The sequence below is a fragment of the Gluconobacter sp. Dm-73 genome, assembly GCF_018256215.1.
Lineage (GTDB): Bacteria > Pseudomonadota > Alphaproteobacteria > Acetobacterales > Acetobacteraceae > Gluconobacter > Gluconobacter cadivus.
The window spans coordinates 57672-112990 of the sequence record NZ_JAERLW010000012.1; the positions used below are offsets into that span (position 1 = coordinate 57672).

61 protein-coding genes (2 of these 61 cut by a window edge) are annotated in these 55319 nt (G+C 60.4%); 32 read left to right on the forward strand and 29 right to left on the reverse strand.

What is annotated here, in order from left to right:
- Both JK176_RS12645 and JK176_RS12650 read right to left on the reverse strand, forming a co-directional pair.
- A protein-coding gene (locus tag JK176_RS12645) for a DNA polymerase Y family protein (RefSeq protein WP_249194497.1) crosses the window boundary here: on the reverse strand, positions 1–1173 show its 5' portion. 357 nt of this gene lie to the left of the window's left edge; only the first 1173 of its 1530 coding nucleotides appear in the window; it begins with the start codon at positions 1171–1173; the stop codon falls past the left edge of the window.
- The gene (locus tag JK176_RS12650; protein WP_211588151.1) at positions 1058–1849 is read right to left on the reverse strand and encodes an ImuA family protein; all 792 of its coding nucleotides are present in this window, start codon (positions 1847–1849) and stop codon (positions 1058–1060) included. The genes JK176_RS12645 and JK176_RS12650 overlap by 116 nt, the downstream gene beginning before the upstream one ends.
- A 268-nt stretch (positions 1850–2117) precedes the next feature.
- Here JK176_RS12650 and JK176_RS12655 point away from each other — a divergent pair, with 268 nt between their 5' ends.
- From JK176_RS12655 to JK176_RS12680, 7 genes are all read left to right on the forward strand, one after another.
- Entirely contained in the window at positions 2118–2780 is a 663-nt protein-coding gene (locus JK176_RS12655) for a ParA family protein (RefSeq protein ID WP_077804141.1), read from the forward strand.
- Positions 2777–3130 (forward strand): hypothetical protein, encoded by a 354-nt coding sequence (locus JK176_RS12660; RefSeq protein WP_064275342.1) that lies wholly within the window; start codon positions 2777–2779, stop codon positions 3128–3130. The genes JK176_RS12655 and JK176_RS12660 overlap by 4 nt, the downstream gene beginning before the upstream one ends.
- A 669-nt stretch (positions 3131–3799) precedes the next feature.
- Positions 3800–4177: a hypothetical protein gene (locus JK176_RS12665; RefSeq protein ID WP_211588217.1), complete on the forward strand. Its 378-nt coding sequence runs from the start codon at positions 3800–3802 to the stop codon at positions 4175–4177.
- Entirely contained in the window at positions 4129–4626 is a 498-nt protein-coding gene (locus JK176_RS15185; protein ID WP_349291934.1) for a hypothetical protein, read from the forward strand. Before JK176_RS12665 ends, JK176_RS15185 begins: the two co-directional genes overlap by 49 nt.
- Entirely contained in the window at positions 4508–5071 is a 564-nt protein-coding gene (locus JK176_RS15190; RefSeq protein WP_349291937.1) for a phosphoadenosine phosphosulfate reductase family protein, read from the forward strand. The genes JK176_RS15185 and JK176_RS15190 overlap by 119 nt, the downstream gene beginning before the upstream one ends.
- 201 nt (positions 5072–5272) lie before the next feature.
- Positions 5273–5533 (forward strand): hypothetical protein, encoded by a 261-nt coding sequence (locus tag JK176_RS12675; RefSeq protein ID WP_077804144.1) that lies wholly within the window; start codon positions 5273–5275, stop codon positions 5531–5533.
- A 114-nt stretch (positions 5534–5647) separates the two neighbouring features.
- A complete protein-coding gene (locus JK176_RS12680) occupies positions 5648–10756 on the forward strand; it encodes a DEAD/DEAH box helicase family protein (RefSeq protein WP_211588152.1) in 5109 nt (1702 codons plus the stop codon).
- Between the two features lie 89 nt (positions 10757–10845).
- Here JK176_RS12680 and JK176_RS12685 read toward each other — a convergent pair whose 3' ends face one another.
- Positions 10846–11769, reverse strand: a complete 924-nt coding sequence (locus tag JK176_RS12685; RefSeq protein ID WP_211588153.1) for a LysR substrate-binding domain-containing protein — start codon at positions 11767–11769, stop codon at positions 10846–10848.
- A gap of 98 nt (positions 11770–11867) precedes the next feature.
- Here JK176_RS12685 and JK176_RS12690 point away from each other — a divergent pair, with 98 nt between their 5' ends.
- Positions 11868–12836, forward strand: coding sequence for a carbon-nitrogen hydrolase family protein (locus JK176_RS12690; protein ID WP_211588154.1), 969 nt, complete (start codon positions 11868–11870; stop codon positions 12834–12836).
- Between the two features lie 177 nt (positions 12837–13013).
- Here the strand turns inward: JK176_RS12690 and JK176_RS12695 are convergent, their stop codons facing one another.
- From JK176_RS12695 to JK176_RS12710, 4 genes are all read right to left on the reverse strand, one after another.
- Entirely contained in the window at positions 13014–13550 is a 537-nt protein-coding gene (locus JK176_RS12695) for an SRPBCC domain-containing protein (RefSeq protein ID WP_211588155.1), read from the reverse strand.
- A 112-nt stretch (positions 13551–13662) separates the two neighbouring features.
- Entirely contained in the window at positions 13663–14772 is a 1110-nt protein-coding gene (locus JK176_RS12700; protein WP_211588156.1) for an NADH:flavin oxidoreductase/NADH oxidase, read from the reverse strand.
- A 1-nt stretch (position 14773) separates the two neighbouring features.
- Positions 14774–15787 (reverse strand): zinc-binding dehydrogenase, encoded by a 1014-nt coding sequence (locus JK176_RS12705; RefSeq protein ID WP_211588157.1) that lies wholly within the window; start codon positions 15785–15787, stop codon positions 14774–14776.
- Positions 15784–16497: a type 1 glutamine amidotransferase domain-containing protein gene (locus JK176_RS12710; RefSeq protein WP_211588158.1), complete on the reverse strand. Its 714-nt coding sequence runs from the start codon at positions 16495–16497 to the stop codon at positions 15784–15786. The genes JK176_RS12705 and JK176_RS12710 overlap by 4 nt, the downstream gene beginning before the upstream one ends.
- 91 nt (positions 16498–16588) lie before the next feature.
- On the opposite strand from JK176_RS12710, the gene JK176_RS12715 reads away from it, so the two are divergent.
- Positions 16589–17506 carry a LysR family transcriptional regulator gene (locus tag JK176_RS12715; protein ID WP_211588159.1) on the forward strand — a complete coding sequence of 306 codons (918 nt, stop codon included), beginning with the start codon at positions 16589–16591 and terminating at the stop codon, positions 17504–17506.
- Positions 17507–17579: 73 nt separating this feature from the next.
- Here JK176_RS12715 and JK176_RS12720 read toward each other — a convergent pair whose 3' ends face one another.
- Together JK176_RS12720 and JK176_RS12725 are read right to left on the reverse strand one after the other, a co-directional pair.
- The gene (locus JK176_RS12720) at positions 17580–17993 is read right to left on the reverse strand and encodes a hypothetical protein (RefSeq protein WP_249194499.1); all 414 of its coding nucleotides are present in this window, start codon (positions 17991–17993) and stop codon (positions 17580–17582) included.
- Positions 17990–18244, reverse strand: coding sequence for a type II toxin-antitoxin system Phd/YefM family antitoxin (locus tag JK176_RS12725; protein WP_081108371.1), 255 nt, complete (start codon positions 18242–18244; stop codon positions 17990–17992). The genes JK176_RS12720 and JK176_RS12725 overlap by 4 nt, the downstream gene beginning before the upstream one ends.
- A 221-nt stretch (positions 18245–18465) precedes the next feature.
- Between JK176_RS12725 and JK176_RS12730 the strand changes: the two genes are divergently transcribed.
- The 14 genes from JK176_RS12730 (at position 18466) to JK176_RS12795 (ending at position 29652) form a co-directional block, all read left to right on the forward strand.
- Positions 18466–20334, forward strand: coding sequence for a ParB/RepB/Spo0J family partition protein (locus JK176_RS12730; RefSeq protein WP_211588160.1), 1869 nt, complete (start codon positions 18466–18468; stop codon positions 20332–20334).
- A 188-nt stretch (positions 20335–20522) separates the two neighbouring features.
- Entirely contained in the window at positions 20523–21203 is a 681-nt protein-coding gene (locus JK176_RS12735) for an LPD29 domain-containing protein (protein ID WP_211588161.1), read from the forward strand.
- 71 nt (positions 21204–21274) lie between these two features.
- A complete protein-coding gene (locus JK176_RS12740; RefSeq protein WP_211588162.1) occupies positions 21275–21682 on the forward strand; it encodes a hypothetical protein in 408 nt (135 codons plus the stop codon).
- Between the two features lie 195 nt (positions 21683–21877).
- Positions 21878–22006, forward strand: coding sequence for a hypothetical protein (locus JK176_RS15145; RefSeq protein WP_272929801.1), 129 nt, complete (start codon positions 21878–21880; stop codon positions 22004–22006).
- A gap of 32 nt (positions 22007–22038) precedes the next feature.
- Entirely contained in the window at positions 22039–22389 is a 351-nt protein-coding gene (locus JK176_RS12750; protein WP_211588163.1) for a hypothetical protein, read from the forward strand.
- Positions 22386–22907, forward strand: a complete 522-nt coding sequence (locus JK176_RS12755) for a hypothetical protein (protein WP_211588164.1) — start codon at positions 22386–22388, stop codon at positions 22905–22907. Before JK176_RS12750 ends, JK176_RS12755 begins: the two co-directional genes overlap by 4 nt.
- A gap of 26 nt (positions 22908–22933) precedes the next feature.
- The gene (locus tag JK176_RS12760; protein ID WP_211588165.1) at positions 22934–23284 is read left to right on the forward strand and encodes a single-stranded DNA-binding protein; all 351 of its coding nucleotides are present in this window, start codon (positions 22934–22936) and stop codon (positions 23282–23284) included.
- Between the two features lie 93 nt (positions 23285–23377).
- Positions 23378–23599 (forward strand): hypothetical protein, encoded by a 222-nt coding sequence (locus tag JK176_RS12765; RefSeq protein ID WP_077804160.1) that lies wholly within the window; start codon positions 23378–23380, stop codon positions 23597–23599.
- A gap of 743 nt (positions 23600–24342) precedes the next feature.
- Positions 24343–25323: a DUF3991 and TOPRIM domain-containing protein gene (locus tag JK176_RS12770; protein ID WP_211588166.1), complete on the forward strand. Its 981-nt coding sequence runs from the start codon at positions 24343–24345 to the stop codon at positions 25321–25323.
- Complete coding sequence (locus JK176_RS12775; protein WP_211588167.1) at positions 25320–25991, forward strand: hypothetical protein; 672 nt, start codon at positions 25320–25322, stop codon at positions 25989–25991. The genes JK176_RS12770 and JK176_RS12775 overlap by 4 nt, the downstream gene beginning before the upstream one ends.
- Positions 25988–28036, forward strand: coding sequence for an ATP-dependent helicase (locus tag JK176_RS12780; protein ID WP_211588168.1), 2049 nt, complete (start codon positions 25988–25990; stop codon positions 28034–28036). Before JK176_RS12775 ends, JK176_RS12780 begins: the two co-directional genes overlap by 4 nt.
- A gap of 281 nt (positions 28037–28317) precedes the next feature.
- The gene (locus tag JK176_RS12785; RefSeq protein ID WP_349291935.1) at positions 28318–28809 is read left to right on the forward strand and encodes a MucR family transcriptional regulator; all 492 of its coding nucleotides are present in this window, start codon (positions 28318–28320) and stop codon (positions 28807–28809) included.
- Positions 28810–28894: 85 nt separating this feature from the next.
- Positions 28895–29266 (forward strand): ABC transporter substrate-binding protein, encoded by a 372-nt coding sequence (locus JK176_RS12790; RefSeq protein WP_211588169.1) that lies wholly within the window; start codon positions 28895–28897, stop codon positions 29264–29266.
- The gene (locus JK176_RS12795) at positions 29266–29652 is read left to right on the forward strand and encodes a hypothetical protein (RefSeq protein ID WP_211588170.1); all 387 of its coding nucleotides are present in this window, start codon (positions 29266–29268) and stop codon (positions 29650–29652) included. Before JK176_RS12790 ends, JK176_RS12795 begins: the two co-directional genes overlap by 1 nt.
- Before the next feature lie 8 nt (positions 29653–29660).
- Here JK176_RS12795 and JK176_RS12800 read toward each other — a convergent pair whose 3' ends face one another.
- Positions 29661–30257 carry a nuclease-related domain-containing protein gene (locus JK176_RS12800; RefSeq protein WP_211588171.1) on the reverse strand — a complete coding sequence of 199 codons (597 nt, stop codon included), beginning with the start codon at positions 30255–30257 and terminating at the stop codon, positions 29661–29663.
- Between the two features lie 443 nt (positions 30258–30700).
- Positions 30701–30829 (reverse strand): hypothetical protein, encoded by a 129-nt coding sequence (locus JK176_RS15150; protein ID WP_283091985.1) that lies wholly within the window; start codon positions 30827–30829, stop codon positions 30701–30703.
- Here JK176_RS15150 and JK176_RS12805 point away from each other — a divergent pair.
- Both JK176_RS12805 and JK176_RS12810 read left to right on the forward strand, forming a co-directional pair.
- Positions 30828–31643: a hypothetical protein gene (locus JK176_RS12805; protein ID WP_249194500.1), complete on the forward strand. Its 816-nt coding sequence runs from the start codon at positions 30828–30830 to the stop codon at positions 31641–31643. The genes JK176_RS15150 and JK176_RS12805 overlap by 2 nt on opposite strands.
- 769 nt (positions 31644–32412) lie before the next feature.
- Positions 32413–33081 (forward strand): hypothetical protein, encoded by a 669-nt coding sequence (locus tag JK176_RS12810; protein ID WP_211588173.1) that lies wholly within the window; start codon positions 32413–32415, stop codon positions 33079–33081.
- Positions 33082–33294: 213 nt separating this feature from the next.
- Here the strand turns inward: JK176_RS12810 and JK176_RS12815 are convergent, their stop codons facing one another.
- The 3 genes from JK176_RS12815 to JK176_RS15000 all read right to left on the reverse strand — a co-directional run bounded on the left by JK176_RS12815 (position 33295) and on the right by JK176_RS15000 (position 35992).
- Complete coding sequence (locus JK176_RS12815) at positions 33295–33642, reverse strand: hypothetical protein (RefSeq protein ID WP_211588174.1); 348 nt, start codon at positions 33640–33642, stop codon at positions 33295–33297.
- A 651-nt stretch (positions 33643–34293) separates the two neighbouring features.
- Positions 34294–35769, reverse strand: a complete 1476-nt coding sequence (locus JK176_RS12820; RefSeq protein ID WP_211588175.1) for a Fic family protein — start codon at positions 35767–35769, stop codon at positions 34294–34296.
- A 7-nt stretch (positions 35770–35776) separates the two neighbouring features.
- Positions 35777–35992, reverse strand: coding sequence for an antitoxin VbhA family protein (locus JK176_RS15000; protein WP_063905511.1), 216 nt, complete (start codon positions 35990–35992; stop codon positions 35777–35779).
- 126 nt (positions 35993–36118) lie between these two features.
- Between JK176_RS15000 and JK176_RS15005 the strand changes: the two genes are divergently transcribed.
- A complete protein-coding gene (locus JK176_RS15005) occupies positions 36119–36397 on the forward strand; it encodes a hypothetical protein (protein WP_249194501.1) in 279 nt (92 codons plus the stop codon).
- Positions 36398–36481: 84 nt separating this feature from the next.
- On the opposite strand, the gene JK176_RS12830 is transcribed toward JK176_RS15005, so the two are convergent.
- The 5 genes from JK176_RS12830 to JK176_RS12850 all read right to left on the reverse strand — a co-directional run bounded on the left by JK176_RS12830 (position 36482) and on the right by JK176_RS12850 (position 39907).
- A complete protein-coding gene (locus JK176_RS12830) occupies positions 36482–36877 on the reverse strand; it encodes a hypothetical protein (RefSeq protein WP_211588176.1) in 396 nt (131 codons plus the stop codon).
- Between the two features lie 35 nt (positions 36878–36912).
- Complete coding sequence (locus tag JK176_RS12835) at positions 36913–37716, reverse strand: hypothetical protein (RefSeq protein WP_211588177.1); 804 nt, start codon at positions 37714–37716, stop codon at positions 36913–36915.
- 109 nt (positions 37717–37825) lie between these two features.
- Complete coding sequence (locus JK176_RS12840) at positions 37826–38392, reverse strand: hypothetical protein (protein WP_211588178.1); 567 nt, start codon at positions 38390–38392, stop codon at positions 37826–37828.
- Complete coding sequence (locus tag JK176_RS12845; RefSeq protein ID WP_077804183.1) at positions 38392–39237, reverse strand: hypothetical protein; 846 nt, start codon at positions 39235–39237, stop codon at positions 38392–38394. Before JK176_RS12845 ends, JK176_RS12840 begins: the two co-directional genes overlap by 1 nt.
- 115 nt (positions 39238–39352) lie before the next feature.
- Positions 39353–39907, reverse strand: coding sequence for a hypothetical protein (locus JK176_RS12850; RefSeq protein WP_211588179.1), 555 nt, complete (start codon positions 39905–39907; stop codon positions 39353–39355).
- Between the two features lie 436 nt (positions 39908–40343).
- Here JK176_RS12850 and JK176_RS12855 point away from each other — a divergent pair, with 436 nt between their 5' ends.
- From JK176_RS12855 to JK176_RS12870, 4 genes are all read left to right on the forward strand, one after another.
- Positions 40344–41105 carry a BRO family protein gene (locus tag JK176_RS12855; RefSeq protein WP_211588180.1) on the forward strand — a complete coding sequence of 254 codons (762 nt, stop codon included), beginning with the start codon at positions 40344–40346 and terminating at the stop codon, positions 41103–41105.
- Between the two features lie 34 nt (positions 41106–41139).
- A complete protein-coding gene (locus JK176_RS12860; protein WP_249194502.1) occupies positions 41140–41466 on the forward strand; it encodes a hypothetical protein in 327 nt (108 codons plus the stop codon).
- Positions 41463–44636 (forward strand): MobF family relaxase, encoded by a 3174-nt coding sequence (mobF, locus tag JK176_RS12865; RefSeq protein ID WP_211588182.1) that lies wholly within the window; start codon positions 41463–41465, stop codon positions 44634–44636. Before JK176_RS12860 ends, mobF begins: the two co-directional genes overlap by 4 nt.
- An 86-nt stretch (positions 44637–44722) precedes the next feature.
- Positions 44723–45247, forward strand: a complete 525-nt coding sequence (locus JK176_RS12870) for a hypothetical protein (protein ID WP_211588183.1) — start codon at positions 44723–44725, stop codon at positions 45245–45247.
- A 97-nt stretch (positions 45248–45344) separates the two neighbouring features.
- Here JK176_RS12870 and JK176_RS12875 read toward each other — a convergent pair whose 3' ends face one another.
- From JK176_RS12875 to JK176_RS12915, 9 genes are read right to left on the reverse strand one after another with little or no spacing between them, the layout of a single operon-like run.
- A complete protein-coding gene (locus tag JK176_RS12875; protein WP_211588184.1) occupies positions 45345–47660 on the reverse strand; it encodes a type IV secretory system conjugative DNA transfer family protein in 2316 nt (771 codons plus the stop codon).
- A 4-nt stretch (positions 47661–47664) separates the two neighbouring features.
- Positions 47665–48105 (reverse strand): hypothetical protein, encoded by a 441-nt coding sequence (locus JK176_RS12880; RefSeq protein WP_211588185.1) that lies wholly within the window; start codon positions 48103–48105, stop codon positions 47665–47667.
- An 11-nt stretch (positions 48106–48116) separates the two neighbouring features.
- Positions 48117–49265 (reverse strand): hypothetical protein, encoded by a 1149-nt coding sequence (locus JK176_RS12885; protein ID WP_211588186.1) that lies wholly within the window; start codon positions 49263–49265, stop codon positions 48117–48119.
- Entirely contained in the window at positions 49262–49759 is a 498-nt protein-coding gene (locus JK176_RS12890; protein ID WP_228119314.1) for a lytic transglycosylase domain-containing protein, read from the reverse strand. The genes JK176_RS12885 and JK176_RS12890 overlap by 4 nt, the downstream gene beginning before the upstream one ends.
- On the reverse strand, positions 49756–50175 hold the full coding sequence (locus JK176_RS12895) for a hypothetical protein (RefSeq protein ID WP_211588187.1): 420 nt from the start codon (positions 50173–50175) through the stop codon (positions 49756–49758). Before JK176_RS12895 ends, JK176_RS12890 begins: the two co-directional genes overlap by 4 nt.
- Positions 50172–50420, reverse strand: coding sequence for an IcmT/TraK family protein (gene icmT / locus JK176_RS12900; RefSeq protein ID WP_211588188.1), 249 nt, complete (start codon positions 50418–50420; stop codon positions 50172–50174). Before icmT ends, JK176_RS12895 begins: the two co-directional genes overlap by 4 nt.
- Positions 50420–51586, reverse strand: a complete 1167-nt coding sequence (locus JK176_RS12905) for a type IV pilus twitching motility protein PilT (RefSeq protein ID WP_211588189.1) — start codon at positions 51584–51586, stop codon at positions 50420–50422. Before JK176_RS12905 ends, icmT begins: the two co-directional genes overlap by 1 nt.
- Positions 51583–52581 carry a type IV secretory system conjugative DNA transfer family protein gene (locus JK176_RS12910; protein WP_211588190.1) on the reverse strand — a complete coding sequence of 333 codons (999 nt, stop codon included), beginning with the start codon at positions 52579–52581 and terminating at the stop codon, positions 51583–51585. The genes JK176_RS12905 and JK176_RS12910 overlap by 4 nt, the downstream gene beginning before the upstream one ends.
- Positions 52574–53026 (reverse strand): DotD/TraH family lipoprotein, encoded by a 453-nt coding sequence (locus JK176_RS12915; RefSeq protein WP_211588191.1) that lies wholly within the window; start codon positions 53024–53026, stop codon positions 52574–52576. Before JK176_RS12915 ends, JK176_RS12910 begins: the two co-directional genes overlap by 8 nt.
- A 228-nt stretch (positions 53027–53254) precedes the next feature.
- On the opposite strand from JK176_RS12915, the gene JK176_RS12920 reads away from it, so the two are divergent.
- Together JK176_RS12920 and JK176_RS12925 are read left to right on the forward strand one after the other, a co-directional pair.
- The gene (locus tag JK176_RS12920; protein ID WP_211588192.1) at positions 53255–53551 is read left to right on the forward strand and encodes a type II toxin-antitoxin system RelB/DinJ family antitoxin; all 297 of its coding nucleotides are present in this window, start codon (positions 53255–53257) and stop codon (positions 53549–53551) included.
- Positions 53508–53795: a type II toxin-antitoxin system RelE/ParE family toxin gene (locus JK176_RS12925; RefSeq protein WP_253570901.1), complete on the forward strand. Its 288-nt coding sequence runs from the start codon at positions 53508–53510 to the stop codon at positions 53793–53795. Before JK176_RS12920 ends, JK176_RS12925 begins: the two co-directional genes overlap by 44 nt.
- A 44-nt stretch (positions 53796–53839) precedes the next feature.
- Here the strand turns inward: JK176_RS12925 and JK176_RS12930 are convergent, their stop codons facing one another.
- On the reverse strand, positions 53840–55319 hold the final stretch of the coding sequence (locus tag JK176_RS12930; protein WP_211588193.1) for an ATP-binding protein. The gene runs 1625 nt beyond the window's last position; only the last 1480 of its 3105 coding nucleotides appear in the window; its start codon lies beyond the right edge, outside the window; its stop codon occupies positions 53840–53842.

Below are 55319 nucleotides of genomic sequence, written 5' to 3' on the forward strand. Positions count from 1 at the left end.
GTCCTCTGGCCAGGCGGAAAACCGGGGCGCGAGCTGGTGAACCGAAACAACGCCCGGACGGTTCAGCAGCCGGTCGATCAGAGAGGCCGGGTGGCCCGTTTCAGAGGATCCTGCTTCGTCCGGCAGGACAGAGCGCTCAGGTCCCGCTTCCAGCGGTTCGTTCGCGCTGACAGTCAGGATGACGGCTTCAATTCCAAACTCGGGCGCGATCTGCGGGATCTGGTCTCCCAGCAGGCGTGTCAGACGCGTGATGTCAGCCGTCGGATCGGATGTTCCCACGCGGACGGCCTGGATTGTGCCGTCCACGCGTACGCAGAGAAAGTCGAGCTGCCGCGCCCCCTCCCCCCGGGCCACCAGCTTTTCGCAGACAACCGGCACAAGGGCTGCAATCACCGTGGCAATGGCCTCCGGCGTGCTGATCGGCTCGACCAGAGACCGGGTCAGGGAGATCCGGTCCGCAGGCTGAAAGACGCTGAGCGGGCGGACCTGCCGGCCTAGAGCCTCATCGAGACAGATCAGGAGGTCTGCGCCAAAGCGTTTGGCCAGAGGCGCGCGCGGGAGGTCCGCCAGCGCGCCGATCGTGTTCAGGCCGAGCCGTGTCAGGCTGGAGAGCGTCTTTTCTGGCAAAGGAAGCGTTGAACAGGGCAACGGGTGCAGCGCCTGTTTCTGCTGACCGGGAGGCACGAGACAGATCCGGTTGATCCCAGAGCGCGCCAGAGCGCGTGAGGCAGCGGCCGTATCGCTCAGCGCCACAGAGCAGGAATGTCCCCTCGCCTTCAGGCGGTCCCTGACGAGATCCAGCATCGCCGCCTCGCCGCCGTGAAGATGAGCGCATCCGGTGGTATCGCTGTAGAGACCGTCCGGAGCGTCGAACGCAGGCAGCGGCGACAGCCAGATCAGCCAGGAGCACAGATCGGTCAGCGCGGCCCTCTGTGCTTCGGCGTCCTCTTCTGCGGTCAGAAGATCCGGCACCAGGGAGCGGGCCTGTGCCAGCCGCATTCCGGGTGTCAGTCCGGCCGCGAGTGCAGCCGGACTGACACCAGTGACGGTGTGGCGGTTATGTGCCAGCGCGTGCACAACGAGCGGCCTGTCGGCCGGGAAGTCTTCCGGGCGGGAGAGCTGAAGGCGCTCGGTGCGCCAGAAGGGCATCCAGAGAGCGAGAAAGCGGCGCATGATCGGTGCAGTCGAGGATCCAGTGAGCAGGGCGGCCTCCCCTCACCCGCAGCAGCGCGGCAGAAAGGCGTCGGGAACCGGGAAGCGGCATAGCCAGACCCGGAAAAAATCGTGGTGATGAGGGATGAGAGAGGATCCGCCAGCGCGTAGCGCACGCGCAGGGATCTTTCCCGGGAGCGCGTGTGAGGGGGGCCGAACGCAGAAAGAAGCCTGTGTTGCCACTCGCCTCCACAGCCAGATTGAGACGCCGGATTTCCTTGAGGCTTGGGACGTGGCTGCCACTGATGACGGCCAGTGCGCGCTCTGGTCCGCGCAACACGTCTTCGGCGACAGCGAGTAGACTGGCGGTGTCTGTTTCAATGCAGACCAGAGTATCTGGTGACAGACCGGACTGGTGCAGCCCCCAGGCATTCAGTTCGGCCGGTGTATCGCTGATCCAGAAGATTGGCCCCCTGCCCTCTTTCAGGATGGGCAGCAGCATGGCGAGACTGGCCCCCGTCTCCAGAGGATCAGAAATCAGAAAGTCATGCAGGCTGCCGGTCCTGAGGCCGCCGCCGAGATGGGCATCGACGGCAGAATGTCCGGTGGCGAGTGTGTCAGTATGGGAATGAGGCAGGTCTCGACGCTCCAGGCGTCGGACCTGCTCGCGCAGTCGCGCCAGGGCGTCCGTTGTCATTTATGTTCTCCTTAACGAGAACATAAAGAGAACAAACTTCCAGGCTAAGCAACATAAATCTTGGTGTCTGGAACCAAACCAGTGGACACTTTTCGGCAAATATCTGAAAAAAAGCAGAAAAATTCCCAACCTCGCAACGGTGTGAATTATGTATATATGTACACAAACACATGTAAGAAAAGACATGTAACCATTGACATGTAACTAGCAACATGTCAGTCACTACATGTAAACCTGTAAGTGCCGGCTCTATCGTGAGGTATTTTCTGTGGCTGTTTTATCTATAGCTTCGGCCAAAGGCGGGTGTGGGAAGACCACCTTGTCGATCATTCTTTCAACTGCCCTTGCTCAAAAGGGGTACAAGGTCCGCCTTCTAGACTGTGACTTAAATCAGCACGCTAGCGAGTTCGGGGCCAAAAGCGAGATGCAGGATCTCACGGTTAGGCCGTCAATAGACGAGCATAATATTTTGGCTGAGGTGCGAACTGCGGAAAGCGAGAGTGACCTGACGATCATTGATCTTCCTGGTGGATCCTCCACCCTAGCCTTAAAGGCGTTGCAGCGTTCCAACTTCGTGCTTGTGCCATGCCAAGCGAGCCTTCCGGACGTGCGGGACGCATTCAAAACTATCGCTCAGATAGACGATGCAGAAGACCTAGCGCGAAGCTCTATTCCCCGTGCTCTCATCTGGAGCCGTGTGTTACCTGGCTTTGAGTCCAGAGCAGCGAAGCATGTTAGGGAGAGTGTGGAGCAGCAGAATGTACCAGTCTTTAGGGCGGCGATGCTGGAAAGAGCTGCCTTCAGAGAGATGCACATCACCGGCACAAGTCCGGTTGAAAATGCCGGTGCGTCTCCCGCGGCCCAGAATGTAGAAGCTATTGCCGAGGAGCTTCTTGAGAAGCTATCGGCTCTGGCGGAGAGTGCCAGATGACAAAATCGCCTCTACCGCCCATCACCGATGCGCTGACGCCTCGTCCTGCTAAACGACCTAATCTTCGTGATCTCAAGGCCCCACAGATTGTCGAAGACAGTAGCGTTTCAGAAAACAGCCGTGCGCTAGGCACAAAATGGGGCGCACAGACATCATTAGATGAGCCCGATCCTGCTATGACATCTTTGCGGATGGTTATCCCAGAGTATGTGGATCGACAGCTATCGCTAAAGGCTGCGGAAGCTAAAGTCACAAAGCAATATCTTGTTCTTAAGGCCCTCTCTGAAGCCGGGTATGAAGTGAGGGAGGCTGATCTGATTGAGGACAAGCGTAAAAGGCGCCGGCGCTAAGTCTTTGAGCTAAAGGTACATGTTGAGAACTACATGTACCTTTAGCTGCTTTTGAGGTTATGAGTGTTCTCCATCCCCTGATTTAAACCCGCCTTGGAGCGATAGAGCAAAAGCAACCAATAGGCAGAATTACTTGTAATTCACAACATGTACATAAACACATGTAAACAATGACGCATAAATAGGAAGTGAAAAGGAAAAAAAAGGATTGGCTAGGAGCCGTGCAGTCCCTAGCCGAGCGCGATGATGCTCAAACCAAAAATGGATCGAGCACCATGCGCCGTTGCAATTTCCTCTGTGTTCCAGTGCCTCTCGGTCGGCCTCTTCTGCGGTGGACCGATACTTAGGAACTCATGTCCTGCCGTCGGTGCAACACCTACAGAGCAAAAGCAAGAAATGACCAAGATTACTTGTAATTTGCAACATGTAAACAATAACATGTACACAACAACATGTAATTATGAAATATAAATAGAGGGGAAATAAGGAAAGGGCTGTCTGGAAGCTGCCCAGCCCGCAACAGGTGGGTCAACGCGTGTCCTCGCCATGCTCGCCGTCTGCGCGTGGCTGCGGGCCGCGTTGATCCTGCCGCGGCGCGGCACTGTTGCAGTCTGAGCAGCCCCCAGCCGGACGCGACGATGTTCAAAAACCAGAAATGGGTCGAGCATCATGCGCTATCATTACCTTCCTTACGTCCCAACACCACGCGGTCGGCCGCCCATGCGGTGGACCGATACGCAAGAGCCTGTGTCCTGCCGCAAGTGCAATGAGCACTGGGCTGGCGGTGATCCGGCCCTGACCATTTCCTGCACGGGCTGCAACGCTCCAGCACATGAGCCCTGCCGTCGCAGCGCGGGGGGCAATGAACGGGTGTGTGCGTGCCGGGATGAGGCGGCAACCCAGCTTGGACTCCTCTCACGCTGCGACGGCCTGAGCTGGGACAACCGGCACGTCAAGCCGCTTCTCCTGCGGGACGCTCCGATCGCCAGTGCCCTGATGTGCCGCTCTGTCCGAACAGGAGCCCCGGTCAGCAGGTTCGTGTCATGACGCCGGATCTGACGTCGTATGACAGCATCATCGTGGCCATCTCGGGCGGCAAAGACGGCCTCGCCTGCCTTTTTGCCCTTCTTGAAGTGGGTGCCCCGACGGACCGCCTGGAACTGTGGCACCACGAGGTGGACGGGCAGGGGCCATCCTTCATGGACTGGCCCTCCACCTCGCCCTATGTGAGCGCGCTGGCGCAGGACTTTCGCCTGCCGCTCTATCGGTCTCGGCGAGAGGGCGGCTTCGAGCGGGAGATGCTCCGCAAGGACGCACCTGCGGTTTCCCCAGGTCTCTGCCAGCCTGACGACACGCTGGTGCCCCGGTGTCACCAAGATCGACGTCGCCGACCGCGCCCTACGTGGCCAGGACCGCTTCCTGAACCGCCGCACCCTGTTCGTAACGGGCGAGCGTGCCGAAGAAAGCTCAAACCGTGCCCGCTATGCCGCTTTTGAGCCGCACCGCACGGATACGCGACATGGCACGCGACGTCGCCGTCACGTCGATCACTGGCGGCCCGTCCATCAGTGGAGCGAGGCGCAGGTCTGGGACAGCCTGAAACGCTGGAAGGTGATGGCTGCGCTACCATACCGCATCGGCTTCTCCAGACTGTCCTGTGCCACCTGTATTTTTGGCGATGCGCGGCAGTTTGCAACGATCCGCTGGCTCGATCCGGCCCGCTTTGAACGCCTCGTGCAGTACGAGCAGCAGTTTGGCTGCACGATCAAGCGCACCGTGTCGCTGGAGCAGCTCGCCGAGCAGGGCAGGCCGTATGCAGCCGCCCTGGCAGCGCCCGAGCTGGCCCGCGCGTGCCTCTCGGCGCGTCCGATCCCGACTGTCTTCACACCAGCCTGGGAAATCCCGGCCGGAGCGTTCGGGCAGGGCGGGGGGCCAACCTGAAAAAAAAGAAGAAAAAACAGAAGGTTGGAAAAAAGGAAAAGAGGGGAGGGGGGGCAGCACAGGCCAGCCCGCCCTGCAAGAGGTGGGTCCGTCCGTGTCCTCGCTCCGCTGCGGGCCGGGCGGTCCCGACGCTGCGCGTCGCTCTGGCAGGCCGCACTGTCCTGCGCTCGCCGGAGAGGGTCAGGAAAGGAAATAAAGACAATGTCAGACACCCTCGAACGTCCCGCACAGGCGCACGCCTTCGACCTCAAACAGGCCCACGAAGAGGGCTGGACGATCCTCGAAGGCTGCGGACCCGACAATGACGAGACGCGTCTGGTGGGTCTGCATTGCAGCGATCCGCAGGCCTGGTGGCGCGTGGCGAGGAAGGCAGGCGAGGGTTCAGCCTACCACCGTGAGGCGCTGTCCCGCCTGTCCGAGAACGAGCGCGAGCAGATCCGCCTGCGCTTTGGTCCCCTCTGACCCCGCGCTGATCCGGGAGGTCTGACGCCTCTCTCCCCGCACTGATTCTGTTTTCCGGCCCCCCGGTCTGCCTCCGCGCAGCACCGGGCGCTGCCGCTTGTCCGGAGTTTTCCCATGTCCATGTCCCAACTGAGCTTTTTCGATACCTCAGCACTCGGCGGCAGCCAGTCCAATCTCTACTGGGGTGATCTTCCCGGAGACCGCGCCCTTGAGGAAGCCGCCGCTGCGGTCCGACAGGCGACACAGGCCCCGGCTCCGATCCCCGCTGTCCTGCCGAAGGTGGATTTCGTCCTGAGCGGAACGCGTGGCCTCGCCCCGGGCTGGAAAGAGCGCGCCCGCGACAATCTGGCAGCGATCCGCCTTCTGGCTACACTGGAAGCGGAAGACCGCAACGCCAGCGCGGAAGAGCAGGCCGTGCTCGCCCGTTTCACAGGGTTCGGGGCCGGAGAGCTGGCCAACAGCCTGTTCCCGCGTGCCGGAGAGACCTTCCGGTCCGGGTGGGAAGAGATCGGCAGCCAGCTTGAGGCCCTGACCAGCCAGCAGGAGCGGGCCGGTCTGGCACGGGCCACGCAGTACGCCCACTACACGCCCGAGCTGATCGTTCATGCGATGTGGGATCTGGCGGCGCAGATGGGGTTCCGGGGCGGCCGTGCGCTCGAACCGGGCTGTGGCACCGGACTTTTTATGGCAAGCGTGCCCCCGAAGCTGGCGCCGAAAACCGCCTGGACCGCGATCGAGAACGACCCGCTGACGGCCCGCATCACGCGCAAGCTGTTTCCGAACCAGTGGGTCCGGTCGGAAGATTTCACAACAGCCAAGCTGGCGGAACGCTACGATCTGGTGATCGGCAACCCGCCGTTCAGCAACCGCACGGTCCGGGGCACGGATGAGCTGGGACGCCTTGGCCTGTCCCTGCATGATTATTTCATCGCCCGGTCCATCTCCCGTCTGCGTCCCGGAGCCGTGGCGATGTTCGTGACGTCGCGGTGGACGATGGACAAGTCCGATGCCGGCGCACGGCGCACGATCTTCGAGAGCGCTGATTTCGTGGGTGGCGCACGTCTGCCAGCCGGGGCCATGCGCGACGATGCCGGAACCGATGTTGTGGTGGACGTGCTCGTGTTTCGCCGTCGCGCACCGGGAGAGGATGCGGGCGATGCGACATGGCTGGACGTGGCGGCGCTGGAGGACACCGATCAGGGCGAAGGCCCGTTGCGGATCAACCGCTATTTCGCGGAAAACGGCCAGCAGGTTCTCGGTCGGCACGACTGGACGAGCGGGCAGTTCGGCCCGGAATACACCTGCAAGGCCAACCCGCTCCAGATGCTGGACGAGGCTCTGCCGCTCGCCCTGAGCCGTCTCTCTTCGCTCGCCCGCTTCCCGACCCCGCAGACGCTCGATGTCGCGATAGTGCAGGACAATCATGCCGCCGAGGTCGGAACGGCCGCAGACGGTGCCCTGCTGAAAGAGGGCAGTTATCTGCTGCACAAAGGCGCGCTGCACCAGATCATCGACGGCGAAACCGTGCTGGTGAAGGTGAAGAAAGGCGAGCAGAAGGAAGGGATCTTCCAAAAGCACGCGGCCATCATCAAAGGTCTGATTCCTGTGAGGGACGCGGCCCGTCTGGTGCTGCGCGCTCAGGTGGAGAACCTGCCCTACAGCGCGCATCAGGCGGATCTCAAGCGCGCCTATCAGGCGTTCAGCCGTCAGTTCGGGCCGATCAACCTGACGAACACCACGACGCGGGTGGATGAAGAGACGGGAGAGGAGAAATCCACACAGCGCCGTCCGAACCTTCAGCCGTTCTACGACGATCCGGATGTGTGGCTGGTCAGCTCGATCGAGGAGTATGACGAGAAGAGCCAGACCGGCCGTCCGGGACCGATCTTCAGCGAGCGCGTCATTCAGGCCCTGTCCGAGCCCGAGGTTCACGGCGCTCATGACGCGCTGGCGGTCTCCCTGCATGAGACGGGTGGCGTGGATGTCGAGCGCATGGCGGAGCTTCTGGGCCGTCCCGGTGAAGAAGTGCTCGCCGAACTCGGATCCTCGGTCTATCTCGATCCGATCCGCAGCACGGGCGGCCGTGAGGTCTGGGTGACGGCCGACGAAGCCCTGTCAGGCGCGGTCCGCACCAAGCTGGCGCAGGCCCGGGAGGCTGCCGAGCGCGACCGACGCTATCTGCGCAATGTCGCCGCCCTTGAAGAGGTTCAGCCCGAAGACCTGCGCCCGTCCGACATTACCGCCCGTCTGGGAGCCCCATGGATCCCGGTGCCGGATGTTGAGGCCTTTGTTGCAGAGGTCATGGGGGTTCGCACGACCATTCACCACACGCTGGAGGTGGCGACCTGGAGCGTGGACAAAAGCGGCTTTTCCGGCAAGGCCGAGGCCACCTCGGTCTGGGGGACGCAGCGTCGTCATGCCGGGGATCTGCTGGACGATGCGCTCAATCAGGCCAGCCCGAAAATCTGGGACACCTGGCGCGATGTGAACGGCGAACACCGTGAGCTGAACACGAAGGAGACAGAGGCGGCCAAGGAGAAACTGGCCGCGATCAAGACCGCGTTCGAGACATGGGTCTGGCAGGACACCGACCGCGCCGAGCGTCTGGTGCGGCTGTATAACGATGCGTTCAACAACCTTGTCCCGCGCACGTTCGACGGCTCTCACCTGAAACTGCCGGGAGCCAGCACGGCGATCAGTCTGCGCGACCATCAGAAGCGGGTGATCTGGCGGATCATCGCCAAGGGCAGCACCTACATGGCTCATGCGGTGGGGGCCGGGAAGACGTTCTCGATGTGCGCGGCCGTGATGGAGCAAAAGCGCCTCGGCCTGATTTCCAAGGGCATGATCGTGGTGCCGGGCCACTGCCTTGCGCAGATGGCGCGTGAGTTCATGATGCTCTACCCGAACGCTCAGATCCTCGTGGCGGATGAGACCAACTTCGTGAAGGACAAGCGCCAGCGGTTCCTGGCCCGGGCGGCCACGGGAAACTGGGACGCCATTGTCATCACGCATGACGCCTTCAAGTTCGTGCCGGTCGAGAGCGCGTTCGAGCAGGAGATGGTCGAGGACCAGATTGCCTCTTACGAAAGCCTTCTGGAGAATGTGAGCCGCGATGATCGACTGTCGCGCAAGCGCATCGAGCGCCTTAAGGAAGGGATGGAAGCCAAGCTGAAAGCCCTGTCCAGCCGCAAGGACGATCTCGTGCATCTCGGTGAAATCGGGGTGGACCAGATCCTCGTGGATGAGGCGCAGCAGTTCCGCAAACTGTCTTTCGGCACGAACCAGTCCGATCTGAAGGGGATCGACCCGAACGGCAGCCAGCGCGCCTGGGATCTGTTCGTCAAAACGCGCTACCTCGCCAAGCGCAATCCCGAGCGGGTGCTGGTCATGGCGTCAGGCTCGCCGATTACCAACACCCTGGGCGAGATGTTCTCGATCCAGCGCTTCATGGATCTGCCAGCCCTTGTCGAGCGTGGCCTGCACGAGTTCGACGCCTGGGCCGCAAGTTTTGGCGAGACCCGCACGGAACTGGAGCTTCAGCCGAGCGGTCTTTACAAGCCGGTCACGCGCTTCTCGGAGTTCGTGAATGTCGCGGATCTGATGGCGATGTATCGCGACTTTGCCGACGTCGTGCAGCAGGACGACCTGCGACGCTACGTCAAACTGCCCGAGATTGCGGGCGGCAGGCGTGAGATCGTCGTGGCCGATAGCGGGGACGCCTTCCGCGAGTATCAGAAGACGCTCGCCGAGCGGATCAAGAGGATTGAAGAGCGCACGGGCAAGCCCCAGAAGGGTGATGACATCCTGCTGTCCGTCATCACCGATGCCCGGCACGCCGCAATCGACCTGCGTTTCGTGCGGAACTGGGCGGCGAATGACAACAGCAACAAGCTGAACGTCATGATCCGCAGGGTCTTTGAGATCTGGCAGAACACGTCCGCCAATCGCTACACCGACCCTGAGACGGGACGGCAGTACGAGCTGCCCGGTGCCACGCAGATGATCTTCTCGGATCTGGGCACGGAATCCGCGCTGGAGACACGCGGGTTCTCGGCCTATCGCTGGATCCGCGACGAACTGATCCGCATGGGCGTCCCGCGCGACGAGATCGCCTTCATGCAGCACTACAAGAAGAGCACGGCCAAGCAGGCGCTCTTTCGGGATATGAACTCCGGACGCAAGCGCATCCTGATTGGATCGTCCGCAACCATGGGAACGGGCGTGAATGCGCAGCAGCGCCTGATCGCCCTGCATCATCTCGATGTGCCCTGGCTGGTCTCGGATATCATCCAGCGCGAGGGCCGGATCGAGCGGCAGGGCAATCAGAACCCGGTGATCCAGCTCTATGCCTACGCCCTGAAAAGGTCGGTGGATGCGACGAACTGGCAGATGCTGGAGCGCAAGCAGAAGTTCATCTGCCTTGCCATGTCCGGAGATCGGACCATCCGCCGTCTGGAGGATGTGGGAGCAGAAGCCAACCAGTTCGCCATGGCCAAGGCCCTTGCGTCGGGTGATGAACGCCTGATGCAGAAGGCCGGACTGGAGGCCGAGCTGGAGCGTCTGGAGCGCTTGCAGGCCGCCCATCACGACGATCAGTATAATGTCCGTCGTGCCATCGACCGTGCCGAGCGTGACCGTGAGACGGCGCAGGCCGTGATCCCGCGTTTTCAGAACGACATCGCACGGCGTCAGCCGACACGCGGTGAAGCGTTCCGTCTGGTGCGCAAGGATCGGGAGATGACCGAGCGTGAGAAGGCGGGTCAGTGGCTTCTCTCGCAGGCCCGTCTTGCGGCGAAGTCCGGAGAGAAAGGCAAGTGGACCCTTGGCACCATCGGCGGCTTCGAGATCCTGTGCGAGACCTGGCGCACCCGCTTTGACGGCGAGGAGACGTGGGACGCGACCCTCGGTCTTGTGCTGGACGGTCGGATCCTCGGCATGGATTTCGACCGCGAGACAAGCCCGGTCGGGCTGGTCAGCCGCATCGAGAACGCGCTGTTGCGGTTCGAAGCGGAACTGGCGGACGCGCGCCGTCAGGTGGAGGAAGCCGAGCGCAAGCTCCCCGGATACCGGGCCCGCGTGGGTCTGGCATTTCCGGAGGCGGCGCTGTTGCAGGAGAAGCGCGAGGCCATGGCGGCCCTTGAAGCAGATCTCGCAGCCGATACGGAGCGCCGCGAGGAGGCGGAAAAGGCTGAAGCAAAGGCCGCGCTCGAAGCTGCGTGAAAATCGGGAAGATAGTCAGAAATGGGGGGGAAGCCGAATGTCGGTTATCAGTTTATTGTTGTCCGATATCGGACATTCACGATGCGAGATTAATCCGAATAGATTGCCTCCAAATCCGGTGATATTGCTCGGAAGGCATCGCTTACAACCTGGCGCATCCAGAGATTATCGGCCGTTCTCTGCCAGAGCAGCGACACAGAATACTGCCCCAGATCAATGGGTGCCGCGCAGACCGTAAGACCCGAAACGGCAGCGAGGCTCTGCGCGGCATGGAGGGGCAGTGTGGCAATGGCACGCGTTCCGATCAGGAAAGGGGGGAGCGCAGAGAAATGCGTCAGTGCCGATTGTACCCGGCGCGCGTGGCCCAGAGTTTTTAACACATGGTCTACGATGCCCTCACGTCCGGAAAAGGACACCAGAAGATGTGGCAGCGTGAGATAATCTTCCAGTGTCAGGGGAAGTGTGAGGCCGCAGGCGGCTGGATCAAGCAGGCAGGCATAACCAGACCGCCCGATCTCCTGCTGCTGTAATCCGGAGCGTACATTCGGCTGTGCGACAACAGCAAAGTCGATTTCTCCCGCTTCAAAAAGGGCCTCCACGCGGTGTGTGTTAGCCTGCCTGAATGTCACTGAAACACGGGGCGCTTCTTCTGCCAGCCGCTTTGTGATTAGCGGCCCAATTGCAATCTGGAAATCGTCAGACATCCCTATGGAAAAATGTTGTCGGCTGGTTGCGGGATCAAAGGCAGTAACAGTCGAGAATGCGTTCTGGATCAGAGCGACCCCGCCCTGAAGCGGTTCCGCCATAGCGATTGCCCGAAGTGTTGGCTGCATACCCCCACGGGTGCGGACGAACAAAGGGTCATCCGCCGCTTCCCTCAGGCGGCCCAAAGACGCACTGACGGCTGACTGGCTCAGTGATAATCGTTTTGCTGCTCGGGAGACGCTGCGTTCTTCCCAGAGTGCCAGAAAGGTAGTGATCAGATTGAAATCAAGACGTGAAATATCGACCATAGTGATTTTGATTATCAAAACAATCAATTTGCCCGATAATGTGAGAAAGTCCACTCTTTCTGTCACTGTAATCCACTACATGCATGAGAGAGCCGGACATGAGCCAGCGTCGCGTTGCCGTTATTCAGGCGGGAAGCAGTCTTTTTGACACTCCCCGGACACTGGATCGGATGGAGGCCCATTGCGAAGCCGCTGCAGCGCAGGGGGTTGAACTCGCAGTCTTTCCCGAGGCGTATATTGGTGGATATCCAAAAGGGCTGAGTTTCGGCGCTGTTCTTGGAAGCCGCTTCCCTGAAGGGCGTGAGGATTACCTTCGATACTGGAAGTCAGCCATTGACGTTCCGGGAGTAGAAACAGCGCGGATTGGCTCTTTCGCAGCGAAGATGAAGGCCCATCTCGTTGTTGGGGTTATCGAACGAGATAGGGCGACGTTGTATTGTACGGCGCTCTTCTTTGGGCCGGATGGGACACTTCTTGGCAAACATCGCAAGCTGATGCCGACCGGCACCGAACGACTGGTCTGGGGAAAGGGAGACGGTTCGACCATTCCGGTATTCGAAACAGAGATCGGGCGTATCGGGGCTGCGATCTGCTGGGAAAATTACATGCCGGACCTACGCCAGAGCATGTATGCTCGGGGTATCAGTCTCTGGTGTGCGCCTACGGTGGATGAGCGCGATATCTGGCAGGCGTCCATGCGGCATATTGCGTATGAAGGACGGACGTTTGTGCTCAGTGCCTGTCAGTACATGACACGCTCGGATGCGCCGGAAAATTATACCTGTCATCAGGGTAACAACCCGGAAACCGTGCTCATTCGTGGCGGAAGCGTGATCGTCAATCCGCTCGGAGAAATCATCGCAGGCCCAATCTATGATCGTGAAGCCATCATTACGGCGGACATTGATCTGGATGATCTCATCCGGGGGAAATATGACCTCGACGTGGCGGGGCATTATGCCCGTCCTGATATCTTCAGCTTGCAGGTTAACAACGCCTGTCAAAATCCAGTATCGTTCTCTGGGCAAGAGATCGATGCTCCACTTCCCACGATGAAGATCGAATAAAATAACTGCTGCCTCTATCGCCTTGCCGTAGCTACTGAATCCCTCCCTTTAGATGTCACGGCAAAGTCCGTGTCTGGGGATGAACTGCTCTGGGGGGGAAAGCCGAATGTCCGCTGCTGAACATGAGTCGCAGATTACGGACATTCTCTTCAGAGACGGTTCCGAAAAAAGCAATGTTCATAGTTTGGATGATTTTGTTACCGTTGAACTTCGAGCTGCTGACACCAACCCGTCCAGCCACTCCTGATGCCCGTTGATCATCGGATTGGGACGCGTGGTTGCCAGTGTCTTGGCCGGTTCCCCGTTCTGGGTTTCCTGCGTAAGAATTCTGACGCGTCCTTCAGGCAGATCTTCAATCAGCCAGGCATGGTGAACGTCAAGCCTCTCAGCTGAGCCTTCCTCGCCAGACCATCCATGCCATGCCACCCGGCCTGGCTGTCCCGAGGCCGGGGGGAGATATTCCGTCACTTTGGCCTGAACCGGAAAGCCAAATGTCTCAAAGTAAAACTGTATTCCCTCCGCCAGTTCTGGACCTTTATCATCATAAAAGCGAGGGTTGGCGGAATTGGCATAATAGGTGGGCCACTTCGCCGGATGACTAAGCAACGGCCAGATTTCAGCAACCGTCAGTCCGGCTACGATCACCTCGTTGGAAGCAAAATTATCCGCGAAGCCCGGTACATAGTCTTGAGGCCAGAATATTTCGTTTGCCATTGGAATTTTTTCCTTTCCTGAAAGCGGAGCTATTTGATAATTCGCGCCAGATATAAATTCCAATCATGAGTTATGATGATGGTCATAACTCACAAAAATACAAGAACTGCGCCTATGCCGACGCTGCTGGTCGATAGCGTTCAAGCCAGTGCGCGTAAGACGGCGGAAGAACCCAGGACGGTCGATCAAGACCTAGATTCAGTGCCGCTGCGTAGGGCCAGTGCGGATCGGCGAGGTGGGCACGCCCCACCATCACCAGATCCATCTGCTTCTTCTCCACGACCCCATTCGCCAAAAGCGGCGTGTCGATCCCCCAGGACGACGCGACAGGCAGACCCGTCTCACGATGGACCCGCTCGGCAATCGGGGCCAGGAATGCTGGGCCCCATGGGATCTGCGCATCCGGCGTTGAGAAACCGACGCTGACGTTGAGCATGTCCAGCCCTTCGGCCTTGAATTGGTGTGTCAGGGTGATCGCTTCTTCAAGCGTCTCCTCGTCCCGTCCGTCGAACTCAATGACTCCGAAGCGGGCCGTCAGGGGAAAGGTCTCAGGCCAGACCTTGCGAACCGCACGGAGCGTTTCCAGAAGGAAACGGCTTCGTCCCGCCAGATCGCCGCCATACTCATCCGTACGATGATTGGCATGAACCGAGAAAAAGCTTTGCGCGAGATAACCGTGAGCGAAATGCAGTTCCAGCCATTCGAACCCGGCCTCTACGGCACGTCGTGTCGCGGCGACAAAATCCGCCTGAACCCGCATGATGTCCTCATGCGTCATTTCCCGCGGCACCTGAGGCAGGTTCGCACCATAGGCGATGGCTGACGGTGAAATCGTCTCCCATCCGCGCGGGTCACCGTCAGCGATGTGATCATCCCCCTCCCACGGTCGGTTGGCGCTTGCCTTCCGGCCTGCATGAGCAAGCTGAATTCCTGCGACGGCGCCAGCCGCCTTGATCTCACGCGCAACTGTCGCCATGCCCGCGATCTGACGATCATTCCATAGGCCCGCGCATCCGGGAGTGATCCGTCCCTCGGGAGAAACGGCCGTCGCTTCCACAATAACAAGACTGGAACCGCCGCGGGCAAGGCTCGCGTAATGGACTGCGTGCCAATCGGTTGTGAACCCGTCGACCGCGACGTACTGGCACATCGGCGGGACCGCGATACGATTGCGCAGATGTGCGTCCTTGAGGGCGAAGGGGGTAAAAAGAGCGGGTGTCATGTCATGCTTCCTCAACGGGTGTGACGCGGACCAGCGCCTTGCCGGAAAACTGTCGATGCTGGAGGTCATTCAGAAATGTCGGGAGATCCCTAAAATCGCGAATGACGCTCTCTTCAGGGCGAAGCGTCTGCTCAGCCAGACAGGTCAGAATACGCTGTCCGGCCGTTGTGAGATCGCGCCAGTCGGCATCGTCGCCATACTGATGCAGCGCACCAAGAGCGACTTCATGGATTGAAATACACCGGGTGAACGGGGGATCGGGCCATTCCGTTAGTCGGTTCTGGATGCATACGATATGCCCGTTCGCCTTCAGTGCCGGAGCCAGGGCCGCCGCATGCTCTGCGCCCACGCAGTCGATCACAGCCTGGAAACGGTTTTCCAGTGCGTCGGGTAGCGCCTCGCTGGTTTTCAGAGGCCCTGCAACGCAATCTTGCACCCCCATGGCCCGTAACCGTGCCCAGTGCCGCTGGTTGCACATCGCCGTCACGGCAAAACCCCGGTCCACTGCAAGCTGGGAGAGATAATTGCCGACACCACCGCCCGCACCTGCGATCAGCAGCGTCGTTCCTGCCTGGCTCGGTATTTTGGCCAGTGCCAGCCACGCCGTCAGCGCAGGACAGGGTACACCGGCCGCCGTCTCGAAATCCAGCGTTGAAGGCAGGTCGATCAGTGCGCGAAGGTGGACGGACGTATACTCGGCGAAGCTGCCGGGCTTCATCAGATCCTGATGATAGGCTACGCGACGCCCCAGCCACTCGGCTCCGACATCCCGCCCGACCGCCACCACGATGCCCGCGCCATCGACACCGGGCACCCATCCCGGCCCCCAAGGGGCCAGACGCGCACCGAGGGCTTTCCAATCAACTGGGTTCAGCCCGGCAACATGATTGCGCACCAGCACTTCATCGGGCTGAAGCACAGGGCGAGCAACACTCTTCAGCACGAGATCCAGGGCCGATGTTCCCTGCTCCCAGCACCAGGCCCGATAATGATCGGGGAGCATATCGTCAGTCATTTCGCACCCTTGCCTTCTGCCAGAACCGACAGCACTTCCTGGGCAACCAGCGCGGAGGATTGCGGGTTTTGTCCCGTCACGAGCCGTCCGTCGCGGATCATGAACGGCTTGAAGTTCTCGCCCTTCTCATAAATCGCGCCCTCGTCGCGGAGCCGGGTTTCCAGCAGGAACGGAACGGTTTTTGTCAGGCCGGCGGCTTCTTCCTCACTATCCGTAAAGGCGCTGATCTTCTTGCCTTTTACGAACGCGGTTCCATCAGGGTTGCGGATGCCCGTCAGGCTTGCCGGCCCGTGACAGACGGACGCGACAACCTTGCCGTCCGACCATGCGCGCAGGATCAGACTCTGAAGCGACGTGCTGTTGGGCATGTCCCACATCACACCGTGGCCGCCGGGAATAAAAACGGCGTCATACCCATCTACGGAAACACTGGTGATTTTGCGTGAGTGCTCCAGATCATCCATGGCAGGACGATCTTTCAGAAAGCGCTGCACGCTCTCGGGATCTTTGTCGCTATGCTGAACGGAGCGTGGATCGACCGGGATTTTCCCGCCTTCAATCGATGCGATATCGACCTGCGCACCTGCATCACGAAAGACATAATAGGGCGTGGTCAGCTCTTCAAACCAGACGCCGGTCTGATGTCCGGAAGCGCCCAGAGTCGCATGAGAAGTTACGACCATCAATATCTTGAGTAGTGGGTGAGGCATGGCAATTTCCCCCGCAGGAATCATGAGTTGCGTCAGGATGGCATTGCCCTCAGAATAACTCCAATATCCACAAAATATGGACCCCATAAATATGGGTGATATCAGAACTCTAGACCTCAACCTGCTCCGCGCTCTCGATATACTGCTTGAGGAAGGCAGTGTGACGCGGGCGGCGGAACGGCTCGGCGTGACGCAGCCAGCGGTCAGCAACATGCTGACCCGTCTTCGGGAGAATTTTGGCGACCCGCTGCTGGTCAGGACACAGCGCGGTATGACACCTACAACACGTGCACTCGATCTTGTCGCGCCACTCAAGCGCATCCTGTGCGAGATCGGAACGCTCTGTCAGCCAGACGCTTTCGACCCGGTTTCGGCTTCCTTCACGGCTTCGATTGCCGCGACCGATTATGCGCTTCAGGTTGTCCTGCTGCCGCTCATCGCCCGACTACGACAGGAGGCCCCAGGTATTACACTTGCGGTTTACCCACTTGATGATGCCCGGCTGCAGGAGCAGCTGGAGAAAGGTCAGCTCGACATGGCACTGATCACGCCAGAGACCTGCCCATCCGATCTGCCGTCATTGAAGCTGTTTCATGAAGAGTATATCTGCGCGGCGCGGAAAAGCCATCCGAGCGCAGGCATGAACATGACGCTGGACCAGTATTGCGCCGCGGGTCACATCATCGTCTCGTATGAAGGAGGACGCTTTTGCGGCGCAACAGACAGACAACTCGAAACGCTTGGATGCAAGCGTCATGTCGCCCTGTCCGTGCCAAACTTTCTGGCACTTCCAGATCTTCTTCTGAAGACAGACCTGATGACGATGGCCCCGCGCAGGCTTTTACACGGGAGGAAAGACCTGACATTGTTCAGTCCCCCCAGTCCCCTGACCGTGCCTGGCTTTGACAAGATTCTTGCCTGGCACTGCCGTACCGGGAGCGACCCCCGTTATCAGTGGTTACGTGGTAAAGTAGTAGACAGCACTGAGTGCGTTTCAGGACATGTTTGACGAGACTTGATGTCTGCTAAATGGAAAATTATTTGGGTATTTAAATCTCCGAGATGAGGCGAAAGCGGTCACTTTACGGATAGCGGGAAATGCGTTGTGCCGTAGGCAGCAGGTCGCGGAACTGTGTCAGTACAGGGCGCATAAACGCGTCACTGAACTGACCGATGGATGAGGTTTGCTGCAAGTAGTATGAGCTGGCGGTCGGATCCAGATTGTACTCGTCGAGTACGATCCATTGACGCAACGCCTGATCAAGGCCAGCACGCTTCTTTTCGGTCGCTGGCACTTCAACAGCAATGCGGGTTGCAGACGGCTGTTTTGTCGTCAGGGGCAACAGCAGGACATACTGACGATCATCACGACCTATAAAGACTGCGGCCACCGCCGTTGGACGATCCTTGCGTCCTTCTGTTTCGCCATTCCCGCTCTGCCAGTGCCATAGATAAGGATACCGCAGCACCATGCCGGGCCGGAAAGTCTGACTCATGGTTCTGTGCGGGTTTCCAGCAGGTACCCGTCAATCGCATTTGCTACGTCGTGAGCCAGATCCTGAGGCATTTCCGTAGTGGCACCCGCGGTACGCTCTGGTGAGCTTCCGACCAATGCCTCGTATTGTTCGACACTCAGCATGACCAATCGTGGTTTGCCGCGCTGATTAATTGAAATTGGTCCTTGCAGGGCACTGGCGATGATGTCTCCGGATTTGCGGGACAGATCGCTTGTCGAGAATGTGCGCATGGCGTTCTCCTTTATTTACGTAAAATACAGCAATTACAGATTTGATGCAATTTCCGAAGGAAGAGTGCTTTGAAAGGGTGAAGGAAAAAGAGGGAAGGCGGGGCTGTCACGAACCAGCCAGCCGCGCAAGGCTCAGGCCGGGCGCGCTGCGCGCGGCCTTGCGCGGCTGGCTGGCCCGTGACGCGGGAGGGACATCTGAAAAATTATAGAAAGAGCGTCCCATGGCCGAGCTTCGCCGCGTCGATCCGAAAACCCTTGTGCCTAATCCGAACAATCCGCGCTCTTCCATCGGAAGCCTTGAGGAACTGCGCAAACTCGCCCTGAACATCAGGGCGATCGGCATCCTCCATCCCCCGGCCGTCCGGGAACTGGAAGACGGACGCCTGATGATCGTAGCCGGACACCGTCGGACGAAAGGCGCCATCTATGCGGGTGTTCCTGAGATCGACGTGTATGTTGGCGATCAGAGCGAAGACCTCGATGCCCTGGCTGCCGTCAGCGAGAACTTCGTTCGTCTGGACATGACGGAGCCGGAACAGTGGAACAGCGTCACCCGCCTGCGTGAGCAGCTTGGCTATACAGATCCGCAGGTCTGTGCCGCCCTGATGGTCACGCCAAGCTATCTCAAGCGTCTCAGCCTTCTGGCAAAGCTGCACCCGCCTATTCTGGATGCCATCGCCCTCGGCCGAGGCCCTGACGAGCGGCAGCGCAAAATCATCGCGCAGGCCTCACTGGACGAGCAGCGCAACGCGTGGGCGGAAATGTTTTCCGAAAGCGTCGAAGACGACGAGGATCCGGCCGAGTACCGGGTAAAGGCCGAAGATCCGGAGGACACCGTGGCCTGGGGCGCGCTTGCCCGGAACCTCGAACAGAAGGAGTGGTACGCCCGCGATGCCCGGTTCGGCGACGAGCTGGCCCGCAAGCACAACATTGTCTGGATGGAGGATCTGTTTGCCGAAGCCAACACAGACAGCCGCTATACGCTCGATGCCACGGCTTACGCCGCAGCACAGCAGGACTGGCTGGACAATGAGCGGCCCGAAACCTCCATTATCCTGACCTCGGACGAATACGGATATGCCCGCGCCCCCGAGGGCTTCATCACCATGGGCACCTGGATGGCGACACAGGAGGGGGAGGTCATGGGCTACGGCCTTAATCCCCGGACCCTGAAGATCGTGGAAGAACGCTGCCGCCCGTCTGTTGCCTTTACACAGAGCCACGCGAACGTATCCGCAGAGCCCGAGGCCCCGAAAGAACGACCGGACGTTTCCGGAACCGGCCACAAGATGATCGGCGAGATCCGCACCGTCGCTTTGCGCGAAGCCCTCGGCGAGGTGGCCGAGACAGCCGATCCATGGGAGCTGATCGCTGCTCTTCTGCTGGCGCTGGAAGCCGAGAACGTCCGGGTGCATGGCGATGCCAGCGGAAACAACTGGTCAGAACCAACCGCGCGCACGCTCGCGATGGCTGACCTCTTTCCCGAAGGCAGCCTTGTTCGTGACGAGAAGCTGATCCGCCGCCATGCCGTCACCGTCCTGCAAAGCATCCTGAACTGCGACGTGTCGATGCACAGCGGCAGCGGTCTGCCCGCGCAGCTCGTGGGCGTTCTGTTCGGGGCCGACCAGAAGATGCCGAGCATGGCCTTTGAGGCGTTCCTCAAATGCTACAGCAAGCCCGGCATTACCAGGGCCGTGCAGGCCGAAGGCCTTGCCCCGCAGAATACGGGCAAGGAGATGCGTGCGGCCCTGATGAACCATGTCGGGGAAGGCCACTGGTTGCCCGAGGTCGCATCGTTTGCGCAGGCGCAGGACGTCTGGACGCAAAAGCAGAAGAAAAAACAGGAGAAGATCCGGGAGCTGGAAAGCGTGATGGACGATGAGGATCTGGACGAGATGCCTGAAGATGATTTCGAGGAAGCAGCCGATGATGAGGTTGACCGTTCGAGCGGCCCTGTCGTGTCGGCGACGGAGCCTGATTCGGAAGAGACCTTCTCTCTGCAAGCGCCCGAGAGCGAGCCCGAGCAGACGGAGCACAATGAGGCCATGCAGTTCATGCGTGATCACCTCGAAATCGTTGTCGTGGCCTGAAGCAGAGAGAGGGAAAAGAAGAGGAAAGGAGGGGAGGGGCGCTGCCATCGCGCTCCGTCCGGGTCAAAAGGTGGCTCCTCACCGGCTTCGCCGCCTCCGGTGCCGGCGCACGCGCCGCTTTTGACCCGGCCGTCCCGCGCTGACGCTGGAGAAGACATCACGAAAATCCAAAGAAAAAGGATCAGACGATGTTCGTCCCCTCTCTCGTTCCCGTTCAGGTCGGCACCCGCGTTTACACCCATCTCTACAGCCGGGGAGCCGGGATCGTCATGGCCGTTCATGGCAAGGAAAGCCCGACCACCGTCCGGTCCCTGTCGCGTGGCGGGGCCATCGTGTCGGGCGGGAGTGCTTCCTATGACATCGTCTTTGCCTGTGGTTCGATCTCCCGTCGTCTGCCCGAGGCCATTCTGCGCGGTGTCCAGTGGCGGATCGACGCCGACAAGGGACTGGCCAGTCCCGAAGAGATTGCCTTTCTCCGCACTCATGCCGAAGAGGTTGAGGCCGAGAAGGTCGCGGCTGAGGCGCGCGCCAAAGCGGAACATGCCGCCGAGGTCGCAGCGCTCCGCGTCAATCCGAACTATGCCCATCTGGAGCAGGGCGACGACAGCAGCGGCACGCTGGCCGCCAAAAACATCCGTCGGATGCTGAAGAAGGCTTTCCCGAAGGTGAAGTTTTCCGTCCGCAAGAGCCACTATGGCAGTGTGACCGTGCGGACGGAGGAGGAGCTGGACGAGACGGCGACCGAAACCCTCCAGGCCATCACCTCGCGGTTCAAGTCCGGGTATTACGACTGGCAGTCCGACTGCCACCTGACGAGTAACAGCCCCTGGCAGGACGTGTTCGGCAGCTCCGAATTTGTGAGCGACTGAGCCTCTCTTTTTTCGTCCGCCCTTCAAGGCCGCCCGTTCCGGGGCGGCCTTTTCCATTTCTGGAGCCCGACATGCCTGTTTTTATTGTGACGCTCAGCGAGCGCCAGCTTCTCTCCGACCGCGTCAATTTTCAGGTCGAGGCCGAGACCGCCGAGGCAGCCGGTCAGCTCGTGCTGGACGCGACGGCCGACGAGGCGAATGAGAGCGGGCTGCGCCCTGTTCACCTGCCGGACGGTCAGAAGGCCGTTCTCGAACCTGACGACGTGGACGGCAACGAAGTCTCCGTATCTGTCCGCCCGGTCGATCAGCCGGACGCCGTGGCCACGCAGCTCGGTGCGTGCTGGCACCTGGATCTCTCCGCCCCTGAAGCGCGCCGCCTTCTTCCTGTCCTGACCGGGGCCATCGTGGACGAGGACGATCCTGTGACGCGCGCGCTCTGTGCCCGTCTGGCGCGACAGGTCGCCAACCTCGCGCAGTAGGAGACGGGAAAAGAAAAAGGGGGAAGGGGAAAAAGGGAGGGCAGGCACCACACCGGAGCCTGTCTGGCAAAGGGTGGGTCGGCCGTGTCCTCGCTGCGCTGCGGGTCGTCCGATCCCGCTGCGTTGCAGCGCCTTTGCCAGCCAGTCCCCGCTGCGGTCGCCGGAAAGGGTCATGGAAGAAAAAAGGAGAATGACATGGCCGACATTTCCGATCTGCGTCCCCGCAACCGCACAGAATGGCTCGAACTGGCCGAGTTCGTGGCAGGCATCGTGCTCTTCGCCATCTTCATCGTCCTGGTGGTGGTGCTCCCCTCCTTCCTTTGAGACCCCCGAGATCAGGCGCTGTGGAGATCACCATGCCGACATACACGCTCGCCGCAATTCCTGCGGCCTCTCACGGGAGCTTAATCTCCTGTTCATCTACCGCCCGTTACAAAAAGACGCGGATCGAGGTGGCTGACCTTGCAGGGATCCGGGCAGCCGTTGCCGAGTACGGCACGCGCCTGCACGATGATTACCCGGAGGCCTCCTTCCTTGTGTCTGTTACACCCGAGCGCGGGGGCGATCATCCCGAAGGGTTCAACGAAGCCCGCTGGACAGGATCCCTCGGCACCGAACACTGGATCAGGGTCATCCCTGAAGACACACCGTTCAAAGCCTACCTCACTCAGGTCGAGGCGATGCTCGCCTGCGAGGTGCGCTCATGAACGGGCCGGAGCCAGCGTCCCTCGCGTGTCCCTCGCTACGACGGCCACCGATTCAGCCTCAGGGCCTCACCGCAACGCAGTTCAGCGACGCGGCCGACAAGGCGAAGATCGGAAACGCGCTTTTGTCATTCATCGCACGCGGGTTTCCGCAGAGCGCATGGAACCGCACGCTCTACAACCGCCTGAGCCAGATGTTCGGGCATATCGCCCATTACGACATCCACGGCTTCTGGGGCGCGCAGTTCTCCACGACACAGGCGCGTCTGGGCTTCCTGCGCGGCATCGTCCTGTACGGCTGTTATGGCGATCCCGCCTGGACCTGGTCGGACGTCGAACGCGACATTCGCAACCGCATCATCGGCAGCGGCCTGATCGAGGCCTACACGCGCGCCCTTGCCGCAGAGCAGGAGGCACGCGACCGGGCCGATCTGGCGCGTCTGGCGGACCGCTTCCGGATCGCCCTGCCAACCACACATCAGTCTCCCCCTGCCGCGCCCGTGCAGGCCGAGCTTTTCTGACACGGGCCAGCGAAAAGGACAGAACAATGGTTCAGACCCTCAGCCTTGCCATCGTCATTGGCAACCTTGGTGCGGATCTGGAGATCCGCACAGGGCAGGACGGACACCGCGTGGCTCTCTTCCGTCTTGCGACGGACAGCCACCGTACCGACACGCACACCGGTCGCCGTGTCCCTCAGACCGTGTGGCACAGGATCGTCTGCCACAACGACTTTCTGACAGATCTTCTGGAGCGACGCGCCCGCAAGGGCCAGCTCGTGTTCGTGCGCGGCGCTTACGAGCCCCGTCCCCGCACAGATCAGGCGTCCCCTGAGACCGAGATCGTCGTGAGCGCCCAGGACGGGGATGTGATGATCCTTACCGATCCGGGGCGCTGACGTCCTCTTTCTTCGAAACACGCACGCAAGCCGGCCCTGGAGCCGGTCTTTTTATACCCGCTTCCTGAAAGGAGGCGGGTTTCAGGAGGCTTTATGTTCTATTCCACACCCGCACCCCTCACAGTTCCCCGCAGTCAGGCGCGCGCCCTGAGTGCGCGCCTCATGGCAGAGGCCGTCTTTCTCGAAGACAGGGATCAGTCCGTCATGCTGCCATCGCGCCTGACGGCCGGTTTCCGCCGCAAGGCCGCGACGCTGCGCCGCCGCTCGCAGGAGAAGCTCCTGGACAGCCTCGATCGTCCGGAAGGTGTGGCATGAGGACGGCGACCATGAACCGCCGCGCGTATTCACGCCGTTTTTGGGAAGGAAAGACGCGGTTCTCGCAGGCTGTGAGACGGACACTGGCGGAACTGGAACGACAGAAAGGGCAGACGAAGAAGGACGAAGACGGGATGGCCGACACAGGGTCTTCGAAAAAAAACTGAGGCAGAGGGCGTTAGTCGCAGATGGCACGGGCAGACTGGGGACACTTCTTGAAGGATCCGTTCATGCCGAACCATCAGACGTTGCCGCTTCAACCACCCCTTGCGGGGTGGCACGGAGCTGTGTTCCGACCTCGCCGTCATGCGATCAGTGTGACAGTCACGGTCCGAGGGTCTCAAGACAACCCTTCGGGCTCCAGACCGCGTCTTTCGTCAAAAGAGGGCCGCGTTCATCGCAGGACGTTGTCCCGCGCTGCCCGCAACCCGCTTTTGCCGATCCGCAGTCTTCCGGTCCTGACACCCTCGGCCCGCAACTGTCGTGTTTCTGGCAGGACGGGACGAGAAAAACGTCTCCACACATCTCCTTTCAGCGGCAACACCGGGGGCTGCGCTGCCCCCGAAACCCCCGCAGGACGAACAAGAAAAACTGGTTTTTGTCGCTCGGGACGCAAGAACTATTCCAATCAATCAAGTAAATATATTCCGCGATATTCTGTTGTATTCATTGGATATTATCGCGGTAATTTACTATACTTTTCACAGATCGAAAGTAACGGACGTTCGGGAGGATATTCCGCCATGGCTTACCAGAACACGCCCCAGCAGATGAACGAGGAACTCCAGAAGTTCCGTGACGAGATCAGTTGCATCGTTGTTCTGGAGCAGGCCGGTTACAGGTTCGTCCGCTCCGAAAGCTCGGCCCGTCACATGCGTTTCCGTCGCGTGAAAGGCGAGAGCATCATCGTGACCCATGGCGGCAAGGGCTGGTGGGATCCGCACAATTCCTCTTCGATCGTCAAAGGCTCGGTCATCGACCTGGTCCGCTTTCTCAATCCCGGGATGTCGCTTGGCAACGCACGCGTAGAACTCCGTGGAATGCTTGGCCTGGCACCCAGTGGGGCCGAGTACGTCGCAGAGCCGAAAGAGCGCAAACCCGCACGCGATCCAAACTATATGTGGAAGAACCGTCAGGCTCCCCAGCCGGGGTCGGCTGCCTGGACCTATCTGACCCGCGACCGGGCTTTGCCGGAACGCATTCTTCATCTCGCGAACCAGCAGGGTCTCCTGCGTGAAGGCATGAAGGGTACGGCCTGGTTCGCCCATCACAGCAATGCGGGCGGGCTGACAGGCATGGAGATGCGCGGGCCGGAATATCGCGGCTTCTCCTCGGGCGGCGGCGGCAAAATGCTCTTTCGGATGAGGACTGGCGAAAAAGGAGTGAAGCCCGTCCGTCTGGTCATCGGTGAGTCCGCCATCGACGTCCTGTCCTATGCGGCCATGGATCCGTTCTTCGCAGACCCCAGTCTGTATGTCTCGACCGGAGGCGGCATGAGCCCCGAAGCGATGGAGGAGTTCCGTGCTCTTCTTGGTACGATCGAGGCTGGCGGCCGCGTCATGATCGCGGTGGACGGAGATGCCCAGGGCGACCGTTACGAGGAGATCTATGCGCCCATGATCCGCGAAGCCGGGCTCAAGCCCCTGCGGTACTCGCCCAAAGGCGAAGACAAGGACTGGAACGCCGTTCTGCAGCGCCGCGCCCGTCAGGACGTGGCGGCATGAAGCAGAGCAAATCCCGTCTGAGCTGGCAGGCCATCACACTGATCCTGTGGCGGCAGGACGCAGAGGCTATCAAGGTTTGGAAGAGAACTGGTCTGAGAACCTCGGCCCCCGAAGTCTTCTGTGAGGCGCACACGCCCGAAGGTCTGGTGCAGGGGGTCGTCATCGGCGGTGATCGCCTGAACGACGCCTGGGACCGCGACGGTGAGCTGATCGTCTTCACCCGAAAATCGACGATCGTCCGTCTGAACGGACCTGAACTCCCAATGCTCACCCTGTCAGCCTGCCCCAAGGCTTTTGAGGACGTCATGATGTATAACGACACCCGCTCCGCGGCCCGCCAGCATATCGACCATATCGTTATCAAGACCGGCCTGACCTTCAACATGCTGGGCCATGAAAAGGCCTCCGCGATCTGGATGGATCATGCGCGCCGTCTCGGCTGTACGGATCCTGAAGCGCCTGAAATGCCGGTTCCGCACCAGCTTGTGTGGCTGGGTAGCGGCCTGAACCGCGCGCTGGCTCTCGTGATTGCCGGACGATGGGATGGTCCTCATGAGGGTTTTAACCTCTATCATCCGCTGACCCTCTTTACCGACAGCAGCAATATCGTGGTGGTCGAGGATCCCGTGGCGTCTGAAGTCTATCCCGTTGAGCAGGTGCCGGCATGACCTCTTATCCGCAAACCCTCGCTCCGGTACTGGATCCACTGACCCCTGTGCAGCGTGAGGCGGCCATGGCGCTTGGCCGGGTTCTCGTGCTGGCTGGAGCCGGGACGGGAAAGACCAAGACCCTGACGGCCGGTGTGGCGTGCCGGATCCAGATGTATGGGATGCGGCCGTCCCAGATCCTGTGCGTGACCTTTACCAACAAGGCCGCGCAGGAAATGCGTGAGCGCATCACGAGCGTCCTGGGCGAGGGACAGGCTCCGTTCTGGCTTGGTACGTTTCATGGCCTCGGCGCGCGACAGCTTCGGGCCGAGCCCGAGGTGGCACAGTTACACCCCGGTTTCGATATCCGCGACGCGGACGATGCGACAGCGCTGATCCGCCGTCTCATGAAGGCCATGGACCCCGACACTGTGCCCGAACCGGACACAGGCAAGAAGTGTGACGTCCGGCAGGTCAAGAAGATGGGCGAGCGGATCGGGCATATGAAAGAAAACCTCGTGACACCTGAGGCCGCACCGGCCTGGGTGCGCGGGCTGATCGAGCGCCGCCGTGCCGTTCGACAGATGGTCGATGTCGAAGGCTGGGAGTTCGCCGTTCGTCTGTACCAGATCTATCAGGCCACCCTGCGCGAGCAGAATGCCGCCGACTTTTCCGACCTGCTGATGTGGCCGACACTGGCGCTGATGAACGACAGAGCCTATCGTGCCAGGTGGTCGCAGCGCTTCACATCCGTGATGGCCGATGAGTTTCAGGACGTGAACCATGCACAGATGCTGTGGCTCACCTATATGTCTGAATACTCACGGGAACTCTTTGCCGTGGGCGATGATTCGCAATCAATATATTCTTGGCGTGGGGCCAAAATCGGCTTCATCCGGAACTTCGTTCGTGAGTTTGACGGAGCCAGACTTTTCAAGCTCGAAGAGAACTTCCGCTCGACGCATCATATTCTCCAGGCCGCCAACGCCATCATCGCGCGAGACCCGGGCCGGATCCCGAAGACGCTGTTTACCCAGAAGGGCGATGGTCAGAAGATCGAGGTGCTCACCTACGATTATGCGTCAGACGAGGCCGACGCGATCGCGGCCGAGATGGGACGTCGTGCGGCAGAAGGCGTCGCTTGGCACGACATGGCGATGATCTACCGGATCAACCGTCTGTCCCGTTCCCTGGAAGAAGCGCTGCTCAAGGCGCGGATCCCTTACGAAATCATCGGCGATGTCGGCTTCTATCACCGCGCCGTGGTGAAGGACGCGCTCGCCTTCCTGATGCTGGCGGCCTGTCCGGACAGCCGCCAGTCCGATGAGGCGTTCCGTCGCGTGGCCAACGTGCCCAGGCGCGGCCTTGGCGCCAAGGCGCTTGGCCAGATCGAGCAGGACGCGCAGGATCGCGGCCTGAGCCTGTGTGCGGCCGTCACCACGGCAACGCTGCCCGCGAAGGTGCGCGACAGCCTGCTGGCCTTTCGTGAGACGGTCTCCCGGAGCGGGCAGATCCCGGACATGCGGCTCTGTGACCGCCTCGATACGCTCCTGAAGGAGACCGGCTACTATACGATGTGGCGGGAGGCCGCGTCTGAAGAAGGGGAGACGGCCTTGCAGAACCTGTCCGAGCTGGTCGGGCTGGCCGAGGGCTTTACCCGGCTTCAGGATCTTCTGGAGCACGCAGCCCTCGCCACGGCCTCACCGAATGAGCGCGGACGCGATCGGGTGCAGCTCATGACCATGCACCGGGCCAAGGGTCTGGAGTTTCCCCACGTCTTCTTGCCTGCCTGGGAGGAGACGGTTTTTCCGGGGATGGGCGAGCGGAACTATGAAGAAGAACGCCGACTGGCCTATGTGTCGCTGACCCGTGCCATGCAGCAGGCCACGATCAGCAGTGTCGGCTATCGTCAGGGTGTTTCAGCGAGGCCGTCAGGCTTTATTGAGGAAATCCCTGCCGAGCATCGTGTGACAGGCTGGCTGCGCCAGCAGGGGCGGTCGAAGACAAGAGAGACAGGGGGCCGGTTCCGGCACACCGTGGCCGCTCTCGATGCGATGGGATTTTAAGGGATGTCCGATCATCAGAGTCCTGACGACAGGCCTTACACCTCCCTGCGGCCCAGGACGAAGTCTGGCTGGCTGTATGACTGCGAAGTCTGCGGGAAGGGGGCGGCTTTCGGGTTTACCGGAGTGAAGGGCGATACACATTACTGCTCAGAGCACCGCCACCTGGGACGAGGCGTTCCCCCGCCGCCCATGCAGAGAACCACGCGGCCTCAGTGACCTTTCAGGTTATGTTTTGTATAGAATGCCACACTGCTCAGTTGAAATTTGAAAAAGGTATTGAAGTGACCTCAGGCATTGAGACAGATTTTCGTTATCTGACAGCCAGTATTGTTAAGAGCTATGTCAGTGCTCAGGACACCCCGGTAGAGCAGCTTCCCGAGCTGATACGGAGCGTTCATGCAGCCCTTGCCTCCGCAGGCCAGGCGCCTGAAGAGGCCCCGGTAGCTCTGGTCCCGGCCGTCAATCCGAAGCGCTCCGTGTTCGAGGACTACATCATCTGCCTCGAAGACGGAAAAAAGCTGAAGATTCTCAAGCGGCATCTCAAAACGGCCTATAATCTTACGCCGGAAGAGTATCGCGAGAAGTGGGGCCTGCCTTACGACTACCCCATGACAGCACCGGGATACTCGCGTCGTCGCACGGAGCTTGCGCACGAGATCGGGCTTGGGCAGGGAAAGGTCGGACAGACTGAGCCGACTGTTGAAGAGGCCGAGCCTGAGGTCCCTGTGCGGAAAATCCCGCAGAAGCGTCGCGGACGTCCTGCAAAGGGTTGAGTCTCTTCGGGAAGTCGCAGAAGCGGTCTTTACCTTTGTCCGGTAAAGCGATCTTTTCAGATCCAGTGAACCGCAAGGACAGACCGTGACCCGCCTTCTTTTTTCTTTCGCCCTGGCAGCAGGCCTTTCGGCCGCTGCCCTTTCGCCAGCCATGGCCCTTGATCCGGCACTCGGGAGCCTGGGGTTCGCGCCCCCGACACCGACGACAAAAGGCCATGCGGCCTCTGTGTCCACGTCTTTCGCCGCCATGCCTGAAAGCCTTCAGGTGCTGCTCGATGCCGGCTATTCCATTCGCACGTCGGCTGGCGAAGAAGGCAACATCCTGACCCTTGAGAAATTCGTGGATCGGACTTCGCCGTCGAAATGGGTGCGGTGCGAGCTGCTCGGCGATCATAATGGCAATACGCGTCTGACGTTCAGTCAGCATGTGAACTCCATCTGCTGGAAGCTGAACTGATGAGTGATGCGATGCCGGTTTCAAAGACCGGACCTTTTCGTCCGCAGACCCAGCAGGTTGTGGATGCGCTGAACAAGGCCTTTCCCGGCCTGTTTGCGGGCGTCTGCAAGGCCTCGGATCTGCCGTCCGACCCTGATGGGGCCGAGCACGACGACGATCTCGAAGACGACGGATTCCTGAGTGATTTTGTCTTCCTGTCGGACGGATGGGCGGTCCGCGTCGATTACGACTGTGAGGATCCGGATCTCTGTCTGGGGCTGTCCGCAGGAAATACGGAGGCTCCCGCAGACGGACTGGAGGTTGATCTCGATGACGGGGAGGAAATCCCGGCAGAGGTTCTTACCGAAGTCATGAATTTCCTCAGGGACGAGCAGCCTTCCGCCTGACGTGATGATCAGCCTGCGGGACGGTGGCGAACCACCCGCAGGAGCCGTTGCCAGGCCCCCATCATTGACCCCGGGATGACGCCTCGCGACAGAATGAGTTCGGCCTTGAGAGCGTCGCAGTCCCTGACGACGGGTTTAAGGTCCGGGCAAACTGTAGCGCGGCCCGTGAGGACGACCCGGTTCAGGATCTCGATATCGAGCCTGCTTTGGCAGGTGATGGACCTCACGGCCGCACAGTGACCGTCATTCTGCCGAAGAGGGCTGTAGATCAGACGGCCTTCTTCGTCCGTCCCCAGTCGCTGCCGCCAGTAATCGTCATTCGGATGGCCGCTCAGATGGCCTGCATAATGCTTGGTCTCGATGACCATAATCGCGTGAGGCAAAAGGGCCAGATGGTCGATCTGCGTCATCCCATCCCCAGAGGCCTTGGGAAGGCGAATGTCATGCAGACAGGGCAGTCCCGAGGCTGTGAGAACCTCGCGAACCGTATCTTCTCCCTTGCGGCCCTTCAGTTCGGCCTGAATGTTTTTCCAAGCTGCGTGCGCGCTGTCACTGCGCTCGATGCGGGACGGGCCGCCAGGTGGCCGACGTCTTATGCGGACCATACGAAGACGCACCTGCAGACGGGCATAGGGGGGCTGGCAAAGCGCATGGCATATCTCCGGTCCGGTAATCGGTATCCTGACTCTACCGGCGTGTTCTGCGACTTGACGGTCTCTGTATTTTTCCAGCGCCCTCACTCGGTCGCACAATGATGTGCGACGTGTATCCGGAATAAAACGTGATGTCATTAAAATGGATCAATTATATTCGGTTGATGATCTCATTCAGCTACAAATCGACATTATGATTGCCGGGATATTTGTTTTTTGCGTATCCGGTCTGGTTCTTAAATCAAGATGAATATGGCTATGTATTACGCTGGCATTATGGACTTAAATCTTTTTTTATTATGTCGTTCACGTTTCGGCTGCACGCCTTGCCCCATGATAAGCAATTTTGAAGGCGTTTCATGAAAAGAGGCGGGAGAAGAAAAGGGGAAGACGCGTCACAGGCCGTCCGGCCGCCACAATGGTTCGGCCGCACGCGGCCCGCGCCCTAAGGGCGCGCCATTGTCCCGTCCAGCCGTCTGCGCCCGCAGGAAAGCATCCAGAAAATGAAAAAGGATGTTCTCCATGCCTACTCCCGTTATAACAGTCTTCACGCTCACCGGCCCACAGGACCGTTTGCGCCAGATCGCCAGAGAGCGCGCCTACCGGACCTGCGCACCCGAACACATGACGTGGGAGGATGAGACAACACTCGTGATGACCCTCGAAAGCGGGATCGGGACCTCATTTCTTGGTCATGGGCTTGGGTTGTCTGACGAATATCCAGACGTCAGCATCCGGGGAATGGAGTATTTCGACTGCTTCGATGATCCGGCCTTTGCCAAATGGCAGGGCGGTCAGCTTGCCTATGAAGCGGATCTCATAACAGTCTTCGGAATCCTGTTTCCGACAGACGCCACAAAAGACTGGCCGGGATGTAGCGCCAGCTTCTGGCACAGGTCTCCGCCTCTCGCGACTGCCATAGCCGAGAACTGTCCCCACTTTGACCTGATGCCTTTGCGCCAACAGGCAGGGCCGGTGCCGGGATGGGTTGAGACAACGGACGGCTTCGCCACCCTCTTCCTTCGATTGCCCTCAACACCCGATGCGGAGGATGGCGTTGGCGTGATCTTCTATCCGGAGATCGGCAGGAGCACCCTGCTGGCCGGGATCGACCGCTTCGGCGGCGTTGCCCGGTTCCGGCGTCAGTCCTATGGGCAGATCAGCGCACAGTGCCCGGAACTGCGTGATGTCCTGCGGGACCGCTGGAAGGCCAGCGAAAAGAAGAGACGGAAAGCGCGTCAGGAGCGCAGGGTTCTGAGGAGGAAGATGAAGAAAGAGATCAGGGCGGTAGGGAGCGGTCTTTTGTCTTTCTGCGATACCGATCCTTGGGTGATTTGAAGGGCAGGCGGAAAGAGGGTTCGGGGCGGCCCTGAAGGGTTCGTTCACTCTATCTCACTAGGCTCCTGCGTCGCCAAGTTCGACCGAGCCACAGGGTCCAGCCGCCCTCAGTCGGGCGTCTGCCCCCTGCGTCTCGGCCCTTCCGGGTAACGGTTCACCCGCATCCTTTTTCATGAACGGACGGTCGTGGTCTGGATGATCGGTTCGTGAGACGGCTCCTCAACCTCCCCGGTCAGTCCTTCGGACCGTCCGGGGAGGCACGTTCCAGGGCAGCGTCCTCGCATCCAGCGTTCAGTCTGACAGTCGCCGTGCCAGTCCGTAAAGCCACTGCGCGACCCTCGGCGGCAGGTGTCAGGCCCGCGTCTGCTGCAGGGCCGCACGCGACCCCGCATCAGCCGCAGGCCAGCCACCCTTGCTCCGGACGCTCCGGGCTTGACGGCCTGTTCCGTCGCCCGTCTTGGCCGGTGGCAGGATGGGCTCAGGAAAACGACGCAGCCCTTCCACTCTCGTCGCCGTCAGTGTGCTCGCCGCACGGGCAGGATGGGTCTAGGAAGACGACGGGTATTCATGAAGTAATCAAGCAATCTTTTTACTTGTCATGCGAAAATAAACCGCGTTTTGTGGCGGTTTTCTGCGCTTTTTCTCTTGTCATGAAAGGCCGGAAAGGCTATCTTTTACTTGTCGAGAGGGATTGGCTCTCAAGACAAAGCGCCCCGAACGGTATTGGTACTACCGAACGGGACTTCGCTAGACTAGAAAGGCAATTTTCATGTCCGACGCAGCAACCACAATCGCACCGAAGGCCCAGAACAGCAAGGCCGCAAACAAGGCCAGCCCTTCCGCCGTCCGTCGTTTCAACGAAGCCCGCGACCGCACAAAGGCCATTGCCTCCCCCACGCTGGCCGACGTTCTCCGCATCGCCCCCAATGATGACAAGATTTCCGCCATTGTTCAGCATTTCGGTTTCGAGGCTGGCGACTATGACGAGCTGATGGGGGCCGGTTTGAGCATGATCCGCGACCAGTATGCGCTTCTTGAGGACGTTCTGATCGTCACCGACTTCCGGGGCGAGCGCAATTTCAAGGCCATGGAAATGCACCTTGGCCGCCTCGTGGACGGCATGGTCCGCTCTGCCTATGGGGCCGCCAACTTCTACGAGAACAAGCGCCAGATTGCCCGCGACGAGCAGAACTCTTTCAGCAACGAAAGCCGCGACGAAGACCGGCAGGGCATCGACGGCGGGGAAAACCGCGTTGACCGCGCCGTCCGCTTTGCAGCAGCGCAGGCCCCGAAGGCTTACGCGCTCGCCGTCATGGCTCAGGGCGCATGTGACGCCTACCGCGAATTGTTCGGAGAAGACTGGAAGCCTTACGTGAAGGACAACGGCCGCACCCTTACCGAGAACGTCCGCGCCGCACAGTGGGGGGCCGTTCTCTAACCCTCACAGGCTGGGCCAGCAGGTCCGGCCACCCACCGGGGCCGCGCTGACGGCCTCGGCGTTGCCTTCGGCCTCTTCTCCCGTCCGCCCACTGGTGTCCCCGGCTCGGTTTTTCCCGCAAAAGCGGACGCGCCTCGTCGGCGCGAAGTGTGATGCCCCCAGTGCTCGCCCCCCACAGGGGGGCTGCGCGAGGCAATCGAAGAAGCAGAGCGTTCAGATTTCTTCGATCATGGACGAGAGCAATTCGAGAAGCCAGCCTCCAAATCCGGCCATCAGAGCCACGTCGAGAGCGCTGACCGCCTCTTTCTCATGGCCCAGAAGATAGAGGCCAAGCGAGAGAACAGCGCACAGCGCCGTAACCGGAACCGCCAAAAAAAGAGCGTAGCGGGTCGAGCGGCGGAGCCACAGCATCATCGTCGCCATACCCCCAGAAGCGATGTGGAAGAGCGCAAAAGGCGTGCCGAGAAACTTGGCGTTATTTCGCTCACGAATAGCCGCGATCAGCCATTGGAGGCCAAAGAGAAAGAGGAAATACGGCCAGACCGTCGGAATGGTGAGCATCTGATTCATGTCCTTAATCACGAAGCGGACGCCTCGGATGAGAGCGTGTTTTTTGCTTCAGAAGGGCAGAATGACGCGGAAAGATGCGACTGGCAGAAAAAGGGTTCGGGGCGGCCCTGACGGGTTCGTTCACTCTATCTCACTAGGCTCCTGCGTCGCCAAGTTCGACCGAGCCACAGGGTCCAGCCGCCCTCAGTCGGGCGTCTGCCCCCTGCGTCTCGGCTCTTCCGGGTAACGGTTCACCCGCATCCTTTTTCCAATATCGGGCGGTCCTGGTCTGCATGATCTGCTCGTGAGACGGCTCCTCAACCTCCCCGGCCAGCCCTGCGGACTGTCCGGAGAGGCACGTTCCATGGAGGCGGCCTCGCATCCAGCGTTCAGTCTGACAGTCGCCGTGCCAGTCCGTAAAGCCACTGCGCGACCCTCGGCGGCAGGTGTCAGGCCCGCGTCTGCTGCAGGGCCGCACGCGACCCCGCATCAGCCGCAGGCCAGCCCCCCTTGCTCAGGACGCTCCGGGCTTGACGGCCTGTCCCGTCGCCCGTCTTGGCCGGTAGCAGGATGGGCTCAGGAAAACGCCACCTCCATTCCTCTTTCGTCGCCGTCAGTGTGCTCGCCGCACAGGCAGGATGGGTCTAGGAAAACGAGGGGCGATCAGCCGGGGCCGGGTGTTCGGGCAGACGAAAGAGACGGGCGGCCTGTCGGGTCTGCCGTGGCGGTTAGGGCGGGCTGGCCGGTCAGGGTCTGAATCAGGGCGCGACCCGGTTCAGAGGTGGGAGTCCGGCTGGCATGGCGGGCGATCTCCCGATCCGTCCCGGCCAGGTCTGTCAGGACTTCTGTTTCCCGACCGTGAGCGGCGCCGAACGCAAAGGCCTTTTCCCGACTGTCGCCATAGGCTGCCATGTCCTTCTGCACCTTGCCCAGCTCGCGCGCGAAGGTGGGATTGTGGCGCAGTTCTTTTTCGATCTCTTTCCCGAGCGCCGCATGACGGCCTCCGGCCTTCATGCCGTTGAAGGCCTGTGCTGCATCGCCGCCCTCCTGGCGGATGGCGGTCTCGATGTCGCGGCAGACGAGGGAAGGCGGGGCCGACCAGAACGCATGAAGAGAGGCGGCGGCCTTGCGGCCTTCTTCCTTGGCCTGTGCCAGGAGCGCGCTTTCTCGTTTCTCTTCCGCAGGCCCGAAGACAGCCGGGATCACCGGACGCGGTACGGGCCGAAGCACCGGAGCAGCAGAGGCCGTCAAAAAATCGGACTGCACGGTGACGGTGTACCCGCCGTTCTTTCGGACAGCGTTTCGCAGATCCGCGACAGGCACCGCCACGATCCCGTCAGGCGTTTCAAACGCACCGGAGAGTCTGGTTCGTGTTTTGAAGATCCCCGAGACAGTTTCCCCAGGCGCGGCCGTGCGGATGACGAGGTCATCCAGCGGCCTTGCGGCAGGACCGGAGCCCATGTCCTGCATCAGCTCCTTCAGGGCACGGGTGCGGGCGGGCGAGCTGGCGTCCGTCAGCAGGGCAGCCATGGCCGGATGGTCTGGATCCTGCGTGCCGGCGATGGAGGCGGACACCATGCGGGCTCTCGTGATGACGGAGAGGTCCACATTATGCCCGTAGTGTCGGCCGAGTTCCGCGATGAACGCGTCCTGCGTTCGGCCGTTGCCCTCCCTGTACGGATGGACATAATTGAGTTCGTTCAGAACCTTTCCGGCGATGGCCGCGAACTGTTCCGGCGTGGAGTTCTTCAGGACGTCCGGGTCGCGGATGGGCTTGAAGGCCTCGGTCAGCCCCATGTCGATGTGGGAGCCGGGCAGGAAGGTGGTTGTGCCTTTCCGCATCGAGCCGATTGGCTCGACCCGTGCCCCGTCCACGACTGGCCTTTCGTGGCGCATGTGGCCCGCCCATTCATAGACGTCCTGGAAGATATGCCGATGAATTGCCTTCAGGTGGTCGGCATCGAAATGGCCGGTTGGCCCCAGACCCAGCCGGATTTCCAGAATCCTGTGGCTGGTGCGGCGGTATTCTTCAGGGTGAAGTTCGGAATGGCGGCGAAGGCCGAGCCGGTTCCGCAGGACGTCTGTCTGGTCCGGATCGTCGGAGACGTTCGGGTAGGTGTAACCGTGGACGGGAGGCATCGACGCGTCAGAGGGCGGGATTCAGTCTCCGCCCCAGTTCAGCAAGGTCGATCTGCCCCGCAACGAACGACTGGCAGGCATCCTCGATAAGGGGATCATGCGTGTAGCCCTGCCGTCTCTGGGCCGCGAGAGTCCACTCGACCGCGTCCTGACGGCGCGCGCGCTCTTCATCCGAAAGAGCGGAAAAAGGCGTCGGAGCGAAGAGGGTTTTGGCTGAACTCATAGGAAAAAAATAGCGGTTTTTGCCCGGAATGGCAAGGTTTTCCGGTGGTTCGTGGCCATTCTAAAGGCGTGTTTCAAGGCGAGATTTTTTGCGTTCAGTCGCAGAACGCGGGGGCAGGATGCTCGCATGACGAAGAGCCTTTCCCCTCTCGATAGCCGCCCGAAGCACCTGACCGGGCCGCGCCTGTCTCTTGCCCTGTTCCGGATCGGATGGTCCGAGCGTCAGGCTGCCGAGAAATGCGATATGCACCGCAACCAGTTCCGGCGCTGCCTGGACGGCACGTCCTCACTTCCGGCTGATCTGTCCCTGTGGCTTCTGGATCTGGAAGCGGCCCATCTGGCCTATCCCTGCCCCCGGCAGAGAAAGGCCGATCCTATTCTCGCCGAGATCCGCAAAGCCGGGTGACATTGCCCGCGACGTGGTGGGTTCCGGTGTCTCCACGTCCAGGCTCAGGGGATATGAAAGAGGCAGCCCGGAGGCTGCCTCTTTTTATTGGTTAGCGAAAACAAAGCCTACGCTTCCGTTGGTCATGACGTATGGCGTGCAGGTCCGTCCCGGATGGACATTGGCATAGGGCTGTAACCACTTCGCCGAAATCCACATGGTCTTCCGTGCGAGGTTTACCGTCTGATAATATCCGTTAACGGGCTGGACGGCAGTGTTCACCGGGACGAGGGTGGTTGCAGGCGCCACCACCGCAGCCTGATCGGACGGGCTTTCGCGGAATGGAATGGAGAAGTTCGGATCCATCATCTGCGCATCTGTCGCGTTGAGAGCCAGGCACTTATATCCCGCCAGGGGGCTGACAGGCTTGTTCGGCGATGCAGATGCACTGAAGGAATAAGACGCCGCCAAAACTGCCAGAAGGAGAAATTTATGTTTCATGGTGATTGGGTATCCGGTTCTCTGTCTTCTGTCATTTAACTCTGGAGTACGGGAGCGTTTGCACCGGTCCCCATCTTGTTCGCAGTGCTCTGCCGCCATTCGCCGACTGTCGTTCCTGATGAGATGTTATTATTGCTCATGGCAGTAGAGGAAATGAAGTCCGACATCAGAGCGCTGTCATCGGCTTGTGCAACTTGAGCTCCCGCATGACTACCGAAATTATACATAGCTCTCGTGTCCAGCGCCGTTGGATTGCTGATCCCCTGCGCCTGCAAGGTGGTCGCTTCTTCCTTCATGTATTGGGCGGCGGCAACAGCCTGGGTGGCTGGATCCTGCTGACCTGCTGTGCCTGATGTGATGGTACTGGCAAGTCCTGGATTGGATGCGAGCGCCTTGTTCATCTCCTCTGTGTATGTGCCATTTGCCATCTGGAACGCGCCTGTGATGGTGTGGCCTGATCCGGTGGCCGTATAGACATTCTGACAGCCGGACTCCACCTGACACGTCGCGGCCAAAGCAGCCGGGTTCACGCCAAGGGAAGAAGCATTGTCAGCGGCCTGATAGCCCCATGCGCGGCTGTAGAGCGTTTGCAATGAATCCGATCCGGTCGAAACGGGCTGAGTGGTCTGGATGACCTTGCCGTCTCCGCCGATCTGCTGGACGGTTCCGGCTGGGACCGTGAAGTTCGGCAGGCCGACTTCCGGATAGACGACATGCGGGACTTCCGGCAGGCCGTTAGGCACTTCGATCGACTGCGCCTGGCACGAACCGCTGAGGCCAAGTCCGGCTGAGAGGGCCAGACCTGTGATCAGAAAGGATTGTTTGACGGGGGGCGGCATTGAGCACTCCTGTGTTGGGGGGCTCAGTATCCGCCTGTCGTCTGCGACTTTGAGGGCTGTTTGAAACGCTGTCTGATGGCGCAAGGCGGTGTGTCCGTTTTGGACACACCTAAATGAGGTGATCGAGGATAATTCCAAACACGGTTCCCCCGACGATCATGGTGGCGAACCATCCGGCCCGCTTGCTGATTTCGTCCCTTCGAACCCGGCTGCCCGCCATCACGATCTGGGCCTTCATGCTCTCGGCGATTTCACCTTTGACCGTACCAAGGACTTCCGCGACCTTTGCCTTGACGGTCTTTTCGTCAATCTTCTGAAGCTGGCGAGAGGCTGCCACGCCCTCATGGAGAGCGCGCCTGACCTCAATCACCTCCTCCGTTGCCGAGCGTGTGCACTGATCCAGCAGGCTCTCGCACTTCGCGACACACTGCTCCATCCGTTTCTCGGCCTCCTGAAACAGCGCTCTGTGCGCTGCTTCGGAGTGTTCACGATCCTTGAGAAGGAGGGCCTGATGAAGATTGTTCATCTCCATCAGGATCATGAGGCCGTCCAAAACCTTGGCCTCTGGTGAACGCGGCCGAAGCGTCCACCGATGCGTCTGCTCACGGAGCGCATCCAGTGAGCTTTCAAATCTGGCCTGACAGTCGGAAATCCTCTGGGTAAGGCCGTCAGACATTACACGTCACTTTCGGCCGGAACAGGGAGGCCTTTAGGCATATTCGGTAGGCGAGGCTCGCCTAGCTCCCGCAGGAAGACCGGGAAGTCACGGCGGTACCAACGGTCAATCGCGAGCCGGTCAAAGATTGAGGTGGTCGGGAACCCGTCCTTTTGTTCGCCCTCGGCATAGGCGCGGAACGTGAGCGTTCGGTCACAGACGTCTTTCATGGGCTCGGCGGCCGGATAGAGGACCAGCTTTGCGCCATTGTCCATGGCTTCGACAACCGCGGGGTGAATGGCAACCTCTTCAAAGACGTCATCCACGTCCAGGGAAGGAGGAATAAGGCCTTCGTTGAGAATGACTGCGGCGTTCCGGGGAGAGAACTTCTTGTTCGTTTGGAGGTCTTCCAGATAATCGAGATCTGCGCGTTCATGGCCGATGAGGAACGCCACTGAGAGCGTGATGCCCATCATGTCGAGGGCGCGTGTCAGTGATTCCGTGCTGATTAACTCATGCAGCGCTGTCCATCCGCCGCCTATGTCGAGAATGGCGTCATGGCGACTTTCCATGAGAGACTGGATCTTTTCTTCCAGCCATTTCCGCTGACGTTTCGTGTCACCGCCTGTGGGGCTTTTCGCATCATGGAAACTGGAAATGGAGTGCGACCGGTTCAGCAGATCGGTGTTCCAGATTTCGGGTGTGCCGCCCTGCTCGTGGATCGTCTGGGCGAGAGCATTAAGCAGGGTCGTTTTCCCGACCCGCTGACGGCCAATGATCGTAAAAATAACCGGCTTGCGCTTGGGGGCGGCTGCCTTCTGGTCGGCAGCGCCTGTGGGGGCTTTGGCGGCAATATCCTTGGTCATGGATGGTCGGCTCCTGATGAGGCAGCCCCCTCACTGTGAGATGGGCTTCTCTTCCTCTTTCAGACGCCATAGTGCCGGGCCATTCTGCGACTTAACTCCGCTGCTCAGAAAAAAATCAGTCTGGCGTGAGCCTTCTTTTCTCTTCTCTGCGCGCCCGGAGCTTTGCCCGGATGTGTTCCAGAGACTGGCGACCCTCAGCAGAAATGTTCGTATGCGGGTCCGCGTTTCTGGAGGACGGTGACGTTACGGCGGCCGAAATGGCGGGCACCTGTGGCGTGGCGGCAGGTGGCGGCGCGACGGGTCTTTCCTCACGTTCCGCGTAATACTCTTCCACAGCGGCAGGCCGCCAGTCTGCCGGGGTTCGGCTCGGCGGTTCTGGCGTCTGATCGGGTGCGTCGTTTGCCGGTTTTCCGACTGTGATTTTCTCTCGCTCGCTCTTGAGGCGTGACCACATTTTTCTGATGGCCCCAAGTCCAACCCGAGAGAGTTCGACCTCCACACCATCCTTTTTCGCGGCTTCGGCGATCATCTCCCAGGTGGCGATTTTCGCCTCGCGAAGTTCAGACACGATGTCCTGATTTTTTCTGAGCCACTGATAGACGGCTTTCGAGTGCGGTTGAGCAGGGCGTGTCTTGTGTGCCTCCTGAATCTCTCTCAGTGCCTTGGACATGATCACTTTCGCCCCCGCTTTGTGTCCGTTCTGGACACACCTCGCACTCTGAACCGTTTTCACGGCCTCTGGTGCGTCGGACCTCTTTCGCAGGCGAGGCATCTCCGTGTCAAGTTCGAGGCATCATGGAGGCATCTACGAGGCGTCTCCGAAGCCATTTCGAGGCTAGTGCGAAGCGACTACGAGGCAGGATTGAGAATTGACGAGGCAACTATGAGGCAAAGAAAAGAGCTTCTTCATAGACCATTGCACCGTTGGTGCGGACGGCTTCGCCGCCGAGAGGCAGAAGGAGGGGGGGGGGTGTGACAATCTGTCACCCCCCCCCCATCAGGAACGTGCCGTTGCTCTAAGTCGCAGAATGGCCCGGCACCATGGCGTCCGAAAGAGGAAGAAAGGCGCGCCTCATAGCGAGCAGCCACCTCAACAGGAGAGAAGCATGGCCACCCAAAAACGCCTTCAAAAGAACACGCGCCTCGTAGATCCCAGCTTCAAATCTGGCGGCCTGTTCGACTTCAACGGTGTCGATTACGCGACCTTCGTAAAAGATGGGGAGGTTTGGTTTCGTATGACTGACATTTGCCGTGCCATTGGTCATTCTTCACCCACGCGCGCCGCACGGGGCTTGGACGATGATGAACGGCAGATAGTCCCGTTGCCTTCGGAGAGCGGCGTCCAGGATCAGGTCATGGTTAGCGAAAGCGGCTTGTACCACTTTCTGGTCAAGTCTCAGCTTCCTCTTGCCGTCACGTTTCGACGGCGTGTGACCAAGGAGGTTCTGCCGAGTATCAGACGAAACGGATTCTATTCACGCCCTGGGGTGAAGCTGCCGATCGCAGAAGCGCAGTCACCCGACCCCGCCGATCTTACGCGACTTCAGGAAATGCGTCAGTTGCCGGGACGGTACATGGTTCTGAGTCTGCCGGGTCGGCCTTTGCATGTTGAAGTGCGGGATATGGAGGAAGTTCTGCTTGATTATGAGCAGGCAGACCTACAGACTTTGGTAAACTCTACGAAGCTAGTGGGCTCTCTCTGGCGAGCGTATCGTACGGAGGTGGCGATGCTGGCGGAGACGTTGCTCTCTGATGAAGGCTTCCAGCAGCTAGACCACGCCATCTCGATTAGTGCTCGATATGCACAATGGATCCAGCGAGCATCGGAGAACAAAGCCCTGGCGTTAGCGAAGGCGACGACGAAATAATCTCAGTCGCATGAGGGCTTTCTATCCTGCCCTCATGACAGATCAGACCCAGACCCCCGACCGCGCTCCCGAGACCGATGTTTCGGATCGGGAGCTTCTTCAGCATCTTCTCACCCGCTCTGACGAGCAGGGAGAAGAGATCCGGTTCATCAGCGAAAAGCTGAGTATCCTGATTGAGCTTCTGACCCCCTCGGAGAAGGGGGACGGCCCGACACTGGACGACATTCTTGCGCGTCTGGTCGAGCTGATGAAGGATCAGGAGCCGGTCATCAGGCGCATCGACCATACGACCGCCCGCAACAATGATCTGCTTGAAGGCCGCAAAGTTCGCCCGAAAGCAGAGGATGGCCGCCCGTCATGATGACCTTCCGCAAGATCTCGGCGGAGTGCAACGGCCGGTTCGTGGCCGCCTATTTTACCGAGGGCGCGCCGGATCCAGAGCACGATTTTCGCACGGACACCGGCAAGGTGCCTGACGGCGACGGTCAGCGCCTCACGAACTACTACCTCGGCCGCGATGGTCGGGCCTCTTTCAATCCGGGCATGAGTCAGAAGATGGCGGACGTGCTCGGCGTGGATCGGCGTGCCATGCCGACGACCGAAACACTTGCGGCCCTGTTCGAAGGCAAGCGCGCCGACAATGGCGAGCAATGGTCTCAGGCCAAGCGGAAGATCAGCGCCTACGACCTGACCATGGCCCCGCACAAATCGGTCACGCTGGCTGCCGAGTTTGCACCAACACAGGCGGAAGGGGCCGCGATCTGGAACGCAGTGCAGCGGGCTAATGACGCGACCATGCAGTATGTGGCCCGTGAGCTGGGCTTTGCCCGACGCGGCCACGGCGGGGAAGACGGAGAAGAGGCTGGGGAGGTCGCCTGGACGTCCTACCGGCACCGCACCTCCCGTCCGACCCTGACCCTGCATGATGCCGAGACCGACACGACCTATCTGCGTGAAGCCCCGACAGGGGGCGATCCGCACATGCACATCCATAATTCACTCTACAATGTCGTTGTCACCGACAGCGGCCATGTGGGGTCGCTGGACACGAAGCGCCTGCGATCCCGCGTCCATGAGTTCGGAGCCTTCTTTCAGGCGGAGCTGGCGGATGAGCTTCGCAAACTCGGGGTCGCGCAGTCCTATGACGCCAAAGAGCAGGCGACTGTTATTTCCGCCGTCCCGCAGGAGGCCTGTGACGCGTTCTCCAGCCGCACGGCCGAGGTGACGCGGGCCGCTCGGGCCTATGCCGAGAAGGAAGGTCACGACTGGAATGCCATGACGGCCGAGCTGAAGAACAAGATGCTCAAAGCCGCCAGTCTGGCGCACCGGCAGAAGAAAAATGAGTCCGCCGACGACGCTCAGGCCTGGCGCGAGCGCGCCGCCGAGATCGGATGGGAGCATCACAGCGTTCTCGATACAGCCGAGGCTCCTGCGCTCACGGTCGCCGAGCGACACGAGCAGGCCTATGCGTTTGCGGCCAAGCATCTTGGCAAGGAGTTCGAGACGGCTGCTGTGCTCGATCACGACAAACTGCGGATGTACGCGGCACGCGGCCTCATCGGCGCGGGGATCTCAGGGGGCATTGAGGACATTGACCAGGTCGTCAAACTGATCGAGGACAAGGGCCTTGAGGTTCGGGGTGAGCAGGTCAGCCTCGTGTCCTGCGTGAAGAAGGATCGGGTCCGCGTCACCAACACCGCCCAGATCCGGGGCGAAGAGACGCTCGCCAAAGAAGCTGTGCGGGCCTCGGCGGATCGCAGCGCTTCCCTTTCGGATGCCCAACTCACAGAGGCCATAGAGCGCTGCGACCTCGATTTTGACAACGAGCACGGCCAATCCCAGAAGGCGGCAATCTATGCCCTGGGGAAGGCCGGAAAGATCTCGATGCTTACGGGCGTTGCTGGCTCCGGCAAGACAACGCTGCTTCAGCCGCTCGTGGATGCCTGGAAGCGCGACACCCGGTTTTCGGAGAAGGGCCGTGAGATGATCGGTCTTGCGACGGCCTGGCGTCAGGCCGATGCGCTTGGCGATGCCGGCATCCATCAGCGCTACGCCATGATGCCCTTCCTGAGCCGTCTGGAGAAAGGCGAGCAGACCGTGGATGAGAACACGGTTCTGGTCATTGACGAGGTCGGGCAGATCGCACCGCGCCAGATGCTTCAGCTTCTGGAACTTCAGCGTGCGAGCGGCTGTACCATCAAGGCCCTGGGTGATCGGGAGCAGGCACAGTCCATTGAGGCCGGTGATACCGTCGAGATCCTGCGCAGGGTTCTGGCCAAGGAAGACATGCCGGAATTGCTGTCCACGGTCCGCCAGACGACCGCCCGCAATCGTGAGATTGCCGGACTGTTCCGTGGCGAGAAACCCGATGCCGATGCGCTGGAAGCGCTTCGCCCCAAAGGGAAGGCAGCCTACGCCAACCGGGACGAGGAAAACTCGGACGATCCCCGCAATGCCTTTCACCTCGAAGAGGTGCGTCGCGCGATCGACATGAAGCGAGAGGACGGCACGATCCGACTGGTCGGCGGCGATCAGGACGAAGTGCTGCAACAGATTGCTGAACTCTACGTCACGCGCCGCGACGCCTTGGCCGCGTCCGGTTCAACGCGTGGCATCAGCATGTCGGCCTTGACCAATCAGGACGCGGCCGATCTCAGCCGTGCTGTCCGCAGGATTCTGCAAGAGCGTGGGGAGATCTCACGCGATGAGGTCAAGCTCGATGCGGTCGATCAGCGCGGCGAGGCCTACGAGCTTCAGGTTGCGGCCGGAGACAGGTTGCGCCTGTTCCGGCGCACCTGGGGGGCGGTCGAAGGGAAGGGGACCACCGTTGGTAACAACGGCGATGTCGTGGAGGTTGTCTCTCACGGCAAGGACGGCCTGCGCGTCCGGATGAAGGATGGTCGGGAGGCAGATGTTGAGTGGCGGCGGCTGAAGGACCATAAGACCGGCCGGATCCTGCTTGGTTTCGGTCATGCCATGACCATTGATGCCGCCCAGGGCCTCACCTCAGACGAGCATATCAACGCGCTTCCGCGAGGTGTCGCGACCGCAACCGGGTTCACGTCCTACGTGGCGGAGAGCCGGGCCAAGGGCACGACCTGGACCATGATATCGGACGGCGCCACGTTCGAGGCCGTGCGTAATGGCCGGGCACTTGGCGATAAAACAGAGATCACCAGTGACGATCTGTGGAACCATGTCGCCAAGGGCATGTCCAACAAGCCTTATAAGGCGCTTGGCATGGATCTGCCTTTTACGTCCCAGGAGGAACGGGAGAAGCACGTTCAGGAACTGATCCGTCTCGGCAAGATGCAGGAGGAGATGGGGCAGGAAGGCCGGGACTACGGGCGCGAGGTGGCGGATCGGGTTCAGGCGATTGCGGTGCAGAAAGCGGCTGGGCCGAGGCTCAAAGAGTTGGATCAGCAAATTGAGGCGATCATGGCTTCCCATCAAACCGCCATTTCCCCTCAAGAACAGCTTCTTCGCGAAAAGCGGCTTCAGCAGCTTTCGGATCATCTGTGTCCAAGCTAGGAAACAAATGTTGCGGAGGTGCACAGACCATGATGTAAGTTGGAAATATTACGAAGGAATGACAGTTCTATTACGAAAGAGAAACAATGCCAAACTCGCCTGTTGCTCACATCATATACGAGCCTAGTGCAGAACATATATTAAATATGGCCGGAACGTATTTCCTTATGCTGTCAGGAATACTTTCGGTTAGCCGAGAGGCCACAGAAAACGATGATAAAATCCAGAAAAAATTTATAGACGAATATGAGCCTCATATATTTCTCTGGGTTGGTATAATAATCACATATATTACGGGAATGTGTGGTATTGGCTTATATCGTCTGGCTTGGTATCCTATAATTATTTTCTCGGTTGGTACGTTTGGAATTGGTTCGTTTGGAAGTATCATTATCTTTTTACTTAGAAGATACTTCAAGAGCCGGTATACGCCGCCTAGCCACGCTCCAGAGTTTTCAACTCCTGATGGTTACAAAGCGTTTTTGAGTAGAGCACGCGCGGCAAACTTGGGAGTGAATAGCCGGCGGCAAGCGTCTCTCTGCTTAATTATAGGGGCTGGCCTTGCGTTTTTAGGGGCACTTTTCGCGCTCATGCGAATTGGAACTCAGTAAGAAATGTAAATTCTATCCATTTCTATCAAAGGGGGCGCATACGAGTTTTCGAATGAGCCCCTAAATTTATACGAAGTGATTTAGATCTATCTGATACTCACGCCTGAAGGCAGTCTCCAATATTTCGGAAGGCCGCAAGGATCTCCTTTTCGCTCGCCCCCTTGGCGCCAGCCGTATTGGCCGGAAGGGCCCTGAGCTGATCGCGTGTCGCCAGAACAAGCACAGCACGACGACGAGGCGTCCGCCCCGTCCTGCTCCCAACCAGGCGCTCCAGTTGTTCAATCTTCCCCAGAAAGGCCCCATCCATGGGTTGCGCAGGCACAAGGCTTTCATCTTTGTTGTCGTCGCGATGGAAGCGGCCCCAAGCCAGCATCCCGGCAAACGGCGTATTGCCTTCTCCATGACCGTGCGCCGTGGTGGCCTGCAGGAAAGCCGTCAGATCGGTCAGGCTTGTACTGACATCGCCCATGAGGGCCTTGCTGTCCCGGTGGTTCTCATTCGCAATCCTGCCGATTAGGGCCTTGACCTCTGCCGGGAGGTCCGAGCTGGCGGTCTCGATCTGGAAGTCTCCATTCTCCAGGGTTTCGACAATGCCCCAGGTCTCAGCGTCCGGATCCACACCGTGTCCGGACTTGGGAGATGGGAGCATGACCGGACGGGCGCGGCGGACTTCGCCGGAGCGTCCATTGATGTCGGCAAAGAACGTCTTGGAATGAATGACGCGGCCGCCGAACATCGTGACGGCCTCACCCTCGATCAGGCTTTGCAGATCGTTCCAGGGCAGACGGGAAACCTCACGGACCTCAGCGCCTGAGCCGTTGTAATATCCGTAGCCATCATTCTCCACGCGGGTTGCCTGTGTGACTTCCACCTTGTCGGCCTGCTGTTCCAGCCATTCACGGGTCTTCATGGCATCCTGAAGCCGCAGCGCATGGGTGAGGTTGGCGTTGCCAAGAAGCGAGAAGGCCTTTTCGCCAATCCGGGCCGTCAGGCCGGGCAGATCCTGAAACGAGATCCAGAACATGCAGTTCAGGCCACGGCCCATGGCGAGCATCCGGTCCATGCCGTCCGTGACATAGGCGGCCAGCTCGTCAAAGAAGATCTGGAATGGCGCATCACCAGCTCCGGCCTTCAGCTTGAACACTTCGCTGGCAGAGCCATGCAGCTTCGCTCCGAGAAGCTGGGCCATGACACCGCGCAGCGAGGCTACGACGATCTTGCCCAGGCCCGCGAGACTGTCTGACGAGTTTTCCAGTGATGGCAGGATGACGATCAGGATGCGGCGGTTCAGGACCACATCGCGCATGATGATGTCGGCCGTCTCGGCACTGAAGATATGCCCAAGGCTGACGCCAAGCTGGGTAAAGACGCGCGAGAAATACATCTTGGCATAGCCGTGCTGCTCGGACGGCTTGTTTTCCTTCTGGGCGTTCCATTCCAGAGAGGAATCATAACCGGGCAGCTCGCCAAGATAGGCCTGAAGCGGCCAGAGCACATCGTCCGGAATATCCTCGACCCTGCGCTCGATGGCCTGATTGGAGCCGGGATTGCGAATGAGAAAGACCTTATGCCGGGCAAGGGTGCCGATCCAGCGCAGGTCGGTCGCATAGCGGATCGCGTCGATATTGATGGGGATGTTGTGCGTGTCGCGCATCCAGACGAGGGCCGGAACCACTGTTCCGATGAGGCCGACAGCGCGGTCGCGGAAGACGCCATTGGAATCATTGGCCGACTGTTCGCCAAGCTGGCTGACGAGCATTTCGCGGATGGCGTCCGCATTTCCGGTGGCAAACGGGTTGAAGGTGTTGGAATCCCGGGTGCCAGAGGCGGCGAGGAAGTTCAGCGCGAGCACCTGGTCATCGAGCCCGAACCGCCGTGCGAGGGCCAGCACATCGCCGTAAACCGTGTTGTCGCCTTTGGCGTCCACGAGGATGCAACCCGAGCCATGGGCCAGGGCGTTCGTCATCAGGGAGACAATGGCCGTCGTCTTGCCGGATCCGGTGGTGCCCGGAATGGCTGCGTGCTGACGGGCCGCGTCCGAGGACATCCAGAGCTGGCGGCGGGTCCGGGCTTCCGTGCCGAGATAGAGAATGCCGTTGGCCTGACGGGCCTTGCGATCCTTGGGGTTCAGATCGTTCGCATCCTTCAGCCCGCTATAGCGTGGCATGTGAAGCGGAAGACGCTCAGGACGGAGGACCACCCAGGCCGCGACGGCCGGGGCCGCGAGGATCAGCGCGCCATCTATCGCGGGCACGAACCAGCCCAGGCCGACCCCGACGAAGCCAAGCCATCCGGCCAGAGGGGAACGCAGCTCTTCCTTCGTTTTCGTCCAGAACGGGCGGGTATCGCGGTATGTCTTTCCCCGCTCGACCTGCTGATGGCCAAGCGGTGCACCAATCTTTCGGGCCGTCATGGTTTCAGTTCTCCAGCCCGAATGGGGAACCGGCCTGTGCTGGCGCGGGTGCCGGGGACGGCATTTCCAGATGGGCGGGCTGATGCAGCGCCTTCAGGATCTGCTGTGGTGCCGTGGCGGCCGGAGCTTGCGGCTGAGTCTCCAGCGGGCCGCTGGAGGGCAACGGCGGAAGAGGTGCGGATTCCGGCATGGCAGGAGCCGACGCGTGCAGGCCGCCAAAAGTGTATAACAGACCGGCACAAACGGCGGCTGTTGCGGCAACCGGTAGGAAGCGGCGGATCCGGCCAGGCGCGGCGGTCTGCGCTCCAGCCGGGGCGATCTCGGCCTGAGCGGCCGCGAGCGGTAGGGCCTGCGGAAAATGGAGATGGATCGGGGCCGCGTTTCCCTCCTCGATGTCGAGCGTGAGGGGAGCGTTCTGGCCGTGCTGGAGAATGATGCGGGTCATGAGTCTGTCCTTCAGGCGGAGCGGAGCGTGGAGAGGGCGCGATCAAGCACCGGGATATAGAGGGGGCGACGCAGACGCTGTTCCTCCGACCAGTGGGCGCGGGCGCCAGCGGCTTCGATCCGGGGATTGGGATGCACGTCTTCGTTGGGGTTTTCACTGGGGTAGCCCAGAGAGTGCAGGGCATACCAAAGCGGCCGGTCGATCAGCTTGACGATGGCAAAGGCGGGCGGCGCCAGCACGCCAGCCTCAAAGCGGGCATCGCACAGAAGCGTCATAAGCGCGGTCGTGGTCCAGCCGTGACGGTCACAGCTCTGCGCGATCGTGGCCTGCACATCGGGATCTGCAAGGAAGTCCTGCGCGTTCTTCAGGACCTCTGCGGGCACCTTCAGGCTGACCTTCGGGCCGGTATCGCCATCAAGTCCTGCGTCAGCCAGACCTTCTGACAGTTGCCCGAGCAGGGTCATGGCCTCATCGCGACGCTTGAGTTTGTGCAGCGCAAAGGCCGCAAAGAGCACCTGGGCCGCAGGTGGGGCCGCGCCCGGACCGGCCGTTGTGTAGTGCGGGCCGAGCTGACGCTCGAACGCTTCCTGCGCGCAGACCTCGCTGAAACTACCATCGGCGGCCGTGGCAAAGCGGCTGCGCCATTCGTCAGCCGTCAGGGCCGGGTCGGCCGGAAGAGGTGCCCCGGTGGACGGCGCAACAAGCCGGGTGATGCGGCGCTTGGCGAACCCGCGCAGGGTCGGAAACATTTTTGCCTGCACGGCAATCAGGCCTTCGAGATCGAGGACAGCCCGTAGCGCCTTGTTCTCCCCGAAGAAGAGACACAGACCTGCGCAGATCCCCCCGACCAGGACTGCAACCCACCGGAGCTGCAGACCGACGATGGACAGGCCGTAATAGAGCTGGATCAGGCGAATGGACGCCGGATGGTGCAGGGCTTGGTGAAGCTGGAGGTTCAGACGCGCAAGGTCAGGCGTAGGCGACAGGATGCCGATCTGCCAGATCAGGGCCTTGCAGTAAAAACGGCTGATCTCTGTGTGGAAGGTTGACCAGACCATATAGGCCAGGACAACGCTGCCGAGCAGCGCAACACCGGCCAGCATCAGGGTGAGTTCTCCTGACGAGCGCGAGCCTGAGGACCGCGAAGCTGTGCCACTCATGCCGGGTCTCCTTGATGGCTGGTTCGGATCAGGGTCTGGGAAATCTCGTAAAAGCGCTTCAGATAGGCCGTGCCAAAGCGGGGCGTGTGGGAGTGATAGCCCGCGACGGCCTGCCAGAGATCACCCCGGGCCTTGGTCATTTCCTGCCCGAGGATCCAGCCGCCCGCTTCGAGATTGGCGCAGGAGTTATTCCGCAAGGCCGCGTAGGCGCGGGACGGGGTAGTGTGCCAGTGCCGCGCAATCTCGGGGACGTGGATCGTATTGACCTGCATGGGGCCAAGATCGGACGTCCCGTTCGTATTCTGTACGGCCTGTCCGGGATGGCCGCCTTCGACATAGAGCAGGACCAGCATGACGCCTGCTGGCACATGCGCGTTATGGGCTGACTCTTTGAGGCAGGCTGCGATCTGGCGTCCGCCATCGTCCTCGGCCGAGGCAGCCGGGGCTGCCATGAGGGCCGCGAGGGCCAACGGAAAGAACATCCGGGTTTTCATGCGGCTTGCTCCTTCTGGACGGAGACCGGCTGAAGACGCGCCATGCTCGCCTGCCAGAGGCCGTTCAGATCGCACAGGTTGATCTGCCCGTTCTGAACCGGGAGGGCATCCAGCACGTCGAGCAGACAGAGCAGGACCGTCACGGCAGACTGCGCGTCATGGTCGAGGACGGTCACGCCGAGGGCGGCTTCAGGATCATCGACCAGCTTCAACCCAAAGCCGTGCCGAGTCATTTCAAACCAGAGCGCCTCGGCAGTAATCAGGAACGCAGGCAGGAAACCGCTGCTGGACGCCGCGACCGTACTGGCGCAGGGGGTTGAGTTGGTGGCGTCGCTCAGAATGACGCTGAGGCCCGTGCGGTCGATGGCCCGGACCAGAACGTCTGACAGGAGCGTGACGGCAGGAGACGGTGTCATCCGTAGCGCCTCCGTTTCCAGGTCGCCCGACCGGACCGGATGGGGCCGGTGATGAGGCGACGGACAGTTCTGAGGGCAGCCGGCAGCGTCAGGCCAAAGAAGCTGATCGTTGCAAACAGGGCGGTGCCCAGAACGCCGATATACAGTGTCGTCCAGCTCCAGTACGTGACCGTTACAAGGAGCGGGAGACAGGCCCGGCCATCAAGGATGGCTAAACGGACAGGTTGTGCGGTTGCGCGCCACATCAGGCGTCTCTCCTCCAGGCATCGTTGGCGGTTTTTTCAGTAATCAGCCCGTCTTCCAGGGCTTTGCGGATGGCGACCTCGTAGCTCTGGCCGTCGCTCTCGATGGCCTGCGCCACGAGGTCGGGCCAAAGCCCGCTTTCGGTTCGCATAAGCTGACGGCGCAGATCCTGATGAAAGGTCAGGAACTCGCGCACAGCCACACGGCCCCCGCCGACCCGCTCCAGAAGACGCTGGTTGATGACGAAGCGCAGGGACTGCGCCAGCGCGCTCACGAGGTTGTCGCGTTCGGCCCGTGGGCAGAGCGCAATGGCACGCTGGATCATGAGCGGGCCGTTATCGGCGTGAATGGTGGTCGAGAGCTTGCCGCCTGTAATGGCGCAGTTGATGGCCGCCTCCATGGTCGGGCCGTCACGACATTCGCCGAGAACCAGATCCGAGTTTTCACGGCGCATCGAGCCCTCGACAAACAGCGGTGGTGTCAGATTGGGCGGGCGGATCTCGGTCTGGGTGATCCGGTTGCCGTTGGGGGGCTTGAGGCTGTCGAAAAGGAACTCGATCGGCTGCTCGCCTGTGGAAATGTTGCACGAGACGGTCGGATCCATCAGCCGGTCATGGATCAGTCCGAACTGTAGTGTCGTCTTGCCCGATCCCGTCGCTCCTCCCGTGAGCACCATGCCGCTTCTGAGCAGGTTGGTGTCGCGGATCTCCTGCTCGACCCGCTGCTTATCCAGACTGTCCGGCAGGGTCGGGATGGGCCGGAAGACAAGATTCATGCCCGGGCCGCGCATGGTCTGTACGGGAAAGATGTTGATCCGAAAGCGCAGGGACTCACGGCGGTTGAGCGTGACGCTATAGGCCGTATCGAGCTGAAGGCTGATCAGGACACGCGGCGAGCCGTCTGCACCATAGACGTGATCCACGATCTGCTTGAGATCCAGCGATGTCGTGGGGTCCATGGTGGCGTAGCGGTTGCGGCCGTGAACCGTCAGCGTGGCGCGATGACCGGTCAGCAGGTCGATCCGCGACGCGCCGAGGCCATGCGCCCATTTCAGGAAGTCATCGAGACCGGGGGCGTTCTTTCGCGCTTCGGCGACCCACGGATACTCGCGCTTCGCCCGCTCGTGCGCCCAGGTGTCAGCGTCACGCAGTTTGAGGACGGCGCTCATCGGCAGTCCTCCGGATAGGCAACACGGGTGCGGGCCTGAAGACCGGGCTGCCCGGTGATGCGGATCACGCGGTCGCCGAGATGCAGACTGTCCCCGCCGCCCACGGCCTGACGGTTCTCGAAGACCACGCGTGGCTCTTCGACACGACCGGCCCGCAGAAGCACGCGGTAGCGGGCCATGCCCGTGATGTCGCGCTGAAGTCGGGAGAGATCGGACAGGTAGATCTCATCCGCAACCTTTTCTCCGGAGGCCCAGCCTTCAGCCACCCAGTCGTTCCAGTGCCGCACTTCCTTGTCGGTATGCGGCAGAGCGGATGAGGCCGGATGACGTGGCTTGTTCCAGGACCGCACGAGATAGGTGCGCCAGTTCGGTGCGGCAGAGGTGAGCTGCGCTTCACGGGTAATCTCGAAGACACAGCGGCTTTCATGGGCGATGGTGCCGGTGTCGTTCAGGGCGAAGGCCATCTGCGCCTGACTGACGATCGGCGGCTGCATGAGGGTCTGGCCATCACCGACCGGCAGGACGAAGGGACGGAAATCAAAGGTCGTGTCGAGGATGGGCTCGTTGTGGCGCAGCATTTCATTGATGGCAAAAGAGCGCGCCGCCTGTCCGCCCTGTGCGCCGTAGGTCAGTGCGGCCTGACGGATCTGCTCGCGTCGGCCCGGCTTCAGGTCATCGCCTGCTTCATCGTTCGGCCGCGCGTCCTGCAAGGCTTCGAGAGACGGCGGAGCCTCGCCGCCTGTGATGCGGTCGAGCTGAAGCGCGCCTGTGACCGGGGTGTTGGCCGGATTGCCCAGGGCCTCATCATTGGCGTTGACCTGATCCGCGCCTGGTTCAGGCGGGTTGGGCATGGAGACGAGCGTTCCGCTCCGGGCTGGCGGAGGAAGAGAGCTTGTGGACGGCATGATGCTGCCGTTGTCGGCCGCACCTGCGAGGGAGGAGAATGCGAGGAAGGCAGCCGTTGCGAGGCCGCAAAGCAGGGCGCGATCAGCCATGGTACGTCACCGAGATTGCGTGGGAGAGGGGATCGACAGAGACGGTGGCCTGTTCTCCCGCCTGCTCGCCGAGCGTGCGCAGGTGGTCAATCACCGGGGCCACGGCATTGATCTGGACAATTACCTTCCGATGCGGGCCGAATGCGGTCACGCTGTAGCCGATGTCTTTGCCGAGTTTGCGCACGGCAGGCTCAAGCGGCCCTTGCCAGACGAACCAGACCTGACGCTTGAGGTCAGCCGGAAGGCCGGGATCCGGCGTTATGGGCGGTGGGGTAGGGCGCAACGTGCCGAGCTGGGCCAGATCCGCGTCGGTCGTGGCAATGGCGCGTTGCAGCGCAAGCTCGGGATTGGCCATGCCTGTTGTCGCGACAGGTTCGGGCGGCTTGGTGGCGCAGGCCGAGAGGGCCAGCAGAAGAACGGGTGTCAGAACGTAGTGGTGTCGCATGGATCCCTCCAGATATTGGAAGGATCATCGCGAGCCTATCTGCGACTTTCAGAAAAAAACTTTACGGCGGTTCATCGCCACTCAGGGATAAGTCTTGTTTACTCCGTTGTTTTTTTTGTGTTGCTTTTGTTGAACATATGTTTGACAACTATTTTTAGTAAGTCGGTCCCATAGAGAAGATACGCGAGTGCCGGTGAGTGCCGCAGAGTAAAGAGAGATCCCGACACGATGCCCCAGATCACTGCAACCACAGCCCATTTCGGAATGCGGCTCGAAGCCGATTTCAAAGAAGAGTCCTTCAGGAAGGTCAAGGAACTCGGAACGACGCCTGCTGACCTGTTTCGGGACGTTCTTGAGTATGTTGTCAGAAACAACCGTCTGCCGATCCGCAAGGAAGTCGTGAGCGACGATGACGCTGTTCTTCTTGATCTGGTCAAGAAACGCCTGAAGAACCCGGGGGAAATTATGAGGAACGTGAGCCTTGACGATCTACTCTCTGGACATCCCGGAAGTCGTAAGAGATGAACTGTACGCTCTAGATTATAGCGTTGCAGAACGGTTTGTAAAAAAACTTCGCAAGATCCTGCACAACCCCCATGTTCCAAAGAACAAGCTACGCGGTTTACCGAACTGTTATAAAATCAAACTGCGTGATGATGGCATCCGGGGCGTTTATCAGGTGCATGATCAGGAGATCAGAGTGCTTTTGATCGCTGTCGGCAAGCGCGACAAAAGTGTAGTTTATGAAACTGCAAAAATCCGATTGTGAAAACAGGGGGGCTCTTGCCCCCCTTCTTTTGTCGGTGGTGTGTCCTAGGCCGCCGCCCGTTGTTGCTCATCCATGGCTTCCAGGCGCTCGTACAAGCCCCCGGCAATGCCTTGGCCTGACAGGATTTCCTCGACCAGAGCGTCCATGACCCCCTGTTGGGCCTGTTCGTCCTGAAGAAACGAGCTTTTCATCGCCAGAGCCTTGCGGCGTGCCAGTTCCTTTTCCGCACTCCCGCCTGGAAACACGATGGCAAGGCACCGCAAGGCGCGGCTGGAGGGCATCCGGGCGAAGAGACGCGACCGCAATGCCGTATCGTTCGGCGTGCTGGAGAAGGCCCAGAGCTCGATGGGGCCGAGCACGTTGACCAGAAGCTGCTCATATTTGCCTTCGGCCGCGTTCATCACCACGAAGAACGGCGCACCGTTGCGGCCTGGACCGGGCAGGCGGTTGCGCACCACATAGGCGCTGGCTGGCGTGAGCTTGAAGTTTTCGATCATCTCGTTGGCCTCGCGTTCGTCGCCGCATTTCAGGATCCAGCGGGCCGTGGACTGGCCGACGAGATCGGCGCTGAAATCGCCGCTGCGCTGGCTGATGAACGAAAGCTGGACGTTGTGCTTACGGCCTTCACGAACGTCGCGGATCGCCTGCTTATCGACCTGCGGGGCCTCCTTGGGACGATGCCATTCCTCGAAATCGAGGCGCTTGATCGTCTCTTTCATCTCGGTGAAGCGGCTGCGATGATACTCCCGCACGTTGTCCGGCATGACCGGCAGATCCGCATACTCCGGATGCAGGAAGAAGTTACGGCCGATCAGGTAGCGGCCGAGCATATACATCAGGGCCGTCTGCCGGTTTGCACTGTCTGATCCCTGCGGCGCAACACGAGCCAGATCCAGCACGATGATCCGGGCGTCCCCCAGATCAAGCTGGGTGGGTTCGGAAAGCGTCGGATATTTCTTGATCGCCGCCATGATATAACGCTCGAACGCATCAATGAGCGTCTCCTGCGTGGGCAGGATGATCTTCGAATAGCGATTGAAGATCTCCGGCGCGCGGGCCGCTGCAATCAGATCCTGAAGAATCGGAACCGCGTGACGTTGGGCCATCCCTGCCAGACGATGCTCGCCCGCAGCGATCAGAGCCGTCACCACGTCCCGCCACCAGGTCGGATCCGCGCTGTCGAGATCGCCTTCGGCCGCAGCGTGGTGCGGGAGCTGGAGGCCGAGGCGGTGGATGGCCTCATCCACACTGGGCTCGATCCCTTCGCGGTAGTGCTTCGGATTGCCGCCCGCAACGCCCGTGCATTGACGGTAGGCCTCCGGGATCACATCGCCGACGAGCTGGTCCATCCCCTCGAACGGGATGCCATCGAGCGGTGTGGCCAGCAGCGACACGAAATTGTCGATCGCGACTTCTTCGAGCGGCAGCGGGTATTCGAGGCCGACCTGAAGATCGAAGATATTGACCTCAAACCCCGGAGCCATCTGCATTTCCACGAAGATGGCCTCATGGGCACGATCCGGC

Coding starts and splice junctions, on each gene's coding strand:
- JK176_RS12650 (WP_211588151.1), bottom strand. CDS start 1,849: ATGACAACGGACGCCCTGGCGCGACTGCGCGAGCAGGTCCGACGCCTG.
- JK176_RS12660 (WP_064275342.1), top strand. CDS start 2,777: ATGACAAAATCGCCTCTACCGCCCATCACCGATGCGCTGACGCCTCGT.
- JK176_RS12665 (WP_211588217.1), top strand. CDS start 3,800: ATGCGCTATCATTACCTTCCTTACGTCCCAACACCACGCGGTCGGCCG.
- JK176_RS12675 (WP_077804144.1), top strand. CDS start 5,273: ATGTCAGACACCCTCGAACGTCCCGCACAGGCGCACGCCTTCGACCTC.
- JK176_RS12680 (WP_211588152.1), top strand. CDS start 5,648: ATGTCCATGTCCCAACTGAGCTTTTTCGATACCTCAGCACTCGGCGGC.
- JK176_RS12685 (WP_211588153.1), bottom strand. CDS start 11,769: ATGGTCGATATTTCACGTCTTGATTTCAATCTGATCACTACCTTTCTG.
- JK176_RS12690 (WP_211588154.1), top strand. CDS start 11,868: ATGAGCCAGCGTCGCGTTGCCGTTATTCAGGCGGGAAGCAGTCTTTTT.
- JK176_RS12695 (WP_211588155.1), bottom strand. CDS start 13,550: ATGGCAAACGAAATATTCTGGCCTCAAGACTATGTACCGGGCTTCGCG.
- JK176_RS12700 (WP_211588156.1), bottom strand. CDS start 14,772: ATGACACCCGCTCTTTTTACCCCCTTCGCCCTCAAGGACGCACATCTG.
- JK176_RS12705 (WP_211588157.1), bottom strand. CDS start 15,787: ATGACTGACGATATGCTCCCCGATCATTATCGGGCCTGGTGCTGGGAG.
- JK176_RS12710 (WP_211588158.1), bottom strand. CDS start 16,497: ATGCCTCACCCACTACTCAAGATATTGATGGTCGTAACTTCTCATGCG.
- JK176_RS12715 (WP_211588159.1), top strand. CDS start 16,589: ATGGGTGATATCAGAACTCTAGACCTCAACCTGCTCCGCGCTCTCGAT.
- JK176_RS12720 (WP_249194499.1), bottom strand. CDS start 17,993: ATGAGTCAGACTTTCCGGCCCGGCATGGTGCTGCGGTATCCTTATCTA.
- JK176_RS12725 (WP_081108371.1), bottom strand. CDS start 18,244: ATGCGCACATTCTCGACAAGCGATCTGTCCCGCAAATCCGGAGACATC.
- JK176_RS12730 (WP_211588160.1), top strand. CDS start 18,466: ATGGCCGAGCTTCGCCGCGTCGATCCGAAAACCCTTGTGCCTAATCCG.
- JK176_RS12735 (WP_211588161.1), top strand. CDS start 20,523: ATGTTCGTCCCCTCTCTCGTTCCCGTTCAGGTCGGCACCCGCGTTTAC.
- JK176_RS12740 (WP_211588162.1), top strand. CDS start 21,275: ATGCCTGTTTTTATTGTGACGCTCAGCGAGCGCCAGCTTCTCTCCGAC.
- JK176_RS15145 (WP_272929801.1), top strand. CDS start 21,878: ATGGCCGACATTTCCGATCTGCGTCCCCGCAACCGCACAGAATGGCTC.
- JK176_RS12750 (WP_211588163.1), top strand. CDS start 22,039: ATGCCGACATACACGCTCGCCGCAATTCCTGCGGCCTCTCACGGGAGC.
- JK176_RS12755 (WP_211588164.1), top strand. CDS start 22,386: ATGAACGGGCCGGAGCCAGCGTCCCTCGCGTGTCCCTCGCTACGACGG.
- JK176_RS12760 (WP_211588165.1), top strand. CDS start 22,934: ATGGTTCAGACCCTCAGCCTTGCCATCGTCATTGGCAACCTTGGTGCG.
- JK176_RS12765 (WP_077804160.1), top strand. CDS start 23,378: ATGTTCTATTCCACACCCGCACCCCTCACAGTTCCCCGCAGTCAGGCG.
- JK176_RS12770 (WP_211588166.1), top strand. CDS start 24,343: ATGGCTTACCAGAACACGCCCCAGCAGATGAACGAGGAACTCCAGAAG.
- JK176_RS12775 (WP_211588167.1), top strand. CDS start 25,320: ATGAAGCAGAGCAAATCCCGTCTGAGCTGGCAGGCCATCACACTGATC.
- JK176_RS12780 (WP_211588168.1), top strand. CDS start 25,988: ATGACCTCTTATCCGCAAACCCTCGCTCCGGTACTGGATCCACTGACC.
- JK176_RS12795 (WP_211588170.1), top strand. CDS start 29,266: ATGAGTGATGCGATGCCGGTTTCAAAGACCGGACCTTTTCGTCCGCAG.
- JK176_RS12800 (WP_211588171.1), bottom strand. CDS start 30,257: ATGGTCCGCATAAGACGTCGGCCACCTGGCGGCCCGTCCCGCATCGAG.
- JK176_RS12805 (WP_249194500.1), top strand. CDS start 30,828: ATGCCTACTCCCGTTATAACAGTCTTCACGCTCACCGGCCCACAGGAC.
- JK176_RS15150 (WP_283091985.1), bottom strand. CDS start 30,829: ATGGAGAACATCCTTTTTCATTTTCTGGATGCTTTCCTGCGGGCGCAG.
- JK176_RS12810 (WP_211588173.1), top strand. CDS start 32,413: ATGTCCGACGCAGCAACCACAATCGCACCGAAGGCCCAGAACAGCAAG.
- JK176_RS12815 (WP_211588174.1), bottom strand. CDS start 33,642: ATGCTCACCATTCCGACGGTCTGGCCGTATTTCCTCTTTCTCTTTGGC.
- JK176_RS12820 (WP_211588175.1), bottom strand. CDS start 35,769: ATGCCTCCCGTCCACGGTTACACCTACCCGAACGTCTCCGACGATCCG.
- JK176_RS15000 (WP_063905511.1), bottom strand. CDS start 35,992: ATGAGTTCAGCCAAAACCCTCTTCGCTCCGACGCCTTTTTCCGCTCTT.
- JK176_RS15005 (WP_249194501.1), top strand. CDS start 36,119: ATGACGAAGAGCCTTTCCCCTCTCGATAGCCGCCCGAAGCACCTGACC.
- JK176_RS12830 (WP_211588176.1), bottom strand. CDS start 36,877: ATGAAACATAAATTTCTCCTTCTGGCAGTTTTGGCGGCGTCTTATTCC.
- JK176_RS12835 (WP_211588177.1), bottom strand. CDS start 37,716: ATGCCGCCCCCCGTCAAACAATCCTTTCTGATCACAGGTCTGGCCCTC.
- JK176_RS12840 (WP_211588178.1), bottom strand. CDS start 38,392: ATGTCTGACGGCCTTACCCAGAGGATTTCCGACTGTCAGGCCAGATTT.
- JK176_RS12845 (WP_077804183.1), bottom strand. CDS start 39,237: ATGACCAAGGATATTGCCGCCAAAGCCCCCACAGGCGCTGCCGACCAG.
- JK176_RS12850 (WP_211588179.1), bottom strand. CDS start 39,907: ATGTCCAAGGCACTGAGAGAGATTCAGGAGGCACACAAGACACGCCCT.
- JK176_RS12855 (WP_211588180.1), top strand. CDS start 40,344: ATGGCCACCCAAAAACGCCTTCAAAAGAACACGCGCCTCGTAGATCCC.
- JK176_RS12860 (WP_249194502.1), top strand. CDS start 41,140: ATGACAGATCAGACCCAGACCCCCGACCGCGCTCCCGAGACCGATGTT.
- mobF (WP_211588182.1), top strand. CDS start 41,463: ATGATGACCTTCCGCAAGATCTCGGCGGAGTGCAACGGCCGGTTCGTG.
- JK176_RS12870 (WP_211588183.1), top strand. CDS start 44,723: ATGCCAAACTCGCCTGTTGCTCACATCATATACGAGCCTAGTGCAGAA.
- JK176_RS12875 (WP_211588184.1), bottom strand. CDS start 47,660: ATGACGGCCCGAAAGATTGGTGCACCGCTTGGCCATCAGCAGGTCGAG.
- JK176_RS12880 (WP_211588185.1), bottom strand. CDS start 48,105: ATGACCCGCATCATTCTCCAGCACGGCCAGAACGCTCCCCTCACGCTC.
- JK176_RS12885 (WP_211588186.1), bottom strand. CDS start 49,265: ATGAGTGGCACAGCTTCGCGGTCCTCAGGCTCGCGCTCGTCAGGAGAA.
- JK176_RS12890 (WP_228119314.1), bottom strand. CDS start 49,759: ATGAAAACCCGGATGTTCTTTCCGTTGGCCCTCGCGGCCCTCATGGCA.
- JK176_RS12895 (WP_211588187.1), bottom strand. CDS start 50,175: ATGACACCGTCTCCTGCCGTCACGCTCCTGTCAGACGTTCTGGTCCGG.
- icmT (WP_211588188.1), bottom strand. CDS start 50,420: ATGTGGCGCGCAACCGCACAACCTGTCCGTTTAGCCATCCTTGATGGC.
- JK176_RS12905 (WP_211588189.1), bottom strand. CDS start 51,586: ATGAGCGCCGTCCTCAAACTGCGTGACGCTGACACCTGGGCGCACGAG.
- JK176_RS12910 (WP_211588190.1), bottom strand. CDS start 52,581: ATGGCTGATCGCGCCCTGCTTTGCGGCCTCGCAACGGCTGCCTTCCTC.
- JK176_RS12915 (WP_211588191.1), bottom strand. CDS start 53,026: ATGCGACACCACTACGTTCTGACACCCGTTCTTCTGCTGGCCCTCTCG.
- JK176_RS12920 (WP_211588192.1), top strand. CDS start 53,255: ATGCCCCAGATCACTGCAACCACAGCCCATTTCGGAATGCGGCTCGAA.